The sequence below is a fragment of the Streptomyces sp. NPDC047130 genome, assembly GCF_040643475.1.
Taxonomy (GTDB): Bacteria; Actinomycetota; Actinomycetes; order Streptomycetales; family Streptomycetaceae; genus Streptomyces.
Map to the genome: position 1 here is coordinate 111735 of NZ_JBEYUK010000014.1, position 57671 is coordinate 169405.

Below are 57671 nucleotides of genomic sequence, written 5' to 3' on the forward strand. Positions count from 1 at the left end.
CGCCGGGGTCGGCGTCGGGGTGCGCGCCGTCCTCGACCTGCTCCACCGCAACGGGCCCCTGACGGTGCCGCAGATGAGCCGGGCGCAGGCGCTCAGCCGGCAGTTCGTGCAGCGGATGGTCAACGACGCGCTCGCCCGCGGCTACGCCGAGACCCGTCCCAACCCCGCGCACCGGCGCTCCTCGCTGATCGCCCTCACCCCGGCGGGGGAGCGGGCGGTGCGCACGGTCGTCGCCCACGAGCACGCCCAGCTCCGCCGGATCGGCGGCGACCTCACCGACGCGGAACTGGACGCCTGCGTCAAGGTCCTCGGCCGGATGCTCGACCTGTTCGACGACGTCGACATGGACGGCACGACACCCCCCGCCCCGCCCCCGTGACAGGGCCGGGGAGACGCGCCGTAACCCCGCGCAGGTCGCCGGCCGGCCTCCCAACGCCCTTCTGCGGCGCGTCCATTGGCGCGAGACCCGCTTGTGGATCTTCGATCGGGGCGGTGTACTGGGGCCGCGGCCCAGGGGCCGGACCAGGACAGGGCACGGCGGAGCGCCGGAGCCAGGGACGGGAGGAAGGCGCGACATGCTCTCCATCGACATCACGGGGGCGCTCGACAGCATGCCCCCGCACGCGTCGTCCGAGTACCACGCGCGGGCCGGTGTGCTCTGCGACCGGCTGACCGAGGAGGACATGGAGGCACTGGAGGCGCTGGTCGCCGACGGGAGCGACCGCAAGCGCAGCTTCGACGCCCTGTACGTCCTGCTGGCCAGGCACCGCAGGGTCCTGGACTCCGACCGCTTCCGCCGCCTGTACGAACGTCATGCGGGGCGTTTCGACGACATGCCGATGCGCGCCGTGCTCGACTCCGACATGGCCCTCCTGCACCCCGGTGGACCCGACCTGGGGAGCGCGGTCGAGTACGCCGCGCGGGCCCTGGCGTCCTACCCGAACAACCAGCCGCTCGTGGCCCACCACGCCCGCGTCCTGGCCGAACTGGGCTGGTCGGGAGCCGAGGTGGCGCCGGAGGAACTGGAACGGGCGCTCGGCAGGGTGGAGCGGTCCATCGAGGCGGATCCGGAACGGGCGAGATTCCGGGCGGTCAAGGGGCAGCTGTGCGCCCTGCTGGGCCGGCACGAGGAGGCCGAGGCCGCGATCCGGCGGGCGCTGGACCTCGAGGACTCCAGCCAGAACGGCTACGCGATCCGGGTCATCGAGTACCAGCGGCTGCGGGCCGACATCCGGCTGAGGGCGGAGACCGAGCGCATCAGGGAGGCGCTGCGCGAGACGACCGAACGGCTGGACCAGGAGATGGACCGCCGGCTCGGCACGGTCTCCGAGACCATCCGGCGCCGCGAAGAGGCCGAACTGGCGAAGCTGCGGTCCGAGTCCCTGGGGACACTCGGTCTGCTCGCCGCGGTGATCGCCTTCATCGTGACCAGCGTCCAGGTCGCCGACAAGATGCCGCTGGCCGACGGACTGCGCCTGCTGGCGGGCATCGCCGGCGTGCTCACGCTGGTGTTCACCGTGTTCGCCGGCGTCTACGCCGCGGTCCGCTCGTGGTGGCTGACCGCGCCGGTGCTGCTGGGGGCGGCGCTGTTCGCCTACGCGAGTCACGGATGATCTCCCGGCTCGGCCCTTCGGGCCGCGGACGGAGGGCCGGTCGGGTCAGAGGTCCAGTTGGTACTCCAGGGCGGTGTGGGTCGGCTCGTAGCCCAGGGCGTCGTTGACCCGCCGCATGGCGGTGTTGCTGTCGGCCGTGTCGGTGACCAGGCCGGTGAGGTCGGGGTGGGCGGCGCGGGCCAGGCGGATCGACTCGGCCTTCATCAGGAGGCCGAGCCCGTGGCCGCGGTGCTCGGGCAGGACACCCGTGCCGTAGTGCTGCCCGTCGCCCTTGCCGTCGCCCGGCACCACCAGTTCCGAGAAGCCGACGATCGAGCCGTCCGAGACGTCGACGGCCGCGACCGTGGTGAGCAGGTCCCCGCGTTCCGCGATCGACCGGGCGGCGGCCAGGACGCGTTCGACGTCCCAGACGACGACGCCGTAGTCCGTGTCGTCCATCGGCATGTCGTCCATCGCGCGGCGGGAGCCGGCGAACGTGGCCGCCAGTTCCGGGGGGACCGCGCCCTGCCAGGACACCAGGCGGTAGCCGGGATGCGGCCGTCCGGCGATCGCGTCGATCGTGTCGCCGTCCAGCCGGTCGAGGGCCAGCCGCGCGTACGTCAGGGTCAGCACCTTGCGGAAGCCGTGTCCGGCGAGGAACCGGTCGCCCGGCGATCCCGCCGCGGCCCGGGCGATCACCGACCGCCTGGCCTCCCGCCGCGCTCCGGCCAGGGCCGCATCGAGCAGCCGTGTCCCGACGCCCCGGCGGCGCTCCGCCGGGTGCACGGTGAGCGAGAGCTCCGCCAGGTGCTCCTGCCCCTCCTTGGTGAACACCCGCAGGAACGCGGATCCGAGCGGATGCTCCCCGGCGTCGTCGGCCAGCCAGGCGAGACGGTGACCGGACGGGGTGCGGTCGGGGTCGGTCAGGGCGGTGACGCGGATGGACAAGGCGGCTCCGGGAGGGGCGAGGGTTCGAGCGCCCCAGTCGACCACGCGGCACGAGGGCGTCGCCTCCCGTTTTCCGGCGCCGCCCCAGGGGTTGCCCAGGGGTCGCCGGGCCCGCGCGGCCCGCGCGGGCCGCGCGGCCCGCGCGGGCGCCGGACCGGCCGGGCGTGAACGGGCTCTTTCGGGTACGGCCGTTGGTCATAGACTCGTCGGATGACTGCTGAGGACTCCGCCTTCACCGTGCTGGGCGTGCTGGGTGATCCCGTGCGCCGGCGTCTGTACCGCCATGTCGCTGCCGCGCCGGGTGAGGTGGGGCGCGACGCGGCGGCCGAGGCGGTCGGCGTCTCCCGGTCGCTGGCCGCGCACCACCTGGACAAGCTGGTCGACGCGGGGCTGCTGGACGTGTCGTTCCGGCGGTTGTCGGGGAAGGCCGGGCCGGGGGCGGGGCGACCCGCGAAGGTGTACCGGAGGGCGGACGGCGAGCACACCGTCTCCGTGCCGCCCCGGTCGTACGACGCGGCCGGCCGGCTGCTCGCCGAGGTCGTGGACAGGGCGGGACTGGACCGGGAGTTGCAGGCGGCGGCGAGGGCGGCGGGCGCCGCGGACCCCGAGGCGGCCGCCGGCGACCTGGAGGAACTGCTGAAGGAGCGCGGTTACCAGCCGTTCTGGGACGGGGAGACGCTCCGGCTGCGCAACTGCCCCTTCCACACACTGGCGGACGAGTTCCCCGCCCTGATCTGCGGGATGAACCTCGCGCTGCTCGACGGCATGGCGGACGAGGGGTGGAACGCGGCGATGGATCCCTGCCCCGGCGGCTGCTGCGTGGCGCTTTCTAAAAACAATGGAGGTTGACTATAGAGAGGACGTGGGCCAGTCTGGGGCCATGACGACCTTTCACCTCGCCCAGGTCAACGTCGGCCGAATCGTCGGCCCGCTGGACGGACCCGAACTCGCCGGGTTCGTCGCCGAACTGCCCACCATCAACGCGCTGGCCGACCGCAGTCCAGGATTCGTCTGGCGCCTGGTCGACGAAGGCGGCGCGGACTCCACGGGACTGCGGCCCGACGGCCAGGACGACCTGCTGCTGATCAACTGCTCGGTCTGGGAATCGGTGGAGGCGCTGCGGGACTTCACCTACCACTCCGACCACCTGCGGGTGCTGAGCCGGCGGCGTGAGTGGTTCCGGCGGATGAAGGAGGCGCACCAGGCGCTGTGGTGGGTGCCCCAGGGGCACCGCCCCACCGCCGCGGAGGCGATGGAGAAGGTCGCCCTGGTACGTGAACAGGGGCCCGGGCCGCTGGCGTTCACCTTCCGCGAGACCTTCCCCGCGCCCGCTGCCGCGCCCGCGCCCGTGGCCCGAGCGGAGACGGTGACGGAGGCCGTGGCCCCGTGACGGGGGCGCGAGTACTGTCGTCACCCATGCGAATCGCCAGGACGTCGTACGTCTGCCTGCCCTGCCGCGCCTCCTGGAAGCGGAGCTTCCCGATGCGCGGGGACGAGGGGCGGGCGCGGGTCTGTCCGCGGTGCGCCGGGCCGCTGATCCACGCGGGTTCGGTCTTCGCGGCGCCCGCGCGGCGTGACGCGGAGGCGTGGCGGGTGGTCGGCGTCCTGCTGAACGCCGGGATCGACTTCCGCTCGACCTCCTGCAGCGGGTGCGGCCCCGGCTACCGTCCGCGGACCCTGCGCGAGGTGCGGGAACGGCTCGCCCACGCGCGGCGGACGGGCACCCCGGTGGCGAGGGCGCTGGTGCTGCCCGAACTGCCGTGACCAGCAGGCGATCGGAGGACCGCACGGGCCGCACGGGCCGCAGACCGCCGGCCCCCGCGGCTCGGAGGGTGCGCAGCACCAGCGCGGGCACGACCCGCCCGCCGCTCAGCCCGGCAGCAACGACCGGGACCAGGCCACCTCACGCGTCAGTTGCCCCGTGGCGGTGAAGAGGCGGACCTGGTGGGTCTCGGCCAGGGCGGCGGCCAGGGCGTCCCGGTCGGCCGGGGCGAAGCCCAGCTTCTGCCAGAACGGACCGGAACGCCGGCTGAACAGCCACGCGTGCTCGGCGCCCTCCTCCCGCGCGCGGGCGAGGGCGAAACGGGCCAGCGCCGTGCCGTAGCCCGCGCGCCGGGCCGCCGGGCTCACCGCCACGCTGCGGATCAGGGCGTGCCGCCCGTCCGCGCTCACCTCGTAGCCGGTGCTCCCGGTGACCGTCCCGTCGGGGGCACGGTCGATCCAGAGCCGTACGGCAGGGGCGTCCAGGCCGCTGAGCGTGAGGTCGGCCTCGCCGAGGAAGGCGGTCAGGGCGTCGACGTGCTCGCCGGTGACCCGCGTCGGCGAGCACGCCGGAACCGACGGGGCGCAGGGGGCGGGGGTGGCGTGACGGGCCGTGGACATGGCACGGATCCTCCCACGCGGGCCGCCGGCGACGCCGTCCGGGTGCGGCCGGCGCTGTTCCGCCGGGTCGGCCCGCGCGGCTAGGCTGCGGCTCCGCCGTGCTCCCGCACGCCCGGTTGCCGACCGGAAGGACCCGCCCCATGCCCCTTCTCGCCACACCGCCGGTGGCTGCCACGGCGGCCCGGGCGATGCAGGCCGCGGTACGCCTGGCCGACCGGTACGGCCGGCGCGGGCCGGGCGCGGTCGCCGCCCGCCGCTTCCCCGAGCACCCGCGGAACGCCTCCGTGGTGACGGTGCCGACGACGGTCGCCCCCGCCCGGGCGGCGGTGTACCGCCCGCCGGGGGAGGAGGACACCGCGCTACCGGTGCACGTCAACTTCCACGGTGGTGGCTTCGTCCTTCCGCTGACCGCGATGGACGACGCGTTCTGCCGGTTCCTCGCCGCCGAGGCGGGGGTGGTCGTGGTGAACGTGGACTACGTCCTCGCACCGCAGCACCCGTTCCCGGCCCCCGTCCACCAGGCCTACGAGGTGGTGCGCCGGGTCGCCGAGAGCGGCGCCGAGCACGGCTGGGACGGCGGCCGGCTCACCGTCGGCGGCCACAGCGCCGGCGGCAGCCTCGCCGCGGCCGTGTCCCGGCTTGCGTTCGAGAAGGGCGGCCCGGAGATCGCGCTGCAGGTGCTGCACTACCCGGCGCTGGACCTCGCGACCGGCTCGCGCGCCAAACCGGCCGCCGTCCCGCGGCCCGCGCTCAGGCCCTGGCAGTGCGACGTCTTCAACGGCTCCTACACGCCCGATCCCCGCCTGCGCACCGACCGCCTCGCCTCCCCGGCCCATCCCGCCGACACCGCCGACCTCCGTGGCATCGCCCCCGCCGTGATCGTGACCGCCGAGCACGACCTGCTGCACGACGAGGCGGTCCGGTACGCGGAACGGCTGCGGTCGGTCGACGCGCTGGTCGAGCACCACGACGTGCCGGGCGTCGACCACGGGTACGACGTGCGCGACGAGGCGTTGGCCCGCGAGGTGTACGCGCTGATGGCACGCCGCGTGCGGGAGGCGGCGAAGGCCTGACGGCCGGAACCGCTTTCCGGCGGCGCCCCGCGGAGCCGTCAGCCCTCCCGCAGGTCCTCGACCCGCTTGAGCTTGCCGACGGAGCGCTCCAGGGTGTCCGGGTCGACCACCCGCACCTCGACGCTCACCCCCACGCCGTCCTTGACCCCGCGGACCACCTCACGGGCCGCCTCCTCCCGCCGCTGCGGACCGGTGTCCGGCCGCGCCTCCACCAGGACCGTCATGTGGTCCATCCGGCCCCGCCGGGCCAGCTCGATCCGGAAGTGCGGGGCCAGACCGGGGACGCGCAGCACGACCTCCTCGATCTGCGTGGGGAAGACGTTCACCCCGCGCAGGATGATCATGTCGTCGCAGCGCCCGGTGATCTTCTCGATGCGGCGGAACGCCGGGCGCGCGGTGCCGGGGAGGAGCCGGGTGAGGTCGCGGGTGCGGTAGCGGACCACCGGCAGCGCCTCCTTGGTGAGGCTGGTGAACACCAGCTCGCCCTCGGCGCCGTCGGGCAGCACCTCGCCGGTGACCGGGTCGACGACCTCCGGGAGGAAGTGGTCCTCCCAGACGTGCAGGCCGTCCTTGGTCTCCACGCACTCCTGCGCCACGCCCGGCCCCATCACCTCGGAGAGGCCGTAGATGTCGACCGCGTGCAGGTCCGCGCGCTCCTCGATCTCGCGCCTCATCTCCTCCGTCCAGGGCTCGGCGCCGAAGACGCCGACCCGCAGCGAGGTGGTGCGCGGGTCGACGCCCTGACGCTCGAACTCGTCGAGCAGGGTGAGCATGTAGGAGGGCGTCACCATGATGATCTCGGGGCGGAAGTCCTGGATGATCCGCACCTGGCGTGCCGTCATGCCGCCGGACGCCGGGACGACCGTGCACCCGGCCCGCTCGGCGCCGTAGTGGGCGCCGAGGCCGCCGGTGAAGAGGCCGTAGCCGTAGCTGACATGGACCTTGTGGCCGGGCCGGCCGCCGGCGGCGCGGATGGAGCGGGCCACCAGGCCGGCCCAGACCGACAGGTCGTTCTCGGTGTACCCGACCACCGTGGGGCGGCCGGTGGTGCCGCTGGACGCGTGCACCCGGCGGACCTCGGGCATCGGCACGGCGAACATGCCGAAGGGGTAGGTGTCCCGCAGGTCGCTCTTGGTGGTGAACGGGAAGCGGCTCAGGTCCTCGAGGGAGCGGCAGTCCTCCGGGCGTATCCCGGCCTCGTCGAACCTCCTCCGGTACAGCTCGACGTTGTCGTAGGCGTGCCGCAGCGAGGCGCGGAGCCGATCCAGCTGGAGCGCCCGCAGGTCCTCGCGGGTCAGGCGCTCGGCGTCGTCCAGCAGGTCCGACGGCGGCGCCTCGCCCAGGCGGGCGGGGCGGGCAGGGCCGGCAGGGCGGGCGGCGCGGGGGTGCGGAACGGACACATCAGCGGTCATCGCGACTCCTCGGGTGCTGGAGGCGGCCGGCTCCGCCGCCGACCGCGCGGCTGCGGCCGCGGAACTCCGCGACCACCTCGTCCCCGCGCCGGACCGTGACGTCGTAGAGGCCGCTGCGGCCGAAGGCCACCCGCTCCCGCGCGGTGGCCACCAGGACGTCGTCCGCGGAGGCGGGGGCGACGAGATCGATGTCCGCGCCCGCGGCCACGGTCACCGGACCGCGGCTGTTGCCGGCGCAGGCGCAGGCGAAGGCGCAGGCGGTGTCGGCGAGGAGGAACAGGCGGCCGCCGTGGGCCGTGCCGTGGCCGTCGACCATGGCACGGGTCACCCGCATCCGGCACACGGCCGTCCCCGGGCCGTGCTCCGGCAGCTCGACGCCGAGCCGGGCCGACGCCTCGCCGGCGGCGGCGAACATGCTCTCCACCGGACCGGGGGAGCCCTGAGCGGCCCGCGTCACCGATGCCACCTCCCGTCCTGCCGACCGAACATTCGGTTCTCGTGCGCAGTGTCAGTAATTCAGCCTGATCACGGGGCTGTCAAGGCATGTGGACAGACCTGTGGAGGAAGGCCGCGCGGGGTGCGGAGGGGTGTCGTCCGGGCCCGCGCGCGGGTGTCCGGGGGTGGCGGGTTCGGTCTGGGCGGCGTCGGACCAAGTGTCCGGATTGCGCGGACGATCTTGAAAAAGCGTTGCTGCGCGAGGGCTTGACGCCTGGTCGGGCCGCTCGTACGGTCGCGTCGCGCGGCGGTTGCAAGAGCTTGCAGCAAGCTCCGTCCAGTTCTTGCATCGCGCGTTGTCCCACCGTGCCCCCGGATTCCCCCCGCAGTTTCCCTTCTCCCCTTCGTGGAGGACGCATGGCCAGAAAGAGCATGGCCGCGGCTCTCGCCCTCGTGGCGGGTGTCGCGACGGCCGTCGTGGCGACGCCGACCCCGGCGCAGGCCGCCCCGCCCGGCGACAAGGACGTGACCGCCGTCCTGTTCGAGTGGAAGTTCGCCTCGGTGGCGAAGGCGTGCACCGACCGGCTCGGCCCCGCCGGTTACGGATACGTCCAGGTCTCGCCCCCGCAGGAGCACATACAGGGCTCGCAGTGGTGGACCTCCTACCAGCCCGTCAGCTACAGGATCGCCGGACGCCTCGGCGACCGCACGGCCTTCAAGAACATGATCGACACCTGTCACGCGGCGGGCGTGAAGGTCGTGGTCGACACGGTGATCAACCACATGTCGGCCGGCTCCGGCACCGGCACCGGCGGTTCCGCCTACACCAAGTACAACTACCCGGGCATCTACTCGGCCCCGGACTTCGACAACTGCACCTCGCAGATCAACAACTACGGCGACCGGGGCAACGTCCAGAACTGCGAGCTGGTCGGCCTGGCCGACCTGGACACCGGCGAGGACTACGTCCGCGGGCGCATCGCCGCGTACATGAACGACCTCCTCTCGCTCGGCGTCGACGGCTTCCGGGTGGACGCCGCCAAGCACATGCCCGCGGCCGACCTCGCGAACATCAAGTCCCGGCTGACCAACCCGAACGCCTACTGGAAGCAGGAGGTGATCCACGGCGCCGGCGAAGCCGTCCAGCCCGACGAGTACGTCAACACCGGTGACGTGCAGGAGTTCCGCTACGCCCGGGACCTCAAGCGGATCTTCACCAACGAGAACCTGGCCTACCTGAAGAACTTCGGGGAGAGCTGGGGCTACCTGGGCTCCGCCAAGGCCGGCGTGTTCGTCGACAACCACGACACCGAGCGCAACGGCGAGACGCTCAACTACAAGAGCGGCTCCACCTACACCCTCGCCGGCGTCTTCATGCTGGCCTGGCCCTACGGCTCCCCGGACGTCCACTCCGGCTACGAGTTCACCGACCACGACGCCGGTCCCCCCAACGGCGGCCAGGTGAACGCCTGCTACAGCGACGGGTGGAAGTGCCAGCACGACTGGCGGGAGATCTCCTCCATGGTCGCCTGGCGCAACACCGCCCGCGGACAGGCGGTGACGAACTGGTGGGACGACGGCGGCGACCGGATCGCCTTCGGCCGCGGCAGCAAGGCCTACGTGGCGATCAACCACACCACCACCTCGTTCTCGCGGACCTTCCAGACCTCGCTGCCCGCCGGCGACTACTGCGACGTCCAGTCCGGGCGGAACGTCACCGTGAACTCGGCCGGCCAGTTCACCGCCACCCTGGGCGCCGGCACCGCGGTGGCCCTGCACGCCGGGGCCCGCACCTGCGCCGGCGGCGTGCAGCCGCAGCCGGGCGGCGGCGCCTCGTTCCAGGTGAACGCCACCACGGTCCCCGGCGAGAACATCCACGTCGCCGGCGACTGCGCCCAGCTGGGCGGCTGGGACACGGCCAAGGCGCCCAAGCTGGACCCGGCCGCCTACCCGGTCTGGAGCCTGGACGTCACCCTGCCCGCGGGGACGACCTGCGCCTACAAGTACGTGCGCAAGAACGCGGCCGGAGCGGTCACCTGGGAGTCCGGGAGCAACCGGAGCCTCACCGTGCCGGCCACCGGCCGGGTCACGCTGAACGACACCTGGCGTGCCTGACCGGTAGAAGGACGAGGGCGGCCGGGGTGCTGAACCACGCACCCCGGCCGCCTTGTCGCGAGCCCGTCGCCGGTCAGGACACGACGTCCTTGCGGGCGAACCCGCGGAACGCCAGCGCGAAGAGGACCAGGGCGTAGGCGATCGAGACCGACATGCCCTGCAGCATCCCGTCGTAGACCGGCTGCGGCTGGATGGCGTCCGCCCAGGCGAACTGCCAGTGGGCGGGGAGGAACTCGCGCCACGCGCCGAGCGCCTCCACCTGGTCCAGCACACTGCCCACGATGGTCAGGCCGACCGCGCCGCCCACCGCGCCCAGCGGCGCGTCGGTACGGGTGGAGAGCCAGAACGCCAGCGCCGCGGTCACCAGTTGGGACACGAACAGGTAGCCGACGATCACCGCCAGCCGCCACAGCGCGTCGGTCACCGGCAGCGACCCCCCGGTGGGAACGCGCAGCGGGCCCCAGCCGTAGGCGACCGAGCCGACGGCCAGCGCCACCAGCGGCAGCCAGACCATCGCGGCCAGGCTCATCGTCAGTCCGACGGCCAGCTTGGACCACAGCAGCCGCATCCGGGGCACCGGAGCCGCCAGCAGGTAGCGCAGCGAGGACCAGCTGGCCTCGGAGGCCACGGTGTCGCCGCAGAACAGCGCCACCGGCACCACCAGCAGCAGACTCGCCGAGACGAACAGGCACGTCGCCGCGAAGTTGGCCCCGGACGCCGTCGCCGTGTCCATCAGGTTGATCCGGCGGCCCGGACCCTCCTCGTCGTCGCCGATGGCGAAGGCCACCGCCATCACCACCGGGAGCAGCGTCAGCACGGCTCCCACGGCGAGGGTCCGGCCGCGCTTGAGCTGCCGGACGAACTCGACGCGCAGCGGCAGGGTCCGGCCCGGCCGGTAGCCGTCGGCGGTCGCGTTCCGCGCCGGGGCGGCCGCGGGCTCGGTGAGCGTGCTCATGCGGAGCCTCCGATCAGGGTGAGGAACGCGTCTTCCAGGCGCCGGTGCGGACCCACCGACTCCACCGGCACGTCCAGCCGCACCAGTTCGGAGACCAGACGGCTGGTGCCGCCGCCCGCCTTCAGCCGGATCAGCAGGCCGTCGTCGGTGACCACCGCGGTGTCCACCTCGGGGAGCGCGGCGATCTTCTCGGCCAGCGGCGCGGCCACCGGCTCGGCGGTCCCCACCAGCAGGGTGTCGCCGGTGCCGACGATCTCCGCCACCGGACCGGCCTGCACCAGCCGGCCCCGGTCCATCACCACCAGATGCGTGCAGGTCTGCTCCACCTCCGAAAGCAGGTGGCTGGAGACGATCACGGTGCGGCCGCCGGCCGCGTACCGGATCATCACCTCGCGCATCTCGCGGATCTGCGGCGGGTCGAGCCCGTTGGTGGGCTCGTCGAGGATCATCAGGTCCGGCAGCCCGAGCATCGCCTGGGCGATGGCCAGGCGCTGCCGCATGCCCTGGGAGTAGGTGCGCACCGCGCGTTCCAGCGCGTCGCCCAGCCCCGCGATCTCCAGCGCCTCCTCCAGGTGGGCGTCCTCCGCGGGACGACCGGTGGCCCGCCAGTACAGCTCCAGGTTCTCCCGGCCCGACAGGTGCGGGAGGAAGCCCGCGCCCTCGACGAAGGCGCCGACCCGGGAGAGCACCGGCGCGCCGGGCCGGATCGCGTGGCCGAAGACCCGGATCTCGCCCTCGTCCGGCCGGATCAGCCCCATCAGCATCCGCAGGGTGGTGGTCTTGCCCGCGCCGTTCGGGCCGAGCAGGCCGAGGACCTGGCCCCGCTCCACCCGGAAGGAGAGGTCCTTCACCGCGTAGCGGTCGCGGGAACCGGCGTACCGCTTGCTCAGCCCGACGATCTCCAGCGGCACCTCCGCGAGCTCCGCCGACGGCGGCGGGGTGGCGGCCCGGCGGCGTGCGGTGACGATCAGCGCGAGCGCGATCACCAGACCGGCCAGCGGCAGCCACCAGACGCGGGCGGGCAGCGGGGTGGCCGCCGTGCGCACGTCCTCGGCGGTCGGCACCATCAGGTCGCCGCGCAGGGACACCGTGTACGTCGCCGGGGCGGCCGGGGAGGCGTAGGCGAGGTCGGTGGAAGCCAGGACCAGCCGCAGCCGGTGCCCGGAGCGGACCTCGTGGTCGACGACCGGCAGCGCGAGCCGCGCGTCCTGGCCGGCCGGCACCCGTACCGGGCTGACGAGCTGCGACGGCAGGACCTGCTGGCGGCCGTCCGGGCCGACGTCGTAGACCTTGGCGAAGAGCACCGCCTCCTCGGCGGTGGACTCCACGTGGACGGTCGCCGTCGGGGACCCGGTGATCCGGACGTCCTCGGTCATCGGCTTCGACTCGAACGCCGCGAACTGACCGGGCAGGTCCAGGGAGACGCCGACGCCCAGTGCGGAGAGCTGGGACATGCCGCCGCCGGCCGCGGCGCCGATGCCCGGCAGGGAGGAGACGGCCGGCGGCGCGGCGCCCGCCGGGTTCTCCACCCGCTGCTCCTTCCCGGCGAGCGGGACCCGCAGCGGGTCGCCGTTCAGACCGGGGTACTCCTCGGAGGTGGCCCCGGCGAGCTGGGCGTCGCCGTCCCGCGAGTCCACGCCGCCGGTGCGGGTGACACGGAAGGCGGGACCGGTGTCCGTGCCCTCCTCGCCCTTGAGGTAGCGGTCGAACCAGGCCCCGGTGCGGGCCAGCACCCGGTCGCCCTCGGAGTCGCCGCCGTCATGGCCGCCGGCGATCCAGTCGATCGCCACCGGGGCGCCGTTGGCGCGGATGGCGCGGGCCGCCTCGTCGGCGTGGTCCAGGGGGAACAGCGAGTCGCTCTGGCCCTGCAGCAGCAGCGTGGGCGCCTTGATGCGGTCGCCGACGGCCACCGGGCTGCGCTCGGCCAGCAGCTCCATCGCCTCGACGTCCGGCTTGCCGGACTGGGCGACGCGCTCGTACATCCGGCACAGCTCCTCCTCGAAACGGGAGCAGCCGCCGCCGGAGTTGATGAACATCCCGGCCCAGAGCTTCTTGAAGACCCCGTCGGGGAAGAGCGCGTCCGACAGGTTCCAGTAGGTGATCGCGGGGGCGAGCGCGTCGATCCGGCCGTCGTGCCCTGCCGCCAGCAGGGCGATGGCGCCGCCGTACGAGGCGCCCGCGGCCCCCAGCCGCGGGTCGCCCTTCTTGTCCAGCCGCACCTCGGGGCGGGTGGCCAGCCAGTCGATCAGCCGGGAGACGTCGGCGACCTCGGCCTTCGGGTCGTTGATGCCGATCTTCCCGGTGGACCGCCCGAAACCGCGGGCCGACCAGGTCAGGACCGCGTACCCCTCCCGGGCGAGTTCCTCCGCCTGCTCGCGGACCTCCCTCTTGTCGTTGCCGAAACCGTGGCCGAGCAGGACGGCCGGGCGGCGCTCCTCGGACGGGCCGGAGGTGAAGTACGAGGTGTCGATCCGCACCCCGCCGTCCATCGTCATCATCTGTTCGGCGTGCCGGACCGGGGGCGCGTCGTCCCCGGAGGCCGTGGCCGCCGCAATCCCGGCGGACGCGGCGCCCGCGAGCACGACGGCGGTCGCGGCCGCGGCGAGCACACGTTTCCGTGGCCACCTGGGCAATCGAAGATCCATGCGCCCACGATACGGGGGGCCTTCCGGCGCCCGGCCCGGCCCCGGTCCACGGGCTCCCCCACCGCACTCCATACGGAACGGTCTGGGCGTGTAGGCGCCCGATGCCCGTAATAAAAGCGGCGGTTCGGCGGACGGGAAACCCGCCGGAGGCCGCGTCGGACGCCTTCCGCGCCCGGCCGCCCCGGTCGGTCCCGAGGGCGCGGATACCCTCCACCCCTTGCTCACAAACCCCGCGATCCCTGCCCGGAAACTGGCGTGCCCGCGTCTTCTAACGGATCGACTACCGGCGGTAACCTCCTGCCCCCGTTCCCGTCGGGAGGAGCTGCCGTGACTCGGCACACCCCACGCACCGCCCCGAGCAGACGCACCGCCCGCAGAGGCGCCGGACTGGTGACCGGCGCCCTGCTCTGCGCCCTGCTGACCCCGGTCTTCCCGTCCGCCGCCGCACCGGAGGCCCCGGCCCCCGCCGCCCCGGCGGCCGCCGCGGTCCCCGACCACTGCGGCGACGGCTGCTCGGACATCCTGCCGCCCGGCGCGGACGGCACCGCGACCCTCGCCGAGATCCTGCTCGACCAGACCACCGGACTCATCCCCGCGCACAGCGGGGACCAGCTCGGCCCCTACGCGGATCTGGCCACCGGCTACCCGGAGCTGACCGCCTCCACCATCGACGACTTCTTCAACGACGCCTCCTTCGGCGTCCCCGCCGACCAGGTGGCCTCCACCAAGCGGCCCGCCGGACGCACCGACGTGACGATCGTCCGCGACAAGGCCACCGGCGTGCCCCACATCACCGGAACCACCCGCTACGGCACCGAGTTCGGCGCCGGCTACGCGGCCGCCGAGGACCGGCTGTGGCTGATGGACGTCTTCCGCCACGTCGGCCGAGGACAGCTCACCTCCTTCGCGGGCGGCGCCCCGGGCAACCAGGCCCTGGAGCAGGAGTTCTGGCGGTCCGCCCCCTACACCGAGGCCGAACTCAAGGCCCAGATCGACCGGGTGGCCGCCGAGAACGGCGAACGCGGCCGGCAGGCCCTGGCGGACGCCCAGGCCTACCTGGACGGCATCAACGCCTACATCGACGCCGCCGACCGGGGCCGCTACTTCCCCGGCGAGTACGTGCTCACCGGACACAAGGACCCCCTCCTCAACCTCGGGAAGATCGAGCGCTTCCAGCTGACCGACCTGGTCGCGCTGGCCTCCGTGATCGGCGCGCTCTTCGGCTCCGGCGGCGGGGGCGAGGTGGAGAACGCCCTCTCGCTGCTCGCCGCGCAGTCCCGCTACGGCGTCGAGGAGGGCACCCGGGTCTGGGAGTCCTTCCGTCAACGCGACGACCCGGAGGCCGCGGTGACCGTCCGCGGCGCCCGCTTCCCGTACGCCGGCCGGCCCGCCGACCCGCGGGGCGCGGCCCTGCCCGACCCGGGATCGGTGACCCGCGAACCGCTGGTGCACAACCGCACCGGGAGCGCCGCCACCACCGCCGCGGACGCCGTCACCGAGGCGGCGGCGAAGGCCGCCGTCGGCTCCGCCCGGCGCGGCATGTCGAACGCCCTGGTGGTCAGCGGGGAGCACACCGCGAGCGGCCACCCCGTCGCCGTCTTCGGTCCCCAGACCGGCTACTTCGCCCCCCAGCTCCTGCTGCTCCAGGAGATCCAGGGACCCGGCATCAGCGCCCGCGGCGCCTCGTTCGCCGGACTGTCGATGTACGTCCAGCTCGGCCGCGGTCAGGACTACGCCTGGTCCGCCACCACCTCGGCGCAGGACATCACCGACACCTACGCCGTCGAACTGTGCCAGGACGACCACCACTACCTGTACCGCGGCGAGTGCGTGGCCATGGAGAAGGTGGAGCACACCAACTCCTGGAAGCCCACCGTCGCCGACTCCACCCCGCGCGGCTCCTACACCATGCGGGCCTGGCTGACCAGGTACGGGCCGGTGGAGTACCGGGCCACCGTCGGCGGCAAGAAGGTCGCCTACACCAGCCTGCGCTCCTCCTACCGGCACGAGGTCGACTCCATCATCGGCTTCCAGATGCTCAACGACCCCGGCCACGTCACCGGCCCGGAGACCTTCCAGGAGGCGACGCGCCACATCAACTTCACGTTCAACTGGTTCTACGCCGACTCCGAACGCACCGCCTACTACAACAGCGGCGACAACCCGGTCCGCGCCGCGGGCGTCGATCCGGACTTCCCGGCCTGGGCCGACCCCCGCTACGAGTGGCGCGACTGGGACCCGTCGGACAACCGTGCCGACTACACGCCACCCGCCCAGCACCCGCAGTCGCTCGACCAGGACTACTACATCTCCTGGAACAACAAGCTCGCCCACGGGTACACCGTCGCCTCCTGGGGCAGCGGCTCCGTGCACCGCGGTGACCTGCTCGACGACCGCGTCGCCGCGCTCGTCGAGGACGGGAACGTCACCCGGGCGTCGCTGACCCGCGCCATGGCGGAGGCCGGCCTGGCGGACCTGCGCGCCGAACAGGTGCTGCCCCGGCTGCTGAGGGTGCTGCGCAGCGGCCCGGCGGACGACCCCGCGGTCGCCGACGCGGTCGACCGGCTCTCCGCCTGGGTCCAGGACGGCGCCCTGCGCACGGAGACCTCACGCGGCTCGAAGCGGTACGCGCACGCGGACGCCGTCCGGATCCTCGACGCGTGGTGGCCGCTGCTGGTGGAGGCCCAGTTCACGCCCGGTCTGGGCGAGGAGCTGTACGACGCCTTCACGGCCAACCTGCCGATCGACGAACCGCCGGGCGCCTCGCACGGTCCCACCGGCGGGCACGCGGGCAGCGCCTTCCAGTACGGCTGGTGGAGCCATGTCGACAAGGACCTCCGCGCCGTGCTCGGGGAGGAGGTGCGCGGCGGCCTGGCCCGTCCGTACTGCGGCGCGGGCGACCTGGCCGACTGCCGCGAGGTGCTGGCCCGCACGCTGAAGGAGGCGGCCGGCCGCACCGCCGCCCAGGTCTACCCCGGTGACGAGCACTGCGACGCGGGGGACCAGTGGTGCGCCGACGCCGTCATCCACCGGGCGCTCGGCGGCATCACCCACGCCCCGATCAGCTGGCAGAACCGCCCCACCTACCAGCAGGTCGTCGAGTTCCGCTCGCACCGCTAGGACGCCCGCCGGGCGCACGGCGACGGCGGACCGCTCCGGTCCGCCGTCGCCCGCCCGGCCGGCCCGCTCGACCCGCCCGCTCGACCCGCAACGCTCGACCCGGCGGCACCGGCGTGGTGACGGAAGCGTCAGGACGTCAGGACTGGTACGGCTGCTGCGGCCGTCCGTGGACCGGGTGGCCCGGTCCGCCCGCCGCACCGGCCTGCAACTGCTCGGCCTCCGTGGCGGTCAGCCGGCGCTGGGTGCCGCAGAAGGTGCACTGCGACGAGTACTTCACCGAGACGGGGAACAGCGGCACGAAGAACAGCGTGAACTTCGTGACGTGCTTGCGCAGCGCGTGCGCGGAGGGGTTGCCGCAGTTGCCGCACACCAGCGTCAGCATGGCCAGCTGGTACAGGTAGCCCTTGGTGCCGAAAATGATCATATTCTGGTCCTTCCCCCTGGCAGCGTGCGCTCACAGTACTCGCACCGGTGGAACGTGTCCCTCGAGCTGCCGGGTTCCCTTCCGGCGGCCCCTCGCGTACATCCTCCGGGTCACCGGTGCACCGGGGTCCATGCACGCGCGTCCGTGCCCGCAGGCCGGTGCCACCGGTCGGTGCCGCCGGTCGGTGCCGCCGGGCCGGTGCCGCCGGTCCGTGCGCGCGCGCCCCTGCCCAGGGCCCCCGGCCGTGGGCGAGGGTATGGGCCATGACATCGATCAGGACGAGCCGCACCGCCTACGACGTCGTCGTGGTCGGCGGCGGCCACAACGGACTCGCCGCGGCGGCCTACCTCGCCCGCGCGGGCCTCTCCGTCGTCGTGCTGGAGCGCCTGGACCGCACCGGTGGCGCCGCGGTCTCCGCGCGGGCCTTCCCGGGGCGGCCGGCCCGCCTCTCCCGCTACTCCTACCTGGTCTCCCTGATGCCGGACCGGATCGTGGACGACCTGGGGCTGGAACTCGAACTGGCCTCCCGTTCCACCGCCTCCTACACCCCGGTCCTGCGGGACGGCATGCCCGGCGGACTGCTCGTGGAGCGCCCCGAGGGCCCGGCGACACGGGAGAGCTTCCGCCGGCTGACCGGGTCGGACGCCGAGTACGAGGCCTGGAGCGCCTTCTACGCCGGGGTGGGCGAGCTCGCCGAGGTCCTGGCGCCCACCCTCACCGAACCGCTGCCCCGGGAGGGCGCGCTGCGGGCCCGGGTCGACGCCGGCGTGTGGGAGGAGATCGTGCGAAGGCCCCTGGGGGAGACGCTGGAGCGGCGGTTCACCGACGGGACGGTCCGCGGCGTGGTCGCCACCGACGCCCTGATCGGCACCTTCGCCGCCCTCCACGACCCCCGGCTGATCCAGAACCGGTGCTTCCTCTACCACCTGATCGGCAACGGAACGGGGGAGTGGCGGGTCCCGGTCGGCGGGATGGGCGCGGTGACCGACGCCCTGGCCGCCTCGGCCCTGCGCGCGGGCGCCGAGCTGGTGACGGGGGCCGAGGTCACCGCGGTGCGACCCGGACCGGACGGCGCCGAGGTCGCCGTCGCGGACGGGACCGTGCTCGGCGCCCGGTTCGTGCTCTCCAACGCCGCGCCCTGGGTGCTCGACGGCCTGCTCGGAGCGGACCGCGACCCGGCCGGCAAACCGGTGGGCGCCCAGCTCAAGATCAACTTCCTGCTGGACCGGCTGCCCCGCCTGAAGTCCGGCGCCGACCCCCGTGTCGCCTTCGCCGGCACCCTCCACCTCGACGAGGACTACGCGGACCTGGAGGCCGCCCACGCCCAGGCCGCCGCCGGCCGCATCCCGCGCCGGCTCCCCGGTGAGGTGTACTGCCACTCGCTCACCGACCCCTCCGTCCTGGGCGACGTCCCGGAGGGCACCCACACCCTCACCTACTTCGGCCTCCACCTCCCCGCCACGCTCTTCGCCGACCCGGCCACCCGTGACGCGCGCAAGGCGGAGGCGGTACGCCGGGCCGTCGCCTCCCTGGACCGGCACCTGCTCGACCCGATCGACTCGGTGGTGGCCCGCGACGCCGACGGGCGGCCCTGCGTCGAGGCCAAGATCCCCCAGGACGTCGAGGCGGACGTGGCGATGCCCGGCGGCCACATCTTCCACGGCGACCTGGCCTGGCCCTGGGCCCCCGACGACGCGGACCTCGCCACCCCCGCGGCCCGCTGGGGCGTGGCCACCCGCCACCCGTCGGTGCTGCTCTGCGGTTCCGGCGCGGTCCGCGGAGGCGCGGTCTCCGCGCTGGGCGGGCACAACGCCGCGATGGCGGTCCTCGAACAGCTCTGACGCCACGCACCCGGCCCCGGCCGCGGGCCGGCGCACACCGCCGCGCCGCGGCCGGGGCCGTTCCTCCTGGCACTGTTGGGCCGTTTTTCATGAGCACGTCATCAATTTCCGGCAGGGTGTCCCTGTGCGAGACGCGCACCGTCCGGCGTCTCAAGTCCCCCCGCCCACAGACGTGTTAGGGAGTACGCCTTGCCCGTACGGAACGCCTCCCCGGCCAGACCCCGCACCCGCCGCACCGCGCGCGCACTCACCACCACCGGTGGCGCCCTCGCCCTGCTGCTCGCCCTCGCGGGGCCCGCGCAGGCGGCCCCGCCCGCCGCGCTGCCGGCCAACGCCACCACGCTCGAGCGGCAGTTCCAGCCCGCGCTCGACTACGACAAGGACGGCTGCTACCCCACGCCCGCCATCGGCCCGGACGGCTCGCTCAACGGCGGACTGAACCCCACCGGCGCCCTCAACGGCGACTGCCGCGACTCCTTCGACCTGGGCAACACCAACGCCTACTCCCGCGTCACCTGCAACAACGGCTGGTGCGCGGTGATCTACGGCCTCTACTTCGAGAAGGACCAGGCTCTCCCCGGCACCAGCATCGGAGGCCACCGGCACGACTGGGAGCACATCGTGGTCTGGGTCGAGCAGGCCACCGACACCGCCCGCTTCGTGGCCACCTCGAACCACGGCTCCTTCACCGTCCACGACCGCGACCGCATCCCGTGGGAGGGCACCCACCCCAAGGTCGTCTACCACAAGGACGGCGTGAGCACCCACTGCTTCCGCGCCGCCTCGGCCGGGGACGAGCCGCCGGAGAACCACCGGGCGACCTGGCAGTACCCGCCGCTGGTCGGCTGGGGCGGCTACCCGGCGGGGCTGCGCGACAAGCTCTCCCAGGCCAACTGGGGCAGTGCCAACTTCGGTCTCAAGGACAGCAGTTACGTCTCGCACCTGGAGAAGGCGAAGCCGGCCGGGATCCCGTTCGTGCCCTCGCTGTGAGACGGCGGGCGCGGCGCCGGGGAGCAGGCGGAGGCGGCGCCGCGCCCGCCTCGCGGGCATGACGGCACGACACGCGCACTGCCGGCGTCGAGGGGTGACGGCACGACACGTGCGCGCACCCGCTTGCAGGGGCGACACGCCACCCAGGTGGTGTGTCGCCCTCCGGTCGGCACACCGGGCAGGCGCACATCGGCCCATGACCTTACGTTCCGGCCATGAGATCATTTCTGAGATCGCCGTCCTCGCGCGGCGGCGCCCGCCGCCGCGTCGGATGCGCACTGGGTGTGGCGGGCATGGTGGCCGCCGGTCTGGGGCTGCATCCCGCGGCCCAGGCCCAGCCGGCGGGCGTGCCGCTGGTCGACGAGACGTTCACCAGGGCCACGGCCGACCCGCAGTTCGTCGGGTACGGCCCGGCGTGCCTGACCGGAGCGCCCGAGGCGTCCGCCCCGCCGCCGACGGGGCCCCACGAGCTGACGGGCTGTCCGCCCGGAGGGGCGGGACCGATCCCGCCGAACGACGCCGATCCGCACGGCTACCTCCGCCTCACCAGTGCCGACCCCGACCAGTCCGCCGCCGTCCTGTACAACCACGCCCTGCCCGCCAACCAGGGCGTGGTGGTCACCTTCGACCAGTGGCAGTACGGCAGCACCACCTCCCGGGCGGCCGACGGGATCTCCTTCTTCCTGATCGACGGCGCCGCCGAGCTGACCGCGCCCGGCGCCTTCGGCGGCAGCCTCGGCTACGCGCAGAAACTGCCCGACGACGACCCGGGCGAGGAGTTCCTGCCCGGCGTCGACCACGGCTACCTGGGCGTCGGCCTCGACGTCCTCGGCAACTACTTCGGCGACTGGGAGCACCGGGGCAACGGCTGCGAGACCCGCTCGCCCGCCGGGACCGCCATCCGTCCGTCCGAGCCGAACAAGGTGACCCTGCGCGGCCCCGGCCACGGAACCGAGGGCTACTGCTTCCTCACCTCCACCGCCGAGAACCTGGACAGCACCACCGGGCCCTGGCCGAGCACCCTGCCCGGCGACCTGCACGGGCCGACGACCAGCATCCCCGCCGACGCCACCCCGCAGCAGGCCGAGGCGCTGCTGGAACCGTCGCGCCGCCGTGTGCAGGTGGAGGTCTCGCCCGGAGACGACCCCGTGGTGACCGTGCGGATCGACTTCCTCGACGGCGAGGGCTTCCAGGAGGTGCTGAGCGCCCCCGCCCCCCGGCCGGTGCCCTCCACCTACAAGTTCGGCTTCGGCGCGTCGACCGGCCTGTGGACCGACGTGCACCTGATCCGCAACGTCACGGTCCACCCGGCCGCCGACCTCCCGCAGCTCAACCTGGTCAAGCAGGTGGCCAGGGACCCGGAGATCCCGCTGCCCCTCCGCCCCGGGCAGCAGGTCCCGTACCAGTACGTCGTCACCAACAGCGGGAACACCCCGCTCACCGACGTCGCGGTGAGGGACGACCGGGTCACGGAGATCTCCTGTCCCGGCACCACCCTCGCCGTCGGGGCGTCGATGACCTGCGCGGGGACCTACGCGGTGACCGACGCGGACGCCGAGGCGGGACAGGTCAGGAACGTGGCCAACGCCTCGGGTCGGTCGAACGGCACGGGGGTCGACGCACCGCCCGCCGACCTCACCCTGCCCGTGCAGCGCGGACCGGGGCTGCGGATCGAGAAGACCGCCGACGCCACCCGCACCTACCAGGTCGGCGAAACGGTCACCTACCGCTACACGGTGAGCAACACCGGGCCGGTGGAGATCACCGCTCTCGCCGTCGAGGACGACCGCGTCACCGGCATCGACTGCGCCGTCCTCACCCTCGCCCCGGAGGGTGAGGACGGCGACACCACCAAGTGCGTCGGCAGATACACCGTGACCGAGGCGGACGCCGAGAACGGCTTCGTGAAGAACGTGGCCACCGCCGTCGGGCGGGCGGACGGCGAGGGCGTCCGGTCGGCCGAGGACGACATGACGGTCGGTGTCGCCAACTCCCTGGCACTGCTCCTGGACAAGTCGGTCGACGACTCCCGCGCCTACGAGGTGGGTGACCGGGTCGAGTACGAGTACCGCGTCACCAACGTCGGCGACCTGGAGATCACCGACCTCGTCGTAGTGGACGACCGGATCACCGGCATCCGCTGCGACGACACCACGCTCGCTCCGGAGGCGGTCACCACCTGCCGGGGGACGTACATCGTGCGCGAGGAGGACGTCGCCGACGGCAACGTCGTCAACGAGGCCTTCGCCAGGGGCCGCTTCCTCGCCCGGCAGACGGAGTCGGAGCCGGACAGCGCGCGGATCCAGATCCTCGCGCCGGGCGCGCCCGGCCTGAGCATCGTCAAGGAGGTGGCGGATCCCCGCGAGTACCGGGTGGGCGAGGTCGTCACCTACCTCTACACGGTGACCAACACCGGAGGGACGGACATCACCGGCCTCCGGGTCGACGACGACCGGGTGGACGACGTGACCTGCCGGGCCACCACCCTGGCCTCCGGCGCGGCCACCACCTGCCGGGGCGAGTACACCGTCACCGCGGAGGACGCGACGGACGGCTACGTGGTGAACGTCGCCCAGGCCCTCGGCCGGTCCGGCGAGACCGCCGTGGAGTCCGGCTTCGACGCCGCGCAGGTGGAGGTGGCCGGTCTGCGGAGCGGGCTGACGGTCGACAAGCGGGTCGACGACGACCGCACCTACCGCGTCGGGGACACCGTCACCTACGAGTACCTCGTCCGGAACACCGGCGATACCACCCTCACCGACGTCCGGATCGCCGACGACCGCGTGGCGACCGTCGGCTGCCCCGACACGTCGCTCAGGCCCGGTGAGGAGACGACCTGCACCGGCACCTACGTGGTCACCGAGGCCGACGGCCGGGCCGGTTCGGTCACCAACAGGGCCCGCGCGCTGGGCGACTTCGACGGGACCACGGTCGAGTCCCCCGAGGACACCGCGCGCATCGAGGTCACCGGCGGCGGGGAGTCCGGACTCACCCTCGACAAGCGGGTCGACGACGACCGCACCTACCGGGTCGGTGAGACCGTCTCCTACGCGTACGTCGTCACCAACACCGGCGACTCCCCGCTCGACGGGGTCGCCGTCCGGGACGACCGCGTCGGGCGGGTCGTCTGCCCCGACACGACGCTCGAGCCGGGTGAGGCCATGACCTGCACCGGGACCTACGTGGTCACCAAGGAGGACGCGCGGCAGGGCCGGATCACCAACAACGCCGTCGCCACCGCGGAGGGCGGGGTCCGCTCGGACACCGACTCGGCGACCGTCCAGGTCGAGCGCAAGCCGTGCCACGGCAAGCACTGCCACGGCCACGGCCACGGCAAGCCCTGCAAGGACAAGCCGGGCCACCACGGCCACGGCGCGCAGCCGGCCACCCCGTGCCGGAAGGAACGCCCGGCCGCCTGACGGGTCGGACCCCTGACGGAGCCGACCGCACCCCGGCCCGCCGGCACCGCGCCGGCGGGCCGGGGCATGCCCCCGCCGGCGCGCCCGGCCCCGAGGGCGCGGACCACCGCGCGGCGGTCACGGCAGGCCCCCCGCCCGGCGCGCGGCCGCCACCGCGGCCCAGCGGCCGTGGACGCCGCCGAGCTCGCCTCCCGGACTTCGCGTCCTACGACCTCTCCACCCTGCGCACCGGCATCATGGCCGGTTCGCCCTGCCCGGTGGAGGTGATGAAGCGGGTGGCCACCGTGGCGCGCGGCGAGGCGGGAGAACTCCGCATCCGCGGCTACAGCGTGATGCTCGGATGCTGGCAGGACCCCGAGCGGACCGCCGAGGCGATCGACGCCGCCCGCTGGATGCACACCGGCGACCTCGCCGTGATGCGCGAGGACGGCTACGGGGAGATCGTCGGCCGCATCAAGGACATGATCATCCGGGGTGGGGAGACCATCTACCCCCGTGAGATCGAGGAGTTCCCCTACCGCCGCCCCAAGGTCGCCGACGTCCAGGTGGCCGGAGTCCCGCACGAGCGGTACGGCGAGAAGGTGCTCGCCCGCGTGATCCCCCGCGACCCCGAGGACCCGCCGGCCCTGGAGGAGGTGCGGGGTTTCTGCGAGGGCAGGCTGGCCCACTACACGATCCCCGGCCGCCTGGCGGTGCTGGACTCCTTCCCGATGACGGTCTCCGGCAAGGTCCGCAGGATCGAACTCCGGGAGCGGTACGCCTGACCGGGCGTGAACCGTGCCCGGAGCCGGGTGATGTCACGGTTCGGCGGCCTCGCTGTGAGCGCTCTCAGCGGGGCCGCCGTTGCCCCTATCCTGGTCGGCGGCCGGGCGACCGGCGGGGGCGGCGGCGAGGGAGCCCGCCGGCCCGGGGACACGGACCCGGCGGACCGGGCCGACCGGTAGACGCAGACGAGGAGCCCGGCCTTGCCCGAACAGACCAGGGGACCACGACCGACACTCGAGGCCGTCGCGGAACGGGCCGGGGTGTCCCGGGCGACGGTCTCCCGGGTGGTCAACGGGGCCGCCGGGGTGCGCCCGCCCCTGGCCGACAAGGTGCGCCGGGCGGTCGAGGAACTGGGGTACGTGCCCAACCACGCGGCCCGTTCCCTGGTGACCCGCCGCACCGGCGCGGTGGCCGTGATCATCGCGGAGCCCGAGTTCCGGGTGTTCTCCGACCCGTTCTTCGAACAGAAGGTGCGCGGCATCAGCCGTGAACTGAGCGCTCACGACGCCCAGTTGGTGCTGCTGTGGGCGGAGGGCTCCAGTGACCAGGACCGGATCGCCCGCTACCTCGAGGGCGGTCACGTGGACGGGGCGCTCGCCTTCTCCCTGCACACGGACGACCCGCTGGCGGCCCTGATCGCCGGCACCCGCGTCCCGGCGGTCTTCGGCGGGCGCCCGGCCTCCGGCCCGGTGCCCGGTGTGCCGTTCGTGGACTGCGACAACCGCGGCGGCGCGCGGGAGGCGGTGCGTCACCTGGTCTCCCTGGGCCGCCGGCGGATCGCGCACATCGCGGGTCCGCGCGACCAGGTCGCCGCCCTGGACCGCGTCGACGGGTACCGCGACGTCCTGGTCGACGCGCCCGGGGAACTGCTGTGCCAGGGGGACTTCACCGAGGCGGGCGGCGCCCGCGCGATGGCCGAGTTGCTGGACCGGTGCCCCGGCCTGGACGCCGTGTTCGTGGCCAACGACCTGATGGCGGCGGGCGCGCTGCGCACCCTGCGGGAGCGGGGCGTGCGGGTGCCCGAGGACGTCGCGGTGGTCGGGTTCGACGACATGGCCGCGGTCACCGGGGTCACCGACCCGCCGCTCACCACCGTCCGCCAGGACATCGCGGGCATGGGCCGGCTGATGGTCAGGCTGCTGATGCGGCTGCTGGACCGCCCGGGCGAGGCCGTCCCGGCGTCCGTGATCACCCCCACCACGCTGGTGCGGCGGGCCTCCGCCTGAGGGGGCCGGCCGGGGCGTGCGCGCACGCGGGGGCGGCGACGCGGTGGCCGCGACACGGCGGCGGTCACCGGGCGGACCCCGGTGACCGCCGCCGGCGGATCCCGTCAGCTGTACGGAATGACCAGCACCGAGGCGTCCGAGTTCGTCTGCAGCCGCGAGGTCGCGTTGCCGATCGCGCTCCAGACCTCCACCCGTACCGTCCCGCCCCGCAGGTTGCCCAGCGTGCCGGTGGCGGACTTCAGGCCCCGGGTCTGGTCGTAGCGCTCCCAGCCCGACACCGGGTCGGTGGCGAAGTAGTGGTACGTCTCCGTCCGGTCGAAGGTGCCGTCACCGGTCAGGTCGTAGCTGATCCGGGCCTGCTGGCCGAGGCCGACCGAGGTGCCGGCGTCCACGGCCAGCCGGAACGACGTCGAACCGCCCGAGGTGAGGGTGCCGTTGACGCCCTTCACCTCGTAGACCAGCGGCTGGTGGGGCGTGCCGTCGCGGTTGGTGCCGCCGGCCGAGGCGATGGTGTCGCTGCCCGCCGAGCCGTCGGTGGCCGTGGTGAGCACGCCGCCGGTGCGCAGCCGGAAGGTGTTGCCGGACACCGGGGGAGTGCCCGGGTCGGTGCCGCCGGGACCGGTGGCGGTCGCGGTGGACCGTGCGGGCACGCTGAGCGTCCGGCCGTCGGAGAAGGTGACCGTCCGCGCGGTGGAGCCGTGGTTGTGCGCCGCGTAGGTGCGGGTGCCGTTCCTGGAGAAGACGGCGGAGGTCGGGATGTCGCCGGTCACCGAGGTGTCGGGTGCGCCCGCGGTGTCCATGCCGGTGAGCCAGTGGTAGGTGTGCGCCTTGGACTCGCCCGCCTCCGGGGTGTACCCGGCGTGCCCGGCGTCCCACTTGGCCTTGGCGGCAGCCGGGTCGGCCAGCGACTCGAACTCCCAGAGGATGTCCCGCCATTCGACGGCGGGCCCGCCGTTCTCCCGCTCCATCTCGGCGAGGTTGCGCCGGACGGCCTCCTTGTGGGCGCCCAGGTGCAGCGCGTTGGCGGCGGTCACGGGGAGGGTGTTGATGCCGTGGATCTCCTCCGGGTTGGCGGTCCACCAGGTGGAGTACGCGCCGCCGCTGCCCCACACCATGCCGAGGGTGTCGTGGGTGTAGGAGCTGGGGAAGACCTGCTGGTCCTTGTCGAACCAGTACTGGGCGATGGCCTCGCTCTCCGTGGTGAGGAGGAAGACGCCGAGGTCGCGCAGCGAGGTGTCCCCGGTGGCCGAGCCGTAGAGGACGAGGGCGGCGCTGAGGTTGGTGGACTCCGAGGAGGACTCCTGGTTGTTGCCCGCGGCGAAGCCCTGGTGGCCGGAGGCCCAGCCGTGCCCGGCGTAGACGTCGAAGCCGCGCAGGAAGGGGAAGGAGCCGTCGGTGCGGCTCGGGTTGGCGGTGTCGCGCACCAGTGTCCTCACCATGCCGCCCCAGGCGGAGTCCGCGGCCCACTGCGGGTCGTACTGGGCGACGATCGCGGCGGCGTGGACGTAGTAGCCGTAGTGGAAGTGGTGGTCGTTGAGCTCGGTGTCGCTGCCGTACGAGGCCGGGTAGCCGGTAAGGGTCTTCCAGTCCTTGTCGTAGGAGAACTCGTTGGCCCCGCCCGCGGTGAACCAGTCCTGCAGCCTGCCCTTGATCAGGCCGAGCAGCTTGTCGCGGGTGGCGGTCTCACCGATCTGGTCGGCGATGGTGACCAGCTGGGCCAGCTTGCCGAGTGCCTTGCCGGTCCAGTAGGTGTCCGTGGCGCCGGAGAACGGGTCCGAGGAGTTCGCGACGTCGTTCAGGTAGCCGCGCAGCCGGGCCGTGTCCAGCGCGCTGCTGCGCGGGAGCTGGGGCAGTGAGGGGGCCGCCTTCATGCTGGTGCTGAAGGAGGCGCCCTCCCGGACCTTCATCTGGCCGCGCGGCGAGACGTAGGTGTGGGAGGTGAGGGCGTCGGTGGTGTGCAGCCACTGGTGCCGGTACAGGGCCTGCAGGGCGCCGCGCTCGGTGCCCTCCTTGGCCTCGGTGGTCAGCGAGTAGGTGGCCCTGACGGTGCCCGACGCGTAGCTCCAGTCGACCTTCGACCCCGTGACGAAGCTGAAGGCGTACTTGCGGTAGGTGGCCAGGGCGCTCGTGGACGGCAGGACGGCGAGGGAGAAGTAGTCCTTGCCGGCGAGCCCCGCGGTGATCTCCGTCCCCGAGACGTTCCAGTCGGCGCCGGTGGGCGCGAACAGGGCGTAGTGGTGGCCGCCCACGGTGATGCCGAGGACGTTGCCCTGGTCGGAGAAGACGGTGGGCGTGGCGGCGGTGCTGATGCGCGCGTTGCCGCCGGAGCCCTGGGCGTAGACGAAGGGCATGCCGTGGCCGATGGTGGTCCGCAGGGTGCGGGCACCGTCGGACCAGTAGGGGGTGACGGTCCAGTCGGACCAGGCGTCCGCCTTGGTGTCGGGCGAGTTGAGCCCGGTCAGTCCGACGGTCAGGTCGCGCTTGTGGGCGAACTCGTACTGCCGTCCGTCGCCGACGATGGCGGGGGTCGTCGGGTAGCCGACCTCCAGCCCTCCGGCGACGGCCTGGTAGGTGAGCGGGTGACCGTACATCGGGGTGGAGTACGGGTTGTCGCCGTACCGCTGGAAGGCCAGGGAGGACCACCAGTCGTTGGTGGGGACCGGCTTCCCCTGGGCGGCGGCGGTGACCTTGGGTTTGACCGGCGTGCCGGTGTTGGTCGTGGGACCGGAGGTGCCGGCCGGACGGGTGTCCGAGTAACTTCCGGCGCCCACGGGCACGGTGGCGGCCGCGGCCGGGGCCGCCGCGGGGCCGAGCCCGACGGCGGCCAGCGACGCGGCCATGACCAGCACCGAGGCGGGCCTCAAGGCGCGGAGGGGCCGGGAGGCCCGGAAGGCCCGGAGTGGCCGGATCGGCCGGATCGGCCGGATCGGCCGCGGGGGGAGGGATGGCATGGAGACACCTCTTGTCATCACGGGGGCATCGGGGGGACGTGATGGATCGTGGGGGAGGAGCGGTTCCGAACCTCCTGGGAGCGGGGAAGAGAGCGCTCTCAGGACGCGGGAAACGTAGGGCTCCCGGGGGCGGGTGTCAACACTTGCCGCACAGCGGGACGCCGCTTCGGGGCGATAGGTGGCGGTTCCGGCCGTCCTGTTGAGAGCGCTCTCAAGCGCCGGGGCGGGGTGCGGCGGTCCGCTCGGTGCCGTGGCCCGGCAGGGCGATGTCCGCCGCTCCCCCTGACCGGGCGGCAGCGCTGTTCACGTTCGGCCTTCAGCGGCTCCTCGACGGCCTCGACGGTCCCGGAAGGGGACGGCCTGGGACGGCCTGGGACGGCCTGGACGGACCGGTCAGGCAGCCCAGTCGGTTCCCCGGTGGGTGAACGAGGCGACCGTGAGGTGGCCCCGTGAGCAGGTGAGGCCGACCAGGCGCCCGGTGAAGCCGCCCGCGGTCTCCGTCGAGAGGTAGCGGCCGTCCAGCCGGCCCAGTTCCCGGAAGCCGTCGGCGGTCACGACGCCGGCGACGATCTCGTCCGGCCCCGGGACGTGGGAGGGGGCCGGGCCGGACGGCGGCGCGGTCCGCAGCTCCAGCGTGACGACGGGCCCGGCCTCGGCCGGCTCGCCCAGGACCGCGCGGACCCCGCCGATCGTGGCGACGGCCCGCACCGCGCCGTCGCCGGCCTCCACGGTGACGGCGTGCCGGGGGTCGACGCGCAACTCCAGCCCTCCGGCGCCGTGCGAGGCGTCCACGGTGACCCGGGTGCGCGTGGTGAGGTGCTGCTGGCGACGCCCGGCGAACGCCCGGCCGTCCCCCTCCACGGCGGTCATCCGCAGCCCGCCGGACTCCGCGGGCCCGAGCACCTCCGCCGGGAACCGGCCCGCCGCGACCCAGGACAGCGGCAGGTCCGGCCCGGTCAGCTCCTCGGTCAGTTCCGCCGGCGACCGCGGCTCGATCGGGTCGCCCGGACGGGGCCAGCCGTCCTCCCACACGACCTCGCAGGCGTAGGTCTCGCGGCCCAGCACGTGCCAGTGCGGGGTTCCGCCGAGGGCCCGCACACCCAGGAAGACCATGGCCCAGCTGCCGTCCGGTCGCTGCACGAGATCGGCGTGCCCGGTGTTCTGCACGGTGGTGCCCAGACCGCGCGCCGTCAGCACGGGGTTGTGCGGACCCGGCTCGAAGGGCCCGGAGGGTGACGGTCCGCGGGCGACGGTGACGGCGTGACCGCGTTCGGTTCCGCCCTCCGCGACGACCAGGTACCAGTGCTCGCCGATCCGGTAGAGGTGAGGTGCCTCCGGATACTTGCCGCCGGTGCCGCCCCACAACTGCCGCGGCGCGTCCAGGAGTTTGCCGCCGACCGGATCGAGCGTGGCCTGCACGACGACCGTGCGCCCGGCGTCGTCCGTACCGGACCAGCTGACGTGGCAGGTGCCGTCCCGGTCCCAGGCGAGGTCGGGGTCCACGCCGGGCGGGGCGTCGATCCAGACCGGGTCCGACCAGGGTCCGGCCGGGTCCTCGGCGGTCACCAGCAGCATCCCGTCGCGGTCGCTGAAGTTGGTGGTGATCATCCAGCACCGGCCGTCGTGGTACCGCAGCGTCGGCGCGTAGATGCCGCCGGAGGGGCCCGCCCGGTCCAGCGAGAGCTGCGACGGCCGGTCCAGCGCATGGCCGATCTGCTCCCAGTGCACGAGGTCCTCGGAGCGGAACAGCGGAACACCCGGGGCGTACTCGAAGCTGGAGCAGGCCAGGTAGTACGCGTCCCCCGCCCGGCAGACGCTGGGGTCGGGGTGGAACCCGGAGATCACCGGGCGCTCCGGCAGTCGCATGCGCATGCCTCTCGGGGCGGATCGGTTCGGACGGCGACGAGTATCCGGCACCGGTCGTCCCGAGCACAGGCCCGTTCCCGCCGACCTGCGCGGACGCGACGTGGAAAAGCCGCCTCCGCCGTAAGGTCGGTCGGGGCGGGCGCCGGCCCGCCCGGGGAGGGGGAGTTCCGCCGTGGGAGACGTCGTGGGAGACACGCACGAGCACGCACGCGAGGCACAGGGGCAGGCCGGAGCACGGGCCGTGGCGGAGGCAGAGACACAGGCCGGAGCACAGGCCGCGGCAGACACAGAGACACAGGCCGGAGCTCGGGCAGCGGCAGAGGCCGAGGTCCGTGCGCGGATCGCGGCCGGCCTGGTCTACACGGAGTCGGAGGCGGCTTTCCTGGGCCCGCTGCGCCGCGAGGACGAGATCTTCGCCTACAACCACACCCCGCCCTCCGACCCGGCGCGCAGGCGGGCGCTGCTCGGCGCGATCCTCGGCTCGGTAGGTGAGCGCCCCGTGCTGCTGCCGCCGTTCCACGCCGCGTACGGCAGCAACGTCCACATCGGCGACGACTTCTTCGGCAACGCCTACCTGTCCTTCGTCGACGACGTGGAGATCCGCATCGGGGACGGAGTCATGATCGCGCCCAGCGTGACCCTGACCACGACGGGCCATCCGGTGCACCCCGCACGCCGCGAGGGCTTCGGCCGCTTCTCGGAGCCGATCGTCGTCGAGGACAAGGTGTGGATCGGCAGCAACGTCGTCGTCCTGCCCGGCGTACGCATCGGCCACGGCTCGGTCATCGGCGCGGGCAGCGTCGTCAGCCGTGACGTGCCCCCGATGACGGTCGCCGTGGGCACGCCGTGCCGGGTGGTCCGGGAGATCACGGACGACGACCTGGCCACCCGCGTCGCGCAGCGGCCACCGAACGCCCGGTAGCACCGGTCACCCCGACGGCACCGTTTCCGGTCCCGTCGGTGGCCGTTCACCTCGGGGGCGCTCCCCGGTTCTGCTGCGTTTGCCCTGCGATTCTCGGCGTTCTCTCACACAGCGCTGCTTCCGTGTGCTGTGCCGGTCGACGGCACCGCACGACGAAGGAGGCGCACCATGGCGGAACCACTGCACGTGGCCAGCAGGCTGCACGCGTTCAACCGGTTCGAGCTGAAGTACCTGGTGCCGGTCGAGGAGGCCGCCGCGATCAGGGACGAGCTGGCCGAGCGGATGGACCGGGACCCGCACAGCTCGGTCGGCGGCTACGGGGTGTGGAGTCTCTACTACGACACCGCGCAGCTGCGCTTCTACTGGGAGAAGATCGAGGGGCTGAAGTTCCGGCGCAAGCTGCGCATCCGGCACTACGGGGACCTCGACGGAGTGACCGACGAGTCGCCCGTGTGCGTGGAGATCAAGCAGCGGGTCAACCGGGTCACCCAGAAGCGCAGGATCACCCTGCCCTACGGGGCCGCACGGCGGCTCTGCGACGGTCGGGAGACCGTCGAGCACTCCGACAAGGAGAGCGCCTTCGTCCAGGAGGTCCTGGAGCTGATCGTGCGGCTGGACCTGCGGCCCACCGCGATCACCGGCTACCAGCGCGAGGCCCTGGTCGGCCGTGACGCCGACACCGGGCTGAGGGTCACTTTCGACCGGCGCGTGCGGGGCCGTGACCGCGACTTCCACTTCGGCATCCCGAACCCGGAGAACCGTTTCACCATCCCGCCGCACCTGGCGGTGATGGAGATCAAGGTGAACGAGCGCACCCCGCACTGGATCACCGACCTGGCCGCGCGCCGGAACCTCAACCTGGTCCGGGTCTCCAAGTACGTCCAGTCCATCGAGGCGTTCGGGCGCGCCCCCCGGTCCGTCTTCCACGTCCACGAGGCGGACTACCCGCCCCCGGCCGCACCCACCACCCCGACCCCCCACCCGACCACCGAGCAGCTGCCCGGGCAGCGGCCGGCGTCCGAGACGCCGGTGAAAGCAGGAGCACAGTGAACCTCGATCTCGAACTGCAGGAACTCAGCGGCACGTTCAGCGTCGCCGACGTCGTGGCGGCCATGGCGCTGTCGTTCGTGCTGAGCACGTTGATCGGCTACGTGTACCGGTACACGCACCGCAACGTCTCCTACAGCCAGTCGTACGTCCAGACGCTGGTCATCGTGGGCATGATCGTCGCCCTGATCATGCTGGTCGTCGGGTCGAACCTGGCCCGGGCCTTCTCACTCGTCGGCGCCCTGTCGGTGGTCCGCTTCCGGAACGCGGTGAAGGAGACCAGGGACGTCGGCTTCATCTTCCTGGCCATGGCGATCGGCATGGCCTGCGGCGCCCGCTTCTACACGCTGGCCGCGGTCGGCGCCGTGGTGATCTGCGCCGTCGTGCTGGTGATGTCCAAGTTCAACTGGTTCGCCCTCAACGTCCAGCGCCAGGTGGTCAAGGTCCAGGTCCCGGCCGGCGAGGACTACGCACCGGCCATCAGCGACGTGCTCATCAAGTACACCACCGAGTTCGAGCTGGTCAGCACCGAGACGATCAGGGGCGGTGCGCTCAACGAGGTGTTCTACACGGTGCGCATGAAGAAGGGCACCGAGCCCGGCGAGCTGGTGAGCGCGCTGCAGGAGCGCACCTCCGGCCAGCGGGTGACCGTGCTGACCGGTTACGACACCACCGATCTGTGATGGCGGGCGACTCCGCGGCGCGCGGACGCCGCCTGCGGGACCGCCTCCCGGTCCGGCTGCGGCACCACTGGAGGCCCGTGGGCGCCGTGTGCGCGGGACTGGCGGTCATGGTGTACGGCTTCGGTGACGCCCGCGTCTCGCCGTACGTCACCTCCGCCTCCACGGCGGAGGGCGACCCCATCACCCAGGACATACGGGGCACGGTCGGCCTGTACGACACCACGGTGGCCCACTCGATCCAACTGGACTACGACCGGACCGAGTTCGACAAGATGATGAAGGAGTTCCAGGAGGAGGGGAGCAAGGAGTACATCGAGGCCGACCTCGTCGTCGACGGGGTCCTCCTGGAGGACGTCGGGCTCCGCCTCAAGGGCAACTCCACGCTCATGTCCCTGCGCGAGGGCTCCGGTTCGGGCATGCCCGGCGGCGGCCGGGGCGGCGGCGGGATGACGCAGTACGACCTCTCCGCGGAGAAGCCGGAGGAACTCCCCTGGCTGATCAAGATCGACGAGTTCGTCGAAGGCCGCGCCTACCAGGGCGAGCGGGAGATCTCGCTGCGCCCCGGAACCGACGACCAGCTTCCGGTCAACGAGGCGCTGGCGCTCAGCCTGATGGACACCAGCGGCCTCAAGAACGAGCGCTACGCGTTCACCTCCTTCGAGGTCGACGGACGGCCCGTCACCACCCGGCTCATGGTGGAGAGCCCCGACACCGAGTACGCCGAGTCCACCGGAGACGGCAACGGGGTGATGTACAAGGCGCGGGCCGGCAGCAGCTTCTCCTACGTGGGGGACGACCCGACCGACTACGAGAGCTCGTTCAAGCAGCTCAACAAGGTCGGCAGCCAGGACCTGGAGCCGGTCATGAGGCTCATCCGGTGGGTCGACCAGGCGTCGGACGAGGAGTTCGAGAAGGAGCTCGACCAGTACGTCGACGTCGAGTCCCTCGCCACCTACGTGGCGGCGCAGAACCTGCTGCTGAACGGCGACGACATGGCCGGGCCGGGCAGGAACTACCTGCTCCGGTACGACCTGGACACGAAGAAGTTCACGGTGCTGGGCTGGGACTACAACCTCACCTTCTCCGGCGACGCCACGGCGGGCCCGGACGACCAGACCGGCATGGGCGGCATGCCCGGCGGCCGGGGCGGCGGTACGGCCGCCGAGGGCCAGGAGGCCGCGCCGGAAGGCGACCGGCCCGACGGGCTGCCGGAGGGGGACCCGCCCGCGGGGCTGCCCGAGGGCTTCCCGGAGGGGATGCCGGAGGGCTTCCCGGAGGAACCGCCGGAGGGCTTTCCCGGGGGCGGCATGCCGGGAGGCGCGGGAGCGGCGGCCGGCGAGGAGGGCGGAGCCGGCCGGGGAGGCATGGGCGGCCTCTCCGGCCACGCCCTGAAGGACCGGTTCCTGGAGTCCGACGCCTTCGACGACGTCTACAAGAAGGCCTACCAGGAGCTCTACGAGAAGTTCTACGGCTCGGGCACGGCGCTGAAGTCCCTCGACCGCGTCGCCGACGCGGCCCGCGCCTCGGGCGCCGACGCCGAGGGCCTGGACTCCGCCGTGGGGAAGCTGCGCACGACGGTCACCGAACGCGCCGAGGCGCTGGCGAAGGACGAGGAGGTCGCCGGCTGAGACCCACGCCCGGGCGGGCCCCGCGAGGGACCCGCCCGGGCGTCCGGGCATTCCAGCCCCCACTGCCGCGGGGGAGACATGCCGGGCCGCGAGCGTCGCGCCACCCGCCGCAGGTAACGTCCGGTGCGGGCCCAGGCCCGGGCACGCCGTGGACCGCAGCGAAAGAACGGGACCGCACAGCACCATGATCGAGTCTTCCGAAGCCGAGCCCCGGCACCGGCTCCTCGTCGTCGAGGACGAACCCAGCATCCGCACCCTGCTCGAGTCGACCCTGCGCCTCACCGGCTACCGCGTGAGCAGCGTCGGGACCGGACGCGCCGCCCTGACCGAGGCCGAACGCCTCCACCCCGACCTGCTGCTCCTGGACGTGATGCTGCCCGACCTGGACGGCTACGAGGTGACCCGCCGGCTGCGCGCCGCGGGCAACGACGTGCCGGTGCTCTTCCTCACCGCCCGCACCGGCGTCGACGACCGCATCGCCGGACTGAGCGCGGGCGCCGACGACTACGTCACCAAGCCCTTCAACATCGAAGAGGTCCTGCTGCGCATCCAGGCCATCCTCCGCCGCACCCTCGGCCAGGACGCCCTGCTGCCGGACACCGTCCTGCGCTACGCCGACCTCGAACTCGACGAGACCGCCCACGAGGTGCACCGGGCCGGCCAGTACGTGCAGCTCTCGCCGACCGAGTTCAAGCTGCTCTCCTACCTCCTCGACAACGCCGGACGGGTGCTCGGCAAGGCGCAGATCCTCGACCACGTCTGGGGGTACGACTTCGCGGGCGACTCGCGCGTGGTCGAGACGTACGTGAAGTACCTCCGCAAGAAGATCGACTGGTTCGAACCGCCGCTCATCCACACCGTCCGCGGAGTCGGCTACTGCCTGCGCCTGCCGCGCGAGAACCAGGGAACGTCCGACCGGTGAGCGTCCGACCGGTGAGCGCGCTCCGCCGTCATCTCGCCCCCCGCTCCCTGCGAGGCCGCCTCATCCTCGGCGTCACGGTGCTGGCCACGGTGGCCGTCCTCACCGCCGAACTGATCGGCTTCTTCGTCCTGCGCTCCTGGCTCGTCGACCGCGTCGACCAGCAGCTCGCCGAGTTCACGCCGCGGCCCCCGGCCTTCTCCGACGCCCGCCGGCCCGACGGCCCGCCACCCGTGCAGAACGCCGGAGCGCTGCCGTCGGACTTCCGCGTCCACTTCTACAACGCCTCGGGACAGCGCCTGGACTACGTGCTCGGCTCCAACGACAGGCCCGGCCCCCGGCTCGCCGACACCCTCCAGGACCTCGGACTCCAGGACGGCCGGCCCGCCACCGTGGAGGCCGAACGCGGCGACGGCAACTGGCGGGTCCTGCTGCGCACCGGCCCCCAGGGCATGGGCGCCGTGGTCGCCCTGCCCCTCGACACCGTGGAGGGGGCCACCTCCAAGCTGCTGTGGATGGACGCCCTGCTGCTCGCCGTCACCGTCGCGGCCGTCCTGGCCCTGGCCCGCGCAGTGGTCCGCCTGGGACTGCTGCCGCTGACCCGCATGGAGCGCACCGCCGCCGCCATCAGCACCGGACGCCTCGACCTGCGGCTGCCGGACACCGATCCGCGCACCGAGATCGGGCGGCTCGGCACCGTGCTCAACACCATGCTCGACCGGCTGCAGAGGGCGCTGCGGGAACGCGAGGCGTCGGAGAACCGACTCCGGCAGTTCGTCGCCGACGCCGGCCACGAACTGCGCACCCCCCTGACCGCCATCCAGGGCTTCGCCCAGCTCGCCCTGCGCCCCGGCCGGCGCAGCGACCAGGAACGGCGGGAGGCCGACCGGCTCGTCGCGCAGAACGCCGAGCGGATGGGCCTGCTCGTCGACGACCTGCAACTGCTCGCCACCCTGGACCGGCAGCCCGCCTACCAGCGGGAGAGCGTGGACCTGCTGTCCATGGCGGCCGACGCGGTCAGCACCGTGGCCCTCCAGCGGCGCAGCCACCCGGTGGACCTGACCCCGTTGCGCGGGCCCGAGGGCGGGCCGGCACGGGAACTGGACGTGGTGGAGGCGGTCGGGGATCCGCACCGGCTCCGGCAGATCGTCGAGAACCTGCTGTCGAACGCCCATGTCCACACCCCGCCCGGCACCCGCATCCACGTCCGGGTGGGCGAGGGCCCGGCCGGTCCCGAACTCGGCGGCCGGGACGTGCCCGGACGCGTCGGCACGGCCCCGGCCCTCCCGCCCGGCACGCCCGTCGCGGTCGTCGAGGTCGCGGACGAGGGCCCGGGGCTGAACGCCGAGGACGCCGGGCACGTCTTCGAGCGCTTCTACCGGGCCGACCGGTCGCGCTCCCGCGCCCAGGGCGGCAGCGGACTGGGGCTCGCCATCGCCGCGGCCATCGCCGAGGGCCACGGCGGGCGCCTCGAACTCGACCCGGGACCGGGCACCGGGGCGACGTTCCGCCTCGTGCTGCCGAAGGGGTAGAGCGGGCCGGGCCCGGCGTCCGGCCGCGCGGGAGGACCGGCGGCGCCGGCGGGCGGCGTCAGCAGGCGTCGTACTTCCAGGCGCCCTTCTCACGCAGCCAGGGCTGGCCCTTCTGGTCGAACTCGGGGAGGCCCTTCACCCGGTAGGAGACGCGCGCCTGGTCGCCGGAGACCTCGTCCACCGTCACATCGGTGGCCTCGCGGGGGCCGTGCTTCTCCGCGATGTCGGCCACCACCGCCGCGTAGGCCTCCTCGCCCCTCTTGTCGGCGTGCTCCGCCTCGTGGGCGAGCACGTCCTGGCAGCGCTGCGACATCATCCCGAGGGAGGTGGAGGCGTCGTTGCCGAAGTAGGCGCCGATGTACGTCCGCACGTCCTTCGCGAGTGCCCGGGTCTCGGCCGTGTCCGGCTTCTCCTCCGCGGCCGTGTCCACCGCCCCCGCCTTCGGGGACTCCTCCTCCGGGGAGGCGTCACCCGAGGAGCAACCGGTGAGGAGGGAGAGCGCCACGACCGTGGCTGCGGGCAGAACGCGGATACGCATGTGTCCTCCGTGACGGGGGCGAGGGCCGGGACCGTTGAGCATGCTGCCAGAGCGGGACGGCGCACGGTACAGGGCGATGCCACCGGAGGCCGCCCCTCAACGCCCCTGGGGGCGCCGGCCGGCGTGCGGGTAGGAGTGCGCGGCGGGCACGTCGGGCAGGACACCCGGCCAGAGGGCCGCGAGCGCCTGCGCCGAGGGCGTGAAGACCGGGCCGAGGGAGGCGAGCGCCTCACGGTCGTGCCACTCCCAGCGGCGGAAGTGATGGGGCTCGGGCAGACCGGGCGTGCCCGTCCAGGCGGTGATGTGGACGACGGCGGTCAGCCGCCGCACGCCGCCGGCCCGGGCCCCGTGGGTCCCGTGGTCGCCATGGGTCCCGTGGATCTCGTGGTCTCCGTGGCTCCCGTGGTCTCCGTGGTCGCCGTGGAGGATCGTGACCAGCTCGGCGTCGGCGGGGGAGGCCCGCAGCCCCGCCTCCTCCGCCAACTCCCGGCAGGCGGCCTGCTGCGCGGACTCGCCCGCGTCCACGTGCCCGCCCGGGAGCTGCCACATGCCGCGCGTCGACCGGCCCAGCAGGACCCGCCCCCGCTCGTCGGTGACCACCGCGGCGGCACCGAACACCGCCTGCGGCTTCAGCGGCCCCTTCTCCAGCGGCCACCAGGACGCCACCGGGCCACGCAGGACCACGAAGGCCTGCCCGTCCGCGTCGAACCGGTCGGCCCACTCCCACCCCTCGCCGAGGACCGTCAGTTCGTCCTCGTCCAGCGCGGTGGGGTGGCCTGCGAAGTGGCCTTCCGCGGAGGCGTCCGCGGCGACCGGCGTGACGACCACGAGCGCCCCGCCCCTCCGCAGCCGGGCGCCCAGCCCGCGCAGGACGCGGGCCCGGTCCTGCAGGAGGGCGTAGGCGTGTCGGAGGGCGATCAGGTCGTAGCCGTCGTCCCGCAGTCCGGTGAGGCCGTCCTGTTCGACGTCCAGGCACAGCCACCGCACCCCGGCCGGCCGCGCGGCGTGGTCCGGGGCCGCCTCCGTGGAGGTCACCGCGTCGACCGCGTAGCCCGAACCCGCCAGGAAGGTGGCGAGTTCACCGGTGCCGCAGCCCACGGCCAGGGCGGTCCGCCGGCCGTGACCCGGTCCCAGACCGGCGAGCAGGGTCTTCTCCGACGCTCCGAGGCCACGGCACTCCTCGCCGCCGGCCGTCCTCCGGTCATGGTGGGGCATGGGTCTCCATCTCCTTCGGAGGGCGGTCGGGCCGCCCTCGGGCGGTACGTGCGGACTGCTCCCATACCTGCGCCGATTCGACCCGCCTTACGAGTGGTCGGGGGGTCGTCTTCAGGACAGATCCGCGCCGCCGCGGGAGGGGCGCGTGGTGCGCGGCGCCCCCGGAGGCGGCGGGGTGCTCCCGGGAAGTTTCACGATGTCGTGTGACGGCTGTTGACAGCGGGTGACGCTGCTGGCTTCATGAAACAGACGGGTGGGAGCGCTCCCACCCGGGCGTGTGTACGTCCTCTTGCGTCATCCGACGGGAGAATCGGTGCGAAGACGGGTAAAGCGGCCTCGCCGTCTGCGGGCTCTCACGGCACCGCCGTGACCCCGGCCGGAACGACCGGGGCCCGCACCGTCCCGCACCGCCCACCCGTACCACCCACCCCGCTCCACCGAGTCGCTCCACCGCGCACCACCGAGTAGCACCGACCCAGCACGACCGAGTCGCACCACCCCCGCACCGCACGAAACACCACCGCACCCCATGCCTGCCCCGTGGCTCCGCCGGCCTTCCCCCCGGCGGATCCGCACCCCCTGGGGCAGGCCGGCGTCCGGCGCCGGTACCGGGAACACCCGGTGCCGGCGCCGCGCGTACGCCGCCACCCCCGGCGTACGCGCGCGTGGACGTCCGCCTTGTCGCGTCCCCCGCTCAGCACCCGCTTCCGCGACCGCGAAGGACCCCCATGAGACCACCGACCCGCCGCGGCCGGCTGACGGCCGTCCTGGCCGTCACCGCCGCGTTGATCACCCTGACGGGATCGATGAGCGCGCAGCCGTCCGCGGCCGCCGCCCCGCAGGCGGCCGCCCTGCCCTACCAGGACGCCTCCCTGCCCGTCGACGACCGGGTGGACGACCTGCTGTCCCGGATGACGCTGGACGACAAGATCGGCCAGATGACCCAGGCGGACAAGGACGCGATCGTCCCCGCGTCGGACATCGCCACCTACCGCCTCGGCTCCGTCCTCTCCGGCGGCGACGGCACCGTCAGCCCGAACAATGCCCAGACCTGGGCCGACACCTACGACGGCCTCCAGCGCCAGGCGCTCGGCACCCCGCTCGCCATCCCGATGATCTACGGGATCGACGCGGTGCACGGCGCCAACGCCGTCCGCGGGGCGACGATCTTCCCCCACAACATCGGCCTGGGCGCCACCCGTGATCCCGCCCTCGTCCAGCGGATCGGCCGCGCGGTGGCCGAGGAGGTGTCCGGCACGGGAGTGGACTGGACGTTCGCGCCGTGCCTGTGCGTGGCCCGCAACGACCGCTGGGGCCGCACCTACGAGTCCTTCGGCGAGACCCCCGAGCTGGTCACCTCCATGGCCACCGTCGTCGACGGCTTCCAGGGCCCCGGCGGACCCGGCTCCGTACCCGCCTCGGTGCTGGCCACCGCCAAGCACTACATCGGCGACGGCGGCACCACCAACGGCACCGACCAGGGCAACACCCAGCTCGGCGAGGCCGAGCTGCGGGCCGTCCACCTGCCGCCGTTCAAGGCGGCGGTGGACCGGGGCGTCGGCTCGGTGATGCTCTCGTACAGCAGCTGGAACGGCGTCAAGCTGCACGGGCACAAGTACCTGGTCACCGACCTGCTGAAGGGGGAGCTGGGCTTCGACGGCTTCGTCGTCTCCGACTGGGCGGCCGTCGACCAGCTCGACGGGCAGACCGGGTTCACCGCGGAGGAGGTGAGCAAGGCGGTCAACGCCGGTGTGGACATGGTGATGGTCCCGCACGACTACAAGAAGTTCATCAGCCTCCTCCGTGGCGAGGTGAACAACGGGCGCGTCCCGATGTCCCGCATCGACGACGCCAACCGGCGGATCCTCACCCAGAAGTTCGGCCTCGGCCTGTTCGAGAAGCCGCTGACCGACCGCGCGTACACCTCGACGGTCGGCTCCGCCGAGCACCGGGCGCTGGCCCGGCAGGCCGTCCGCCAGTCCCAGGTGCTGCTCAAGAACGAGGGCGGCGTGCTGCCGCTCGCCAAGTCGGCCAAGCTGTTCGTCGCGGGCAAGTCGGCCGACGACATCGGCAACATGAGCGGCGGCTGGACGATGAGCTGGCAGGGCAGGAGCGGTGACATCACCCCCGGCACCACCGTTCTGGAAGGCATCCGGGAGTCCGTGAACGACCCGTCCCGCGTCACCTTCGAGCGGTACGGCAACGGCATCGACGGCAGCTACACGGCAGCCGTCGCCGTGGTGGGCGAGACCCCGTACGCCGAGGGGCGCGGCGACCGGCCCGGCGCGATGGGCCTCGACCAGGAGGACCTCCAGACGCTCGCGAAGCTCAAGGCGAGCGGGGTGCCGGTGGTCGTCGTCCTGGTCTCCGGACGGCCGCTGGACATCGCCGCGCAGCTGCCCGACTGGAGGGCGCTGCTCGCGGCGTGGCTGCCGGGCACGGAGGGCGGCGGCGTCGCGGACGTGCTGTTCGGCGACCACAGGCCGACCGGCAAGCTGCCCATGACGTGGATGCGCAGCGCCTCCCAGCAGCCGATCAACCAGGGCGACGGCAAGGACGCCCTCTTCCCCTACGGGCACGGCCTGACCTACGGCACCGGAACCGACCCCACGCCCACGCCGACGCCCACCCCGACCCCGACCCCGGCCCCGGGACCCGGTTCCTGCACGGCGACGGCCAAGGTGACCAGCACCTGGTCCGGCGGCTTCCAGGCGGACGTCACGGTGCGGAACACCGGCACCACCCCGCTGACCGGCTGGTCGACGAGCTGGGACCTCGGGTCCCGGACCGTCACCAACGTCTGGAACGGTGCCCTGACGACCGCCGGCGGCCGGGCCACCGTGCGCAACCTGGCCTGGAACGGCGGCGTGGCGGCCGGGGGCACGGTCACCTTCGGCTACACGGCCAACGGCTCCGCCGACGGACTGCCGGTCCCGTCCTGCACCGGCACGACAGGAACCTGACGGCCCTCCCGCGGGCCCACGACGCGCGGAGCCCCGCCCCTCCGCGCCCCTCCGCGCCCCGCCGGTCACCGCCCTGCCCTCACCCCACAGGAGGACAGGGCGGTGCCCGGTCAGCGGGCCGGCTCCTGGTGGGGGAGGGGGTGCGGCAGCGGGTCGGGTTCCGGCTGTGGGGCCGGGGGGTCGGCGGGCGTGGGCGGCCAGTCCGCCGTGGTGCGCCGGTAGGCGTGGACCACCGAGGCGGTCGCCAGGAGGAGCAGCGGCCCGGCGAGCCAGGGCAGCTCGGCCATCCGCACGGGAAGCCAGCGGTAGGCGAGCAGCAGCGCGACGAAGACCGCGCTGCCGTGGGCGACCAGCCGGATCCCCTGCCGGGGCCAGCCCCGGTCGTGGGAGCGCAGCGCGGCCTCGACGGTGAGGGTGAAGACCACGCCGGCGATCAGGTCGACGCCGTAGTGGTAGCCGAACCCCAGCGTCGCGCAGAGGGTGGCGACCAGCCAGAGGGTTCCGGCGTAGCGGAGTGCCCGGGGGCCCTGGCGGGAGTGCAGGAAGATGGCGGTCGCCCACGCGGTGTGCAGGCTGGGCATGCAGTTGCGCGGCGTGATCTCGTCGAACGGCATGGGGGCGGGGGCGTCGACCGGCGGCAGGATCCGCGGCCACAGCTCACCCACGGCCCAGGGCGCGCTGGAGGGGGTGTCCGGTTGCCACAGGCTGACCGCCGCCCAGTACTCGGCGCCGGTGCCGTAGGCGAAGAGCGGCCCCACCACCGGGAAGATCATGTAGCAGGCCGGCCCCAGCAGACCGATCACCAGGAACGTGCGGACCAGGTGGTGGCGGGGGATGCGGCGCTCGACGGCCACGCGGCGCAACTGGTACAGGGCGACGACGACCGCGGCCACCGCGAGGTTGCCGTAGACGAAGTCGAGGACGTGGAAGCCGACCGGGCCGGCGGCCGTCACCAGGCGGCCGGCCAGCCAGGACGGGTCGCCCAGCGCGTGGTCGGCGGCGGCCAGGTACGGGTCGAGCACCATCGGGCGGGTCTCGGAGGTGATCAGGAGCCAGGTGTCGCCGGTCTTCCGGCCGGCCACCAGCAGCAGCCCCAGCCCCACGCCCTTGAGCAGCAGCTCCCGTTCCCGGCCGGCGCGGCGGGTGAGGGCGAGGACCGCGCAGGCCAGGATCACCCACAGCGCGCCGTTGCCGAAGGGGTGGCCCTCGGTCACCTCGATGTCGAGCGCCCACCGGACGGCGAGGAAGAGGACGTCGACGCCGACGGCCGCGCCCAGGGCGAGGAAACGTTCCCGCCAGGTGAGCACCACCATCGTCAGGGCCAGGGAGGCGTACAGCAGGCCGCCCGAGTCCGGCGGGAACACGACCTCGCGGACCTGGGTCGTGATCGGTCCGGGTATGCCGAGGCGCCGCGCGACCCCCTCCAGGGCGATCAGGAAACCGAGCCCGACGACCGCGGTCGCCGCCCAGAAGGCCACCTGCCGCCGGCTCCGCGCGGGAACCCCGGCTCTTCCACCCGTCCCGGACATGTCCTGCGGTGATATCTTCGTCAATTCCTTGCCAGCCCTGCTGTGAACGGCGCACGCCCGGACGGATGGTCCACCACGGGGCAGTCGGTCCTCGGGCCGCGCGGCGGGAGCAGACCCGCCCGATACCCGCGCGCACGCGACGCAGTCGCCACACCGGCCATGCCGATGGCTCCCCCAGAGCCCCGAGACACCTCACGCCCCCGATCCGGCGCCCGCCCCCTGCCGTGGCCCGTCCCGCGGGGCGGACCACCACGGCCGACGACGACGCTCCCCATTACCTGGCGCTGAGCGAAACACGCCCTATCAGCCCAGGTCAAGAGCGCTGCGGCAAGCGCGGCGCCGACCGGCCAGGGCATGTGTCCGATTTCCGCCACGGGACCAGGCCGCCCGGCCGCGCGAACGGCACCGGGGGCCTGGCCCGTGCGCGCGGCCGGGCCCCCGGGTGGCCCGGTGACCCGGCGACGTCTCAGCGTCTCAGCGTCTCAGCGCTTCAGCGTGAAGGTGAAGTCGCCGGACGTCCGGCCGCCCGGACGGACCGCGGAAACGATCCGTCCGTCGGCGACCAGCCGTTCCACCTCGGCCCGCGACAGACCGCAGCCCTCGGAGATCAGCCGTACCGGCCGCAGAGGGATCCGCGCCGCGAAGCGGACCGAGACGTCGAGCACCTCGCGGTCCGGGGGTACGGGCCCGCCCGTGTCGAGGCGCCAGGCGCCGTCCCAGTCCAGGGAGAAGCGGTTGCGGCGCCGCACCACCGGGTCCTGGAGCAGCTCGGCCGCCAGGGTGGCGTCGTTGCCGTGCAGCCGGTCCAGGAGTCCGGGGCGTACGGAGCGCACGCTCGTCCGCTCGAAGAGCGTGAGTTTCGCCGTCCCTCCGCAGGAGGTGCAGAGGACGAGGAGCCAGGCGTCAAGGCGCTTGTGGTTGGCGTTGACGCGGAACTTGCCGTTCGCCCGGAAGCGCCCCGAGGCACAGGTGGGGCAGCGACGGAGGACGACCGGAAGGCAGGTGGGCATGACCACCCAGTTTTCGAGCACAGGAGTACACCGTTTCCCGTGAGAGGACCGCAGCAAGAAGGGGCGCGGCGCACAGGGCGACGCGCGACGATTCAGCGCTCGGGGGGTCTCACAGGGTGTACAACGGCGGTCCTTCCCGGGACGACGGGCCGCCCGCACGGTAGCGGCGTCCGGCAGCGCCGCGCCAACGATTTGTCGGCGCCGCCGCGGCGGCATGGCGCCCCGGGCGAGGGGTACGCCCTCCCGGACGCCCCGTCACGGACGGTGCGGACGGGAACCGACGAGGAACGGGGTGCCGAGGGTGATCCGCAAGCTGCAGGCGGTCGCGCTGGACTGCGACGACCCGGTGGAGCTCGCACGGTTCTACGCGGAGCTGCTCGGAGGCCGGGTGGTCACCGACCCGGAGGACGCCGACTGGATCGAGGTCCACGGATTCGAGGGCGCCCCGCTCGCCTTCCAGCGCGTGGACGGCTACCGGCCGCCCGAGTGGCCCGGACAGGAGCGGCCGCAGCAGGTCCACCTGGACTTCGACGTCGACGACCTCGACGGAGAGGAACAGCGGGCGCTCGCCCTCGGCGCGAAGGTGCTCGAGCGGACGGACCGGATCCGCCCGGGGGCCAACTGGCGGGTGTACGCGGACCCCGCCGGCCACCCGTTCTGCCTCTGCTCCCACTGAGGCTCAATCCGCACGAGGACCCGCACCCCGTTCCGCACCCGGACCCGCGTGCGGAACGTGGTGCGGAACGGAGTGCGGCACGAACCGGCTCAGCCGGTACGTGGTCGGCCCCGCCGCGCGCCCGCAGAACGTGTCCAGCCGCACCGCCGTCCAGTCGATCCCCGGCTCCGACCTCCTGAGCCGACGCAGGTGCTCGCGCCACTCCGCGTCGTCCTGCGTCTCGAAGCACACCACCCAGCGGCCCGCGCCGGGTGCGAAGCGGGCGGTGTCCCGCTCCGCCGCTTCCCTTTGCCTGCGTCGTCTCTTTCCCCGGCCCGGCACGGGCCCAGCATCCCCGACGCCTCGGCACGGCGCAAAGCCCCCGCGGAGCCACCGTAGATGGATGTATTATGCAATGAAAGTAGTTGTATTTGCCAATCACCTGAAGGGCTGGTCCCCTCCATGACCGCTTCCCCGGCCGCCGCCGCTCCGGGAGGAGTGCCCGCTCACGCGGCTCCCCGTCTGCGCGACAGCGTCGGACACGTCGTGCTGCACCTGCTGACCCCGCTCCTGATGTGCCTGGGGATGGGGCTCGCCTACCTCGGCGCCTTCCACGCCCCCGCGCCGCACGGCATGGAGGTCGCGGTCGTCGGAACCGGCACCCACGCGCAGGTCCTGGCGCAGACCCTGGAGGACAAGGCCGGGGACGGCCTCGACGTCAGGACCGTCCCGACACGCGCCCGCGCCGTCGACCGCCTGATGGACCGGGACCTCGCCGCCGCCTACGTGCCGTCCGCGAAGCACCCGGAGCTGCTGGTCGCCAGGGCCAACTCCGACACCACGGCCACCGTCGCCGAGGCCGTCTTCCGCGCGGTGGCGGCCGAGCGGCACGCCGTGCTCACGGTGACCGACGTGGCGCCCACCCCGGAGGGGGACCCCACCGGACAGGGTCTCTTCTTCGTCCTGGTGACGATCAGCATCGGCTCCTACGCGAGCGTCGCCGCCATCGGCGCGGCCGGCGCCGGCCTGCGGCTGTGGACCCGGGCCGCGATCGGACTCGCCACCTCGCTGGTGGTCGGCGTCATCGGCATCGTGCTGGCGGCCCCGGTCTTCCACATCGTCGAGCACGACCTCGCCGCCGTGTGGGGGATGGCGTGGCTCTACTCGGCGGGCATCATCGCGATCGGCGTCGGCCTGCACACGTTCCTCAAGCGGTGGACCACGCTGGCGATGATGACGCTGTTCGTGATGCTCAACTTCACGACGTCGGGCGGCATCTTCCGCCCCGAACTGCAGAACGGCTTCTTCGGGGCGCTCCACACCTTCTGGAACGGGGCGGGCTTCGTCGAGGGCGTCCGCAGCCTGCTGTACTTCCCCTCCGCCCCGGGCCTGACCGGCAGGATCGTCTCACTGGTCCTCTGGCTGGGCGTGGGTCTGGTCGCCCTCGCGGCGGCCGACCGGGCCGAACGGCGGGCGCGCCGGGCCGCCCGACCCGCACCCCTGCCGACGGCCGCGGAGCGGGACGCCGAGGAGGAGATGGCCGAGGCGGTCGCCGTGTGACGCCCCCTCTCACCGGCCGTCGTCCCCGCGGGGCGGTCGCCGGGGTAGCGCGAAGAACGCGGCGGCGGCGAGGATCGCGACGCCCGCCGCGAGGGCCAGGGCGCCCCGGAGGGACCAGGACGCCACCGGTCCGGCGACCGCCGCGCCCAGGGCGAAGCCGGTCAGCTTCAGGCTGGCGCCGGTGGTGAAGATCTGGCCCCGCAGGTTCTCCGGCGCCTCACGGTGGCGGACGGCGAAGAGGGCGGTCAGCTGCGGGCCCTCGCCGAGGCCCATGAGGACCATCGCCAGGACGAGCGCCGCGGGGTGGGCCCACAGCGCGGCGGCTGCCGCCGAGGCGGCCTGGACGCAGGCGGAGGCCCAGACGATCGTGTCGGGGGCGACCGCACGCGGGTGGCGGGCGAGCACCGCGTTGGCGGCCAGGGCGGACACGGCGGCGCAGGAGAGCAGCAGCGCCCCGCGGCCCGCCCCGCCCAGGACGCGTTCGCCCAGCAGGGGAACGCACGCCACCACGACGCCCTGGGCCGCACAGGAGACCACCGAAGTGAGGGTCGCCCGGGCCAGCGCGGGACGGCCCACGACGACCCGCAGCCCCGCGGCGAGGTCGCGGACCAGGGAGGCCGCCCGGATCCGGGACCCCTCCCCGACCAGGCAGGCCGCCGGTACCGCCCGCACCGCGCGCGGCCGCCCGGCACGCGCCGGCAGCCTCCACGCGGCGGGCGCCGCCAGCGCGATCAGCGCCGCGGCGACGACCACGGCCGCGGGGGCGCCCAGGGCCTCGGTCACCCCGCCGGCGAGGGCCGGACCGGCGAGCGCGGCAACGTCGAAGGTCATGGCGTCCAGCGCGTTCGCACGGGGCAGCCGGTCGCCCGGCAGCACCCGCGGGAGCTGGGCGGTCCAGCCGCCCGACAGCGCCGGCCCCAGCAGCCCGGCGAACACGGCGATCACCACGGTGACCGCGAAGGGCAGCCGCCCCAGCCCCACGAGGATCGCCACCAGCCCCGCCGCGTACAGGCCGAGGGCCACGGCCAGCAGGCGTCCCGGCCGCGGCACCCGGTCGAGGAACGCCCCGAGCAACGGCCCGCCGACGGCCGCGGAGACGGTGACGCCCGCGAGCAGCGCGGACGCCTCGACGGCCGAGCCGGTCAGCGCGAACCCCGCCAGCAGCAGCGCCGGCCCGGACATCTCGTCACCGGCACGGGCCGTCCCCGCCCCGGCGAGGTACCCGAGGAGTGCGTAACCCTTTTCCATCCACGAGACGTTACGGAGGTGACGCAAAAGTCGGCAAGATGCGTTACCTTCGCTCCGTGTCCTCCTCCCACCGAGACGACTGGTCCACCCGGCACTCCGTGCTGACGACGGCGCACCGGACCGCCGCCCTGGTCAACGTCCTCGCCGACGAACGTTCCACCCCGCACGAGGTCGCCGACGTGCTCCGCGCCTACGGCGAGGCCGAGCCCCTCGACCTCACGCCGGACGACGTCGCGGCGATGCGCGCCGCCGCCGTACCCCTCCGGCAGGTGTTCGCCGCCGACCACGTCGACGACGCGGCGACCGTGCTCAACCGCCTCCTGCGGGACCACACCGGGCGGCTCCGCCTGACCTCGCACGACGGCGACACCCCCTGGCACCCGCACCTCGACCACGACGACGACGCCCCCTGGGACGAGTGGCTCCTCGCCTCCTCCTGCATGGCGCTGACCGTCCTGGTCTGGGACCGGCAGCGCCCGCCCGGCGCGGTCTGCGCGTCCTCCCGGTGCGGCAACGTCTTCATCAGCCAGGGCAGCGGCCCCGAACGCCGCTACTGCTCCCGCCGGTGCGCGACCCGGGAACGCGTCGCCGCCCACCGCCGGGCCCGCTCGGCCGGCGGTACCCGGTAGCCGCCCGGGGGGACGTTCTTCGCCCGTCACCTCGCCGCCCTGGAGCCCTGGATACCGTCGGCGGCCCGGGGAGTGGACGCTGCTCAGGGCGATCGGAGGCTCGTTGACGCCCTCACCGGAGGCGCTGGCGCTGCTCGCCGCCCACGGCCGCACCCGCCGTCCGGAACGCGGCCACCCACCGCGTCCGGAACGCGGCCACCCGCCGTGTCCGGAACGCGGCCACCCGTCGTGGGGCAAGGGGCGCGCGACCGGCGGGTGTTTGACCGCGTCACCGTCCGGCCGGAAGGATGACCCCGACCACCATCCCCCTCGGACGGGGCCCGGGACCCGTTCGCCCCGTCGTCCGCCCGCCGCACCCCCCGCGTGCGGGCGGGGCGCTTCCGGAGGCCGGCCCATGCACCGTAACGCCGCACCGGTCCGCAGGCGCGTCCTGAACGCCGTGCTCGCTCCGCTCGTCGCGTTCGGCCTCCTCGCGACGGCCGCCTGCGGCGAGGGACAACCGCCGGCCGGCCCGCCCACGGCCGCCAAGGCGCAGCCGACGGCCGCTCCCGAGACGGCGTCGTCCACCCGGTTCGCCGCGCTGGAGCGCGAGTTCGACGCGCGGCTGGGCGTCCACGCCGTCGACACCGGAACCGGGCGCGAGGTCGCCCACAACGCCGACGAGCGGTTCCCCCACGCCTCCACCGTCAAGGCGCTGGCCGCCGGAGCCCTGCTGCGCGCGCACGCGCCGGGCGACCTGGACCGCACCGTCACCTACGACCGCGGCGACCTGGTCCCGCACTCCCCGGTGACCGAGCGGCACACCGGCACCGGGATGAGCCTGCGCGACCTCTGCGACGCGGCGCTCCGCGTCAGCGACAACACCGCGGCCAACCTGCTCCTCCACGAACTCGGAGGCCCCCGGGGCCTGGAGGCCGCGCTGGAGGAGATCGGCGACGACGTGACGCGGACCGAGCGGTACGAACCGGACCTCAACGAGTGGTCCCCCGGCGCCACGCGGGACACCAGCACGCCGCGGGCCCTGGCCCACGACCTGCGCGCCTACGCCCTCGGGGACGCCCTCGGCGAGGCGGAGCGCGCACAGTTCGTCCGGTGGCTGAGGGCGAGCACCACCGGCACGGAACTCATCAGGGCCGGGGTGCCTGAGGGCTGGGTGGTCGGCGACCGGAGCGGAGCCGGCAGCACCTACGGCACCCGCAACGACATCGCCGTGGTCTGGCCCCCCGACGCCGCCCCCGTCGTCGTGGCGATCATGTCGAACCGGCGGACGAAGGACGCCGACCACGACGACCGCCTGATCGCGGAGGCGGCGGCCGTGGTCGTCGACGAACTGTCGTAGCCGCCCGCCGACACCGTCCGCGCCCCGTCACCCCCTTCGTCGCCGCCCCGGTCGACGCCCCGTTCCCGCCTCGCCGCCGCCCCGTCCCGCCGTTCCGTTCCCGTCCCCCGCGCTGCTGTCGGAGGCGGGGGCCAACCTCGTGGGCATCGGCTCGCACCAGGTCGGGGCGATGCGGACGCAGGGGAGGGGCGATGGTGCGGGGCGAGCGGCTGGCGGCGTTCTCGCGGGAGCGGCTGGACGGAGCGGCGGTGCCGGAGGACCTGCGGATCCTGGCGACCGCCCAGTGGGAGGGGACCGGCCACCCCTTCCAGCGGTTCGGCATCACGGTGCTGGAGCCCGGTGAGCGGTACCTCCTGACGGACCACAGCTACCTCACCGAGCAGGACCGCCAGGACCCCGACATCATGGCGACCTGCGCGGCGTTCGAGCGGATGACGGAGTACCTGAAGGTCGTCGCCGTACACGAGGACGGCCTCTGCTTCGGCTACTGGACGCACCCGCGACAGCGGCAGGACGTGCCCCCGCCGGTCGTCATGGTCGACACCGAGGGCTCCTTCCTGGTGCAGGCCGGACGGACGCTCTCCGAGGCGTGCCTGGGCGAGATCGCCTACGAGGACGACGGCCTGTTCACCGAGGTCGCGGAGGAACTCGCGCGGCTGGGGATACCCGTGGCGGCGAGGTCCTGGGCGGACCTCGCCGAGGTGGTCGCGGACCCCGCACCGGAGGACGTCGTGGAGGAGCTGTACCGCGCGGAGCTGGAGCGCCGGACCGCGTGAGCCGGGAGCGGACACCGCGGGGCGGTAGCGGTGCCGGGACCGGTCGCCCTCGCCCGGTGCGCCCGGCGTAGGCCGCCCGCCGCTCCGGCGGCGGATCCGCGCCCGGTCCCGTCCGGTACGCGCACCCGCCGGTGATCAGCCCGTCAGGGCCCGGTGCGCCGTGCCGCGCGGGTGGCGTGCCGGTGGGCCAGCACGGAGAGGGGCACGGCGGCGATCCAGCTGTAGAGGGCTGCCACGGGGGAGAACTGGGCGATCACCACGGAGACGAGGAAGACGCCGGCCTGCGCGGGAAGGGGCGGCAAGGGCTTCCGGCGCCCCGGCTCCCGGGCGATGCGCACGGCCATCGCGTACAGCACCAGGGCGGCCGTGCCGATGACCACGCCGTACAGGCCGGGGCCGAGGGGACGGTCCCCGTAGTCGGCCAGCACCCTGGTCGGGAAGGGGATCAGGGAGATCAGCGCCAGGAAGGCCACGTTGCACCAGAAGAGGGTGCCGTTGATCCACTCCGCCTCGCGCAGCACCGAGTGGTGGGCCCGCCAGAACAGGGCGATCACGGCGGCGCTCAACAGGAAGGTCCCCACCTGGCCCAGCACGTCGCCGAGCGCGTCCGACAGGGCCTGCCCCCGGAGCCCGTCGGGCACGTCGATGTCGAGCACCAGCAGCGTCATGGCGATGGCCACCACGCCGTCGGTCAACGCGAGAACCCTGTGCTTCGGCAGGTACACCTGCTCCGGAGCGGCGGCCGTGTGCCCGTGACCCGTATCCATGCTCCCGTGGTAGCACCACCGCGGGCGACACCCCCACACCCGGCCGCCGGGACGCGCGTGTCGTCGCGGACCGGGAACGCCGCTCGCGGGCGTCCTCCGGCAGGGGCGCGGCGGCTCAAGGCCGCTCGGCCCGCCCGGTCCCGGCCCCTCCGGTCGTCGACTCCGGCTCGTCACCCCGGCCGCTCTGCTGGTGCAGCACGCGCAACGCGTCCGCGGAGGTCGCGTCGTTGGGCGTGTAGATCTCGACGCGGTGATCGGGGCTGTCGGGCTGGAGCCACACCTGGTAGTCCACGCTCACCGCCCCGACGGTGGGGTGCTGCAGGTGCATCGTCCCCGTTGTGCAGTCGGAGACGTCACCCGTCGCCCACATCGCGCCGAAGTCCACGCTGTTCATGCTGAGTTCGCCGATCAGCCCGGCGAGCCGGGCGTCCGTGGGATAGCGGCCCGCGGTGAGGCGCAGATAGGCGACGTGGACCGTGGCCAGGTCCGGCCAGTTGCGGTACATGTCGCGGGTGTGCGGGTCGAGGAAGAACATCCTCGGGATCGACGGACGCCCCTGCGGATCGCGTGGCGCCTCGAAGGGGACGTGCTCGGCGACCAGCGCGTGTCCCGTGCGGTTCCAGGCCAGGACGTCGCCGCGCCGGCCGAGCACCACCGCGGGCGTGGCCCCGCCCAGCGAGTCCAGGAGGGTCAGCACCCGCGGGTGGGGCTCCTCGCGGGGCGGTTCGGTCAGACCGGGCTTCACGGACTGCCGCGCGAGATTGTGCAGATGGGCGGTCTCCACCTGGTCGAGCCGGAGCACCCGGGCGAGCGCGTCGAGCACCTGCTCGGAGGCGGTCTCGGCCTGCCCCTGCTCCAGACGGGTGTAGTAGCCCGGGCTCACCCCGGCCAGCTGGGCGAGCTCTTCCCGTCGGAGACCGGGGACCCGGCGGGAGGTGCCGTAGGTCAGCAGACCGATCTCCGCGGGAGTGACCCGGTCACGGCGGCTCTTCAGGAACGTTCCGAGGCTCTCCATGCACACGAGCGTAGGGCGCCCGCCCGCTCCGTGGGTGTACCTGTCGGGTGTACCCACGCCATGGGGATGGCTGGCGGCGGCGCCGTCGTCGAAGGTCGGCACCATGACTCGACAGCACGCGAACAACGCACCCGGACCGCGGGCCTGGCTCGGGCTCGCGGTGGTCCTCGGCCCGGTCCTCCTCGTCTCCATGGACGGATCGATCCTGTTCCTGGCGATGCCCCGGATCAGTCAGGCCCTCTCACCCACCGCAGACCAGGCGCTGTGGGTCCTGGACATCTACGGCTTCGCCGTCGGCTCCCTGCTGGTCGCGTTCGGCAGCATCGGCGACCGCTACGGCAGGCTGAAGCTCCTGATGATCGGTGCGACCGTGTTCGGACTCGGCTCCGCCGGCGCCGCGTTCGCACCGACGCCCGAACTCCTCATCCTCTGCCGGGCGCTCATGGGCGTGGCCGGCGCGACCCTGCTGCCCTCGGCGCTGGCCGTACTGAGCGAACTGTTCCCCGACCCCCGGCGCCGGGCCCAGGCCATCGGCATCTTCGCCGCGGCCTTCGCCGCCGGCTTCGCCGTCGGCCCGGTCATCGGCGGCACCCTCCTCGGCCAGTTCTGGTGGGGCTCCGTCTTCCTCGTCAACCTCCCCGTCATCGCGGTCTTCCTGGTGTTCGCTCCGGTCCTCCTCCGAGAGGTCCGGTCGGGCGGGACGGGGCGCGTCGACCCGCTCAGCGTCGTGACCTCCGCCGGAGGCCTGCTGCTCACGATCTACGGCATCAAGCACTGGGCCGCCGACGGGATCTCCGTCCTCCCCGTGGCCACGATCGTCGTCGGCATCGCCGTACTGATCTTCTTCGGCCTGCGTCAACGGCGCCTCGACAACCCGCTGATCGACTTCTCCCTCTTCCGCGACCGGGTCTTCACCATCGCCGTCGTCACGGGCCTGCTGCCGCTGGCCGCGTGGTCGGCCACGGCGTACCTGGCCGGCATCTACCTCCAGTCCGTGCTGGGCCTCGGCGTCCTGCACGCGGCGCTCCTCGCCCTCCCGGGCGCGGCGGCCCTCACCCTCTCCTGCATCGTCACGCCGGCGGTCGTCGAACGCATCGGCAAGCGGGCCGCGCTCCTCCTGTGCCACTTCTCCATCGCGGCCGGACTGTTGCTGCTGCTGCCCACCACGGTCACCGGAGGGATCGGCTGGTACATCGCCTCGACCGTGATCGCCGGCCTGGGCTACGGCATCTCCTTCGCCGTCGTGGCGGACACCGCGGTCGGCGCGGTGCCCGCGGAGCGGGCGGGTTCCGCCGGCGCGATCGCCGAGACCAGCAACGAGATCGGCAACGCCCTCGGCATCGCCATCCTCGGCTCGCTCGCCGCGCTGCTCTTCCGCCTTCAGGGCCCGGACCTCGCCCCCACACTCGACGAGACGCTCCAGTTGCCTTCCCTCTCCGCACCCGTGATCCAGGACGCGAAGTCCGCCTTCGTCACCGGCCTGCACATCGTCGTGATCGCGGCGAGCCTTCTGCACGCCGCCCTGGGCGCCGCGGCTCTGCGCTGGCTCCCCAGGTCGGCACCGGAACAGGGGGCCACCGAGGCCCACCCGCGGCCCGCGGAGGAGCACGTGACGAGCAAGGCGTGACGGGCGGGCCGGCGACGCACCGGCCACGAGGTCCGACGAGCGAGGCCTCCGAGCCGTCGATCGGGATCCGGCATCCCGACGACGTCGCTCGGAGGCCTCGTCGGCCGACCGTCCCGCCGCGTGACCGCCGCGGGAGCGGCCGGAGTCCCGCGCCCGCTCCCCGGTCGCCGGGGAGCGGGCGTCGGGGTCACGGCGCTGTCAGATGCGCGAGGTCGTCGGCGTACTTCTCGATGAAGGCCGGCGTGAGCCGCGGGATCCCGCCCGTCGGGCCGATGCCCGCCTCCTCGGCCGCGGCCCGGAAACGGGCCGAGGGGATCGCGGACCCGTTGACGACGGCCTCCGGGCTGCGGTGGGCGTCCAGGAGCGGGAGGATCGAGTGCTTGCGCTGTGCTTCCGGGGCCGCGCGCAGAGCCGTCTCGAACCGGGCCAGCCAGTCGTCGTAGTCGTCGACGCGGTCGACGCGGTGCCCGGCCTCGTTCAGCCAGTCGACGAAGGTGTCGAGCGAGATGCCGTCGTCGTGCGGGTTGACCAGACTGTAGGTGCGGTACCCCGTGCGTGGCTCGCCGCCCAGAGCGACCACCGCCTCGGCGGTGAAGTCGACCGGGAGGCCGTCGTAGTGGGCGCGCTGCCGGTTCCCGGCGCTGTCGGTCGAGTAGAAGGAGTACGGGGCGATGCCCGTGGTCACGAGGCTCAGCAGCAGCCGCGTGAACATGTCGGTGACGTTCAACTGCCCCGCGTAGCGGGTGTGCGCGAGGATCATGTTGGAACGGAAGGTGGTGACCGGGAGCCCGAGCAGGTCGTGGGCCTCCCGCAGCAGCACCTCCCCGGCCCACTTGCTGGTCGCGTAGCCACTGGCGTAGCCGTCGTGGACCGGCTGGTCGGGGAGGGCCAGGCGGACGTCGGAGTCCTCGTCCAGGGCGCCGTCACCGGGCAACGAGGCGGCGACAGCGACGCTGGAGATGTACGTGAACGGCTTGAGCCGCTCCGTGAGGGCCAGGCGGATGAGCTCGGCGGTGCCCACCACGTTGGCGTCGAACAGGTGGTGGTAGGGCAGCACGTGGTTCACCAGCGCGCCGGCGTGGACGATCCGGTCCACCTCGCCGGACAGCCGCCGCCACACCTCGTCGCTCAGACCCAGCTGCGGCTCGGCCATGTCGCCGGCCACCACCTCCAGGTGGTCGTCCGCCAGTTCCTGGAAGGCCCGGGAGGCCTCGCCGTCCCCGCCTTCGAAGGCGTCGGTGAGCCGTGCGAGGGCCGCGGCGTCGTCGGCTCCGCGCACCACACAGACGAGCTTGCCGCCCACCGGGGCGAGCCGCTTCAGCCACTCCAGGCAGAGGAAGCGCCCGAGATAGCCGCTCGCTCCCGTGAGCAGCACGGTGCGCGGCCGACCGACGGCAGCGGGCAGTGTCCGGGCCGCTGCCAGGGTCTCCTCGTCGATGAACTTGTCGAGGGTGAGGTCCTCGGCGTGGACCCGGGTGCTGCCCTCGCCGTGGACCGACGCGAAGGTCGCTCCCCTCTGCCCGGTCGAGAGCTTCTCCTCGACGTACTGCGCGAGGCGTCGCAGGTCGGTGCCGGGACTGATGATCACGTCCACCGGGACGCGGATGCCGAAGACGTCGTGGAGGAGGTCGGAGAAGGTCGCCCCGGACAGGGAGTCCCCACCGATCTCCCTGAAGCGCGTGGTGGGGCCGACCCCGGACGCCGAGTTCGACAGCAGTGCCTGGGCGGCCCGCTGCACCGTCTCCAGGACCGGACGCTCCTTGCCACGGCTGCGCACCTCGCGCAGTTCGTCGTTCTCCCTGGTGGCGATGGCGGCGTACATGTCCTCGAGAACGTCGCGGTACTTCGCCAGGAGCTGGGGGCGCAGGAGCTTGCGGTGGTCCGAGAGCAAGCCGTTGGCCTGGCCGAACGGCTCCGTCTCGATGAGGTGGTCGCGCGGGATCTCGTAGGAGTTGAGGCCCACGTCCTTGGCGATCTCCTGGAACGACTCGCCGAGCAGTTTCTTGAGCGTCGTCCTGTCGTCGCCGTACTGCTGGAGGACGTCCGCGGTCGGGACGACCACCGCGAGCAGGTAGGACCGCTCGCTGTTGCCGTACACGAAGATCTGCCGGACCAACGGGCTGACGGCGAAGACCGCCTCCAGGCGCGAGGTGGCGACGAACTCGCCCTGGGAGAGCTTGAGGACGTTCTTCCGCCGGTCCACGACGACATGACGGCCCGGCTCGATCTCCGCGACGATGTCCCCCGTCCGGTAAAAGCCGTCCTCGTCGAAGATCTCCGCGTTCATCTCGGGCCGGTTGTAATAGCCGGGCACCATGGCCTCGGTCTTCAGCAGGAGTTCCCCGCGAGGGTGCGGTGAATCGGTCCCGTAGTAACCGAGCTCGGGAACGTCGACGAGTTTGTGATCGGTGACCGGCGGCTGCAGGAGTTTTCCGTCGACCGATACGGCAGCGGCCTCGGTGGAACCGTAGATGATGTGGACGTCGATCCCGAGAAGAGACTCGGTGAATTCCTTCAGTTCGGAGGAGAGTGGGGCGGAACCACAACTGGCCCATCCCACGCGACCGCCCAGAACGTTTTCGCGGATGTCCTTCTTCACTTCCGCCTCGATCTGATCCGTGACACCGTGGCCGGAAGCGGCGGTGCGGCGGTCGAGGTCGCTCCGGTACTTCTGGAAGAGCATTTCACACACACGCGGAACCAAGGAGATCTCGGTGGGCTTCGCGAGTGCCATGTCCTCCAGGAAAGAGGAAAGGTCGCTCTTCGCCGTGAAGTACGTGGTTCCGCCGCGCGCCAACGTGTTCTTCAACGAGGAATGCCCGGCGACGTGACTCATCGGCATGTAGTGGAGATTGGCCGCGTGCTCGTCCGAGAACAACTGCGACCAGGCGCCGCCCCACATGGCGCCGGCGAGGCGGTCGGTGTACATGGCCCCCTTCGGCGTCCCCGTGCTGCCCGAGGTGTAGATGAGCATGGCGAGTGGGTCCTCGTCGCCCTCGGGGTCGAACAGCGGCGCCGCGGGGCGTCCGGCCCCACGCTCCACCACCTCCCGCAGGAGGGCGATGTCCACGTCGCGCCCGAGCCCCCGCAGACGTTCCCGGGCCGCCGTGAACCTGGCGAACTGCTCGTCCACCGCGGGTTCGTAGTCGAAGAGCAGCAGGCTTCGCACCGACGGATTGCCCGCCGCCAGTTCGGCCGCCGTGTCCAGGCGCTCGATGCTGGTGGCGATGAGGACCGGCTCGGTCTCCCCGACGATCGCGTCGAGCTGGGACGCGGCGGAACTGGTCTGGAGCGGAACGCTCACCGCACCGAGATGGGCGCAGGCCAGGTCGACGGTCGTGTACTCGACACTGGCGAAGCCGAGAATCGCCACCCGGTCGCCGGCCCGGACCGCATACGCGGCGCTGTGATGCCATTCGCCCGCCACCGAACGGACGCGGCGCCACAGTTCGTCATAGGTGATCATGTCGTACCGGGGCAGCAGGCCAATACGAGTACGGCCCGTGCGGCTGTCCTTCACGATTTCCCTCGCCCGTTCTCCGAGGGCGGGGCGCCCTGCATGGCGCTCCATGGTTTCTGCCATTACTCGCGCTAAGCGCATGATGATTCTCCGCATCTCGTCAACGGAATACGCCCGTTCGCGACATCGGGGGGCGCGCTGCGATGCTAAGCACGGGCCGATCGAACGTCCGAGCGGATGCCCCGCGATCCATCAGGTCCGACCGGCCCGCCCTGCCGTGGGCGCACCGGGGGCGTTCCATCTGACGGACTACGTTGCCTCGGCTTGCCCGCCGGTCTTCGCGGAGCCGAACATGGCACTCGTTCGAGAGAAACCCCCGGCCGGCGACATGGGCGGCATCATTGCCGGGCCGAGGCGGCGAACAATCCGACGCCCGCCCGTTCACGGACT

The 57671-nt window shown here is 73.3% G+C and carries 42 protein-coding genes and 1 pseudogene (1 of these 43 only partly in view); 26 read left to right on the top strand and 17 right to left on the bottom strand.

Annotated features, from left to right (window positions below; genetic code table 11):
* Nucleotides 1–379 carry the 3' portion of a MarR family winged helix-turn-helix transcriptional regulator gene (locus tag ABZ836_RS18625; RefSeq protein WP_361143564.1) on the top strand. 101 nt of this gene lie to the left of the window's left edge, so the window shows 379 of its 480 coding nt (coding positions 102–480); the start codon falls outside the window, past its left edge; the stop codon is at nt 377–379.
* Nucleotides 380–575: 196 nt separating this feature from the next.
* Nucleotides 576–1613, top strand: a complete 1038-nt coding sequence (locus tag ABZ836_RS18630) for a hypothetical protein (protein WP_356134777.1) — start codon at nt 576–578, stop codon at nt 1611–1613.
* Between the two features lie 45 nt (nt 1614–1658).
* Here ABZ836_RS18630 and ABZ836_RS18635 read toward each other — a convergent pair whose 3' ends face one another.
* Nucleotides 1659–2540, bottom strand: coding sequence for a GNAT family N-acetyltransferase (locus tag ABZ836_RS18635; protein ID WP_361143465.1), 882 nt, complete (start codon nt 2538–2540; stop codon nt 1659–1661).
* 210 nt (nt 2541–2750) lie between these two features.
* On the opposite strand from ABZ836_RS18635, the gene ABZ836_RS18640 reads away from it, so the two are divergent.
* From ABZ836_RS18640 to ABZ836_RS18650, 3 genes are read left to right on the top strand one after another with little or no spacing between them, the layout of a single operon-like run.
* A complete protein-coding gene (locus ABZ836_RS18640; protein WP_361143467.1) occupies nt 2751–3389 on the top strand; it encodes a helix-turn-helix domain-containing protein in 639 nt (212 codons plus the stop codon).
* Between the two features lie 31 nt (nt 3390–3420).
* Nucleotides 3421–3930: a DUF3291 domain-containing protein gene (locus tag ABZ836_RS18645; protein ID WP_361143470.1), complete on the top strand. Its 510-nt coding sequence runs from the start codon at nt 3421–3423 to the stop codon at nt 3928–3930.
* A gap of 26 nt (nt 3931–3956) precedes the next feature.
* Nucleotides 3957–4304: a deoxyxylulose-5-phosphate synthase gene (locus tag ABZ836_RS18650; RefSeq protein ID WP_356134785.1), complete on the top strand. Its 348-nt coding sequence runs from the start codon at nt 3957–3959 to the stop codon at nt 4302–4304.
* A gap of 105 nt (nt 4305–4409) precedes the next feature.
* Here the strand turns inward: ABZ836_RS18650 and ABZ836_RS18655 are convergent, their stop codons facing one another.
* Nucleotides 4410–4922 (bottom strand): GNAT family N-acetyltransferase, encoded by a 513-nt coding sequence (locus ABZ836_RS18655; RefSeq protein ID WP_356134787.1) that lies wholly within the window; start codon nt 4920–4922, stop codon nt 4410–4412.
* A gap of 140 nt (nt 4923–5062) precedes the next feature.
* Between ABZ836_RS18655 and ABZ836_RS18660 the strand changes: the two genes are divergently transcribed.
* Nucleotides 5063–5995 carry an alpha/beta hydrolase gene (locus ABZ836_RS18660; RefSeq protein WP_356134789.1) on the top strand — a complete coding sequence of 311 codons (933 nt, stop codon included), beginning with the start codon at nt 5063–5065 and terminating at the stop codon, nt 5993–5995.
* 38 nt (nt 5996–6033) lie between these two features.
* Here the strand turns inward: ABZ836_RS18660 and paaK are convergent, their stop codons facing one another.
* Both paaK and paaI read right to left on the bottom strand, forming a co-directional pair.
* Nucleotides 6034–7407 (bottom strand): phenylacetate--CoA ligase PaaK, encoded by a 1374-nt coding sequence (gene paaK, locus ABZ836_RS18665; RefSeq protein WP_361143475.1) that lies wholly within the window; start codon nt 7405–7407, stop codon nt 6034–6036.
* The gene (paaI, locus tag ABZ836_RS18670; RefSeq protein WP_361143478.1) at nt 7397–7864 is read right to left on the bottom strand and encodes a hydroxyphenylacetyl-CoA thioesterase PaaI; all 468 of its coding nucleotides are present in this window, start codon (nt 7862–7864) and stop codon (nt 7397–7399) included. The genes paaK and paaI overlap by 11 nt, the downstream gene beginning before the upstream one ends.
* Nucleotides 7865–8259: 395 nt before the next feature.
* Between paaI and ABZ836_RS18675 the strand changes: the two genes are divergently transcribed.
* On the top strand, nt 8260–9957 hold the full coding sequence (locus ABZ836_RS18675) for a carbohydrate-binding module family 20 domain-containing protein (protein ID WP_356134796.1): 1698 nt from the start codon (nt 8260–8262) through the stop codon (nt 9955–9957).
* Nucleotides 9958–10030: 73 nt separating this feature from the next.
* Here the strand turns inward: ABZ836_RS18675 and ABZ836_RS18680 are convergent, their stop codons facing one another.
* Together ABZ836_RS18680 and ABZ836_RS18685 are read right to left on the bottom strand one after the other, a co-directional pair.
* On the bottom strand, nt 10031–10912 hold the full coding sequence (locus tag ABZ836_RS18680) for an ABC transporter permease (protein WP_361143481.1): 882 nt from the start codon (nt 10910–10912) through the stop codon (nt 10031–10033).
* Entirely contained in the window at nt 10909–13557 is a 2649-nt protein-coding gene (locus tag ABZ836_RS18685) for an alpha/beta fold hydrolase (protein WP_361143484.1), read from the bottom strand. The genes ABZ836_RS18680 and ABZ836_RS18685 overlap by 4 nt, the downstream gene beginning before the upstream one ends.
* A 327-nt stretch (nt 13558–13884) precedes the next feature.
* Between ABZ836_RS18685 and ABZ836_RS18690 the strand changes: the two genes are divergently transcribed.
* Nucleotides 13885–16677 carry a penicillin acylase family protein gene (locus tag ABZ836_RS18690; RefSeq protein ID WP_361143487.1) on the top strand — a complete coding sequence of 931 codons (2793 nt, stop codon included), beginning with the start codon at nt 13885–13887 and terminating at the stop codon, nt 16675–16677.
* A 136-nt stretch (nt 16678–16813) separates the two neighbouring features.
* Here the strand turns inward: ABZ836_RS18690 and ABZ836_RS18695 are convergent, their stop codons facing one another.
* The gene (locus ABZ836_RS18695) at nt 16814–17101 is read right to left on the bottom strand and encodes a zinc-ribbon domain-containing protein (protein WP_356134804.1); all 288 of its coding nucleotides are present in this window, start codon (nt 17099–17101) and stop codon (nt 16814–16816) included.
* Nucleotides 17102–17364: 263 nt separating this feature from the next.
* On the opposite strand from ABZ836_RS18695, the gene ABZ836_RS18700 reads away from it, so the two are divergent.
* The 5 genes and pseudogenes from ABZ836_RS18700 to ABZ836_RS18720 all read left to right on the top strand — a co-directional run bounded on the left by ABZ836_RS18700 (nt 17365) and on the right by ABZ836_RS18720 (nt 25342).
* Complete coding sequence (locus ABZ836_RS18700; protein ID WP_361143490.1) at nt 17365–18942, top strand: NAD(P)/FAD-dependent oxidoreductase; 1578 nt, start codon at nt 17365–17367, stop codon at nt 18940–18942.
* A gap of 273 nt (nt 18943–19215) precedes the next feature.
* The gene (locus ABZ836_RS18705) at nt 19216–19932 is read left to right on the top strand and encodes an NPP1 family protein (RefSeq protein WP_361143567.1); all 717 of its coding nucleotides are present in this window, start codon (nt 19216–19218) and stop codon (nt 19930–19932) included.
* Between the two features lie 215 nt (nt 19933–20147).
* Nucleotides 20148–23351 (top strand): hypothetical protein, encoded by a 3204-nt coding sequence (locus ABZ836_RS18710; RefSeq protein ID WP_361143493.1) that lies wholly within the window; start codon nt 20148–20150, stop codon nt 23349–23351.
* 188 nt (nt 23352–23539) lie between these two features.
* Nucleotides 23540–24115: pseudogene (locus tag ABZ836_RS18715) on the top strand (AMP-binding protein); the annotation flags it as partial.
* Between the two features lie 201 nt (nt 24116–24316).
* The gene (locus ABZ836_RS18720; protein ID WP_356134810.1) at nt 24317–25342 is read left to right on the top strand and encodes a LacI family DNA-binding transcriptional regulator; all 1026 of its coding nucleotides are present in this window, start codon (nt 24317–24319) and stop codon (nt 25340–25342) included.
* 104 nt (nt 25343–25446) lie between these two features.
* Here the strand turns inward: ABZ836_RS18720 and ABZ836_RS18725 are convergent, their stop codons facing one another.
* Complete coding sequence (locus ABZ836_RS18725) at nt 25447–28182, bottom strand: glycosyl hydrolase (protein ID WP_356134875.1); 2736 nt, start codon at nt 28180–28182, stop codon at nt 25447–25449.
* 504 nt (nt 28183–28686) lie between these two features.
* Nucleotides 28687–30159, bottom strand: a complete 1473-nt coding sequence (locus tag ABZ836_RS18730) for a family 43 glycosylhydrolase (RefSeq protein ID WP_361143497.1) — start codon at nt 30157–30159, stop codon at nt 28687–28689.
* Nucleotides 30160–30499: 340 nt separating this feature from the next.
* On the opposite strand from ABZ836_RS18730, the gene ABZ836_RS18735 reads away from it, so the two are divergent.
* The 6 genes from ABZ836_RS18735 (at nt 30500) to ABZ836_RS18760 (ending at nt 36890) form a co-directional block, all read left to right on the top strand.
* Nucleotides 30500–31081 carry a sugar O-acetyltransferase gene (locus ABZ836_RS18735; RefSeq protein ID WP_361143571.1) on the top strand — a complete coding sequence of 194 codons (582 nt, stop codon included), beginning with the start codon at nt 30500–30502 and terminating at the stop codon, nt 31079–31081.
* A gap of 168 nt (nt 31082–31249) precedes the next feature.
* On the top strand, nt 31250–32131 hold the full coding sequence (locus tag ABZ836_RS18740) for a polyphosphate polymerase domain-containing protein (protein WP_361143500.1): 882 nt from the start codon (nt 31250–31252) through the stop codon (nt 32129–32131).
* The gene (locus ABZ836_RS18745; RefSeq protein WP_361143503.1) at nt 32128–32811 is read left to right on the top strand and encodes a DUF4956 domain-containing protein; all 684 of its coding nucleotides are present in this window, start codon (nt 32128–32130) and stop codon (nt 32809–32811) included. The genes ABZ836_RS18740 and ABZ836_RS18745 overlap by 4 nt, the downstream gene beginning before the upstream one ends.
* The gene (locus tag ABZ836_RS18750) at nt 32811–34439 is read left to right on the top strand and encodes a CotH kinase family protein (protein ID WP_361143506.1); all 1629 of its coding nucleotides are present in this window, start codon (nt 32811–32813) and stop codon (nt 34437–34439) included. The genes ABZ836_RS18745 and ABZ836_RS18750 overlap by 1 nt, the downstream gene beginning before the upstream one ends.
* A gap of 184 nt (nt 34440–34623) precedes the next feature.
* On the top strand, nt 34624–35361 hold the full coding sequence (locus ABZ836_RS18755) for a response regulator transcription factor (RefSeq protein ID WP_361143509.1): 738 nt from the start codon (nt 34624–34626) through the stop codon (nt 35359–35361).
* Nucleotides 35358–36890, top strand: a complete 1533-nt coding sequence (locus ABZ836_RS18760; protein WP_356134824.1) for a HAMP domain-containing sensor histidine kinase — start codon at nt 35358–35360, stop codon at nt 36888–36890. The genes ABZ836_RS18755 and ABZ836_RS18760 overlap by 4 nt, the downstream gene beginning before the upstream one ends.
* A gap of 58 nt (nt 36891–36948) precedes the next feature.
* Here ABZ836_RS18760 and ABZ836_RS18765 read toward each other — a convergent pair whose 3' ends face one another.
* Nucleotides 36949–37428, bottom strand: coding sequence for a hypothetical protein (locus tag ABZ836_RS18765; RefSeq protein ID WP_356134826.1), 480 nt, complete (start codon nt 37426–37428; stop codon nt 36949–36951).
* A gap of 96 nt (nt 37429–37524) precedes the next feature.
* Complete coding sequence (locus ABZ836_RS18770) at nt 37525–38643, bottom strand: NUDIX domain-containing protein (RefSeq protein ID WP_361143514.1); 1119 nt, start codon at nt 38641–38643, stop codon at nt 37525–37527.
* 728 nt (nt 38644–39371) lie between these two features.
* Between ABZ836_RS18770 and ABZ836_RS18775 the strand changes: the two genes are divergently transcribed.
* Nucleotides 39372–41606 carry a glycoside hydrolase family 3 N-terminal domain-containing protein gene (locus ABZ836_RS18775; RefSeq protein ID WP_361143517.1) on the top strand — a complete coding sequence of 745 codons (2235 nt, stop codon included), beginning with the start codon at nt 39372–39374 and terminating at the stop codon, nt 41604–41606.
* Between the two features lie 110 nt (nt 41607–41716).
* Here ABZ836_RS18775 and ABZ836_RS18780 read toward each other — a convergent pair whose 3' ends face one another.
* Nucleotides 41717–43084 carry a phosphatase PAP2 family protein gene (locus ABZ836_RS18780; protein ID WP_361143520.1) on the bottom strand — a complete coding sequence of 456 codons (1368 nt, stop codon included), beginning with the start codon at nt 43082–43084 and terminating at the stop codon, nt 41717–41719.
* 533 nt (nt 43085–43617) lie between these two features.
* Complete coding sequence (locus tag ABZ836_RS18785; protein ID WP_361143523.1) at nt 43618–44145, bottom strand: DUF1062 domain-containing protein; 528 nt, start codon at nt 44143–44145, stop codon at nt 43618–43620.
* 301 nt (nt 44146–44446) lie between these two features.
* Between ABZ836_RS18785 and ABZ836_RS18790 the strand changes: the two genes are divergently transcribed.
* Nucleotides 44447–44821 carry a VOC family protein gene (locus ABZ836_RS18790; protein ID WP_361143574.1) on the top strand — a complete coding sequence of 125 codons (375 nt, stop codon included), beginning with the start codon at nt 44447–44449 and terminating at the stop codon, nt 44819–44821.
* Nucleotides 44822–45262: 441 nt separating this feature from the next.
* Complete coding sequence (locus ABZ836_RS18795) at nt 45263–46360, top strand: hypothetical protein (RefSeq protein WP_361143526.1); 1098 nt, start codon at nt 45263–45265, stop codon at nt 46358–46360.
* A 9-nt stretch (nt 46361–46369) separates the two neighbouring features.
* Here ABZ836_RS18795 and ABZ836_RS18800 read toward each other — a convergent pair whose 3' ends face one another.
* Entirely contained in the window at nt 46370–47608 is a 1239-nt protein-coding gene (locus ABZ836_RS18800; protein ID WP_356134838.1) for an MFS transporter, read from the bottom strand.
* Between the two features lie 38 nt (nt 47609–47646).
* On the opposite strand from ABZ836_RS18800, the gene ABZ836_RS18805 reads away from it, so the two are divergent.
* The 3 genes from ABZ836_RS18805 to ABZ836_RS18815 all read left to right on the top strand — a co-directional run bounded on the left by ABZ836_RS18805 (nt 47647) and on the right by ABZ836_RS18815 (nt 50352).
* Nucleotides 47647–48237, top strand: coding sequence for a CGNR zinc finger domain-containing protein (locus tag ABZ836_RS18805; protein WP_356134840.1), 591 nt, complete (start codon nt 47647–47649; stop codon nt 48235–48237).
* A gap of 394 nt (nt 48238–48631) precedes the next feature.
* Nucleotides 48632–49576, top strand: a complete 945-nt coding sequence (gene bla / locus ABZ836_RS18810; protein ID WP_361143529.1) for a class A beta-lactamase — start codon at nt 48632–48634, stop codon at nt 49574–49576.
* A gap of 191 nt (nt 49577–49767) precedes the next feature.
* The gene (locus ABZ836_RS18815; RefSeq protein ID WP_361143532.1) at nt 49768–50352 is read left to right on the top strand and encodes a hypothetical protein; all 585 of its coding nucleotides are present in this window, start codon (nt 49768–49770) and stop codon (nt 50350–50352) included.
* A 143-nt stretch (nt 50353–50495) separates the two neighbouring features.
* Here the strand turns inward: ABZ836_RS18815 and ABZ836_RS18820 are convergent, their stop codons facing one another.
* Both ABZ836_RS18820 and ABZ836_RS18825 read right to left on the bottom strand, forming a co-directional pair.
* On the bottom strand, nt 50496–51119 hold the full coding sequence (locus ABZ836_RS18820) for a TMEM175 family protein (protein ID WP_356134846.1): 624 nt from the start codon (nt 51117–51119) through the stop codon (nt 50496–50498).
* 115 nt (nt 51120–51234) lie between these two features.
* Entirely contained in the window at nt 51235–52134 is a 900-nt protein-coding gene (locus ABZ836_RS18825) for a helix-turn-helix transcriptional regulator (protein WP_356134847.1), read from the bottom strand.
* A gap of 103 nt (nt 52135–52237) precedes the next feature.
* Between ABZ836_RS18825 and ABZ836_RS18830 the strand changes: the two genes are divergently transcribed.
* Nucleotides 52238–53761: an MFS transporter gene (locus ABZ836_RS18830; protein ID WP_361143536.1), complete on the top strand. Its 1524-nt coding sequence runs from the start codon at nt 52238–52240 to the stop codon at nt 53759–53761.
* Nucleotides 53762–53948: 187 nt separating this feature from the next.
* Here ABZ836_RS18830 and car read toward each other — a convergent pair whose 3' ends face one another.
* Nucleotides 53949–57377 carry a carboxylic acid reductase gene (car, locus tag ABZ836_RS18835; RefSeq protein ID WP_361143539.1) on the bottom strand — a complete coding sequence of 1143 codons (3429 nt, stop codon included), beginning with the start codon at nt 57375–57377 and terminating at the stop codon, nt 53949–53951.
* Between the last annotated feature and the right edge of the window lie 294 nt (nt 57378–57671).

Bases quoted from the DNA above. Each gene is read 5' to 3' on its own strand.
- ABZ836_RS18630 (WP_356134777.1), top strand. From the start codon at position 576: ATGCTCTCCATCGACATCACGGGGGCGCTCGACAGCATGCCCCCGCAC.
- ABZ836_RS18640 (WP_361143467.1), top strand. From the start codon at position 2,751: ATGACTGCTGAGGACTCCGCCTTCACCGTGCTGGGCGTGCTGGGTGAT.
- ABZ836_RS18645 (WP_361143470.1), top strand. From the start codon at position 3,421: ATGACGACCTTTCACCTCGCCCAGGTCAACGTCGGCCGAATCGTCGGC.
- ABZ836_RS18650 (WP_356134785.1), top strand. From the start codon at position 3,957: ATGCGAATCGCCAGGACGTCGTACGTCTGCCTGCCCTGCCGCGCCTCC.
- ABZ836_RS18655 (WP_356134787.1), bottom strand. From the start codon at position 4,922: ATGTCCACGGCCCGTCACGCCACCCCCGCCCCCTGCGCCCCGTCGGTT.
- ABZ836_RS18660 (WP_356134789.1), top strand. From the start codon at position 5,063: ATGCCCCTTCTCGCCACACCGCCGGTGGCTGCCACGGCGGCCCGGGCG.
- paaK (WP_361143475.1), bottom strand. From the start codon at position 7,407: ATGACCGCTGATGTGTCCGTTCCGCACCCCCGCGCCGCCCGCCCTGCC.
- ABZ836_RS18675 (WP_356134796.1), top strand. From the start codon at position 8,260: ATGGCCAGAAAGAGCATGGCCGCGGCTCTCGCCCTCGTGGCGGGTGTC.
- ABZ836_RS18680 (WP_361143481.1), bottom strand. From the start codon at position 10,912: ATGAGCACGCTCACCGAGCCCGCGGCCGCCCCGGCGCGGAACGCGACC.
- ABZ836_RS18685 (WP_361143484.1), bottom strand. From the start codon at position 13,557: ATGGATCTTCGATTGCCCAGGTGGCCACGGAAACGTGTGCTCGCCGCG.
- ABZ836_RS18695 (WP_356134804.1), bottom strand. From the start codon at position 17,101: ATGATCATTTTCGGCACCAAGGGCTACCTGTACCAGCTGGCCATGCTG.
- ABZ836_RS18700 (WP_361143490.1), top strand. From the start codon at position 17,365: ATGACATCGATCAGGACGAGCCGCACCGCCTACGACGTCGTCGTGGTC.
- ABZ836_RS18710 (WP_361143493.1), top strand. From the start codon at position 20,148: ATGAGATCATTTCTGAGATCGCCGTCCTCGCGCGGCGGCGCCCGCCGC.
- ABZ836_RS18725 (WP_356134875.1), bottom strand. From the start codon at position 28,182: ATGGCCGCGTCGCTGGCCGCCGTCGGGCTCGGCCCCGCGGCGGCCCCG.
- ABZ836_RS18730 (WP_361143497.1), bottom strand. From the start codon at position 30,159: ATGCGACTGCCGGAGCGCCCGGTGATCTCCGGGTTCCACCCCGACCCC.
- ABZ836_RS18740 (WP_361143500.1), top strand. From the start codon at position 31,250: ATGGCGGAACCACTGCACGTGGCCAGCAGGCTGCACGCGTTCAACCGG.
- ABZ836_RS18750 (WP_361143506.1), top strand. From the start codon at position 32,811: ATGGCGGGCGACTCCGCGGCGCGCGGACGCCGCCTGCGGGACCGCCTC.
- ABZ836_RS18755 (WP_361143509.1), top strand. From the start codon at position 34,624: ATGATCGAGTCTTCCGAAGCCGAGCCCCGGCACCGGCTCCTCGTCGTC.
- ABZ836_RS18765 (WP_356134826.1), bottom strand. From the start codon at position 37,428: ATGCGTATCCGCGTTCTGCCCGCAGCCACGGTCGTGGCGCTCTCCCTC.
- ABZ836_RS18770 (WP_361143514.1), bottom strand. From the start codon at position 38,643: ATGCCCCACCATGACCGGAGGACGGCCGGCGGCGAGGAGTGCCGTGGC.
- ABZ836_RS18775 (WP_361143517.1), top strand. From the start codon at position 39,372: ATGAGACCACCGACCCGCCGCGGCCGGCTGACGGCCGTCCTGGCCGTC.
- ABZ836_RS18785 (WP_361143523.1), bottom strand. From the start codon at position 44,145: ATGCCCACCTGCCTTCCGGTCGTCCTCCGTCGCTGCCCCACCTGTGCC.
- ABZ836_RS18795 (WP_361143526.1), top strand. From the start codon at position 45,263: ATGACCGCTTCCCCGGCCGCCGCCGCTCCGGGAGGAGTGCCCGCTCAC.
- ABZ836_RS18800 (WP_356134838.1), bottom strand. From the start codon at position 47,608: ATGGAAAAGGGTTACGCACTCCTCGGGTACCTCGCCGGGGCGGGGACG.
- ABZ836_RS18805 (WP_356134840.1), top strand. From the start codon at position 47,647: ATGCGTTACCTTCGCTCCGTGTCCTCCTCCCACCGAGACGACTGGTCC.
- bla (WP_361143529.1), top strand. From the start codon at position 48,632: ATGCACCGTAACGCCGCACCGGTCCGCAGGCGCGTCCTGAACGCCGTG.
- ABZ836_RS18815 (WP_361143532.1), top strand. From the start codon at position 49,768: ATGGTGCGGGGCGAGCGGCTGGCGGCGTTCTCGCGGGAGCGGCTGGAC.
- ABZ836_RS18820 (WP_356134846.1), bottom strand. From the start codon at position 51,119: ATGGATACGGGTCACGGGCACACGGCCGCCGCTCCGGAGCAGGTGTAC.
- ABZ836_RS18825 (WP_356134847.1), bottom strand. From the start codon at position 52,134: ATGGAGAGCCTCGGAACGTTCCTGAAGAGCCGCCGTGACCGGGTCACT.
- ABZ836_RS18830 (WP_361143536.1), top strand. From the start codon at position 52,238: ATGACTCGACAGCACGCGAACAACGCACCCGGACCGCGGGCCTGGCTC.
- car (WP_361143539.1), bottom strand. From the start codon at position 57,377: ATGCGGAGAATCATCATGCGCTTAGCGCGAGTAATGGCAGAAACCATG.